58 protein-coding genes and 3 pseudogenes (2 of these 61 cut by a window edge) are annotated in these 56,191 nt (G+C 67.5%); 37 read left to right on the top strand and 24 right to left on the bottom strand.

The genetic code is table 11. From position 1 onward, the window contains the following. Positions 1-133: the 3' portion of an aldo/keto reductase gene (locus BM199_RS18120; protein ID WP_091674430.1), read on the top strand. It extends 848 nt beyond the left edge of the window; only the last 133 of its 981 coding nucleotides appear in the window; its start codon lies beyond the left edge, outside the window; the stop codon is at positions 131-133. Positions 134-208: 75 nt separating this feature from the next. On the opposite strand, the gene BM199_RS18115 is transcribed toward BM199_RS18120, so the two are convergent. After that, complete coding sequence (locus tag BM199_RS18115) at positions 209-664, bottom strand: MarR family winged helix-turn-helix transcriptional regulator (protein WP_091674429.1); 456 nt, start codon at positions 662-664, stop codon at positions 209-211. A 47-nt stretch (positions 665-711) separates the two neighbouring features. Between BM199_RS18115 and BM199_RS18110 the strand changes: the two genes are divergently transcribed. Then, a complete protein-coding gene (locus tag BM199_RS18110; protein ID WP_091674428.1) occupies positions 712-1,104 on the top strand; it encodes a DUF5313 family protein in 393 nt (130 codons plus the stop codon). Between the two features lie 22 nt (positions 1,105-1,126). Here the strand turns inward: BM199_RS18110 and BM199_RS18105 are convergent, their stop codons facing one another. Continuing rightward, complete coding sequence (locus tag BM199_RS18105; protein ID WP_091674427.1) at positions 1,127-2,239, bottom strand: TetR/AcrR family transcriptional regulator; 1,113 nt, start codon at positions 2,237-2,239, stop codon at positions 1,127-1,129. A 127-nt stretch (positions 2,240-2,366) separates the two neighbouring features. On the opposite strand from BM199_RS18105, the gene clpX reads away from it, so the two are divergent. Next, positions 2,367-3,662, top strand: coding sequence for an ATP-dependent Clp protease ATP-binding subunit ClpX (clpX, locus tag BM199_RS18100; RefSeq protein ID WP_091674426.1), 1,296 nt, complete (start codon positions 2,367-2,369; stop codon positions 3,660-3,662). On the opposite strand, the gene BM199_RS18095 is transcribed toward clpX, so the two are convergent. Together BM199_RS18095 and BM199_RS18090 are read right to left on the bottom strand one after the other, a co-directional pair. Then, complete coding sequence (locus tag BM199_RS18095; protein WP_091674425.1) at positions 3,595-5,277, bottom strand: FAD-dependent monooxygenase; 1,683 nt, start codon at positions 5,275-5,277, stop codon at positions 3,595-3,597. The genes clpX and BM199_RS18095 overlap by 68 nt on opposite strands. A 7-nt stretch (positions 5,278-5,284) precedes the next feature. Further along, entirely contained in the window at positions 5,285-6,250 is a 966-nt protein-coding gene (locus tag BM199_RS18090) for an MBL fold metallo-hydrolase (RefSeq protein ID WP_091674491.1), read from the bottom strand. A 145-nt stretch (positions 6,251-6,395) separates the two neighbouring features. Here BM199_RS18090 and BM199_RS18085 point away from each other — a divergent pair, with 145 nt between their 5' ends. The 4 genes from BM199_RS18085 (at position 6,396) to BM199_RS33330 (ending at position 9,512) form a co-directional block, all read left to right on the top strand. Further along, a complete protein-coding gene (locus tag BM199_RS18085; protein ID WP_091674424.1) occupies positions 6,396-6,935 on the top strand; it encodes a MarR family winged helix-turn-helix transcriptional regulator in 540 nt (179 codons plus the stop codon). Positions 6,936-7,052: 117 nt separating this feature from the next. After that, a complete protein-coding gene (locus BM199_RS18080) occupies positions 7,053-8,348 on the top strand; it encodes an MFS transporter (protein ID WP_091674423.1) in 1,296 nt (431 codons plus the stop codon). A gap of 46 nt (positions 8,349-8,394) precedes the next feature. Beyond that, a complete protein-coding gene (locus tag BM199_RS18075) occupies positions 8,395-9,243 on the top strand; it encodes an arylamine N-acetyltransferase family protein (protein ID WP_091674422.1) in 849 nt (282 codons plus the stop codon). Between the two features lie 20 nt (positions 9,244-9,263). Continuing rightward, complete coding sequence (locus BM199_RS33330; RefSeq protein ID WP_143101858.1) at positions 9,264-9,512, top strand: hypothetical protein; 249 nt, start codon at positions 9,264-9,266, stop codon at positions 9,510-9,512. Positions 9,513-9,613: 101 nt separating this feature from the next. Here BM199_RS33330 and BM199_RS18070 read toward each other — a convergent pair whose 3' ends face one another. Then, on the bottom strand, positions 9,614-10,093 hold the full coding sequence (locus BM199_RS18070; protein ID WP_218160362.1) for a P-loop nucleotide/nucleoside kinase family protein: 480 nt from the start codon (positions 10,091-10,093) through the stop codon (positions 9,614-9,616). Between the two features lie 250 nt (positions 10,094-10,343). On the opposite strand from BM199_RS18070, the gene BM199_RS18065 reads away from it, so the two are divergent. From BM199_RS18065 to trxA, 5 genes are all read left to right on the top strand, one after another. Then, positions 10,344-10,904: a TetR/AcrR family transcriptional regulator gene (locus BM199_RS18065; protein WP_177242673.1), complete on the top strand. Its 561-nt coding sequence runs from the start codon at positions 10,344-10,346 to the stop codon at positions 10,902-10,904. Positions 10,905-10,967: 63 nt separating this feature from the next. Beyond that, positions 10,968-12,158, top strand: a complete 1,191-nt coding sequence (locus tag BM199_RS18060) for an FAD-dependent monooxygenase (RefSeq protein WP_091674420.1) — start codon at positions 10,968-10,970, stop codon at positions 12,156-12,158. Positions 12,159-12,239: 81 nt separating this feature from the next. After that, the gene (locus BM199_RS18055; protein WP_091674419.1) at positions 12,240-12,590 is read left to right on the top strand and encodes an antibiotic biosynthesis monooxygenase family protein; all 351 of its coding nucleotides are present in this window, start codon (positions 12,240-12,242) and stop codon (positions 12,588-12,590) included. A 184-nt stretch (positions 12,591-12,774) separates the two neighbouring features. Continuing rightward, positions 12,775-13,215, top strand: a complete 441-nt coding sequence (locus BM199_RS18050) for a MerR family transcriptional regulator (RefSeq protein ID WP_091674418.1) — start codon at positions 12,775-12,777, stop codon at positions 13,213-13,215. Next, a complete protein-coding gene (gene trxA, locus BM199_RS18045; protein WP_091674417.1) occupies positions 13,190-13,537 on the top strand; it encodes a thioredoxin in 348 nt (115 codons plus the stop codon). Before BM199_RS18050 ends, trxA begins: the two co-directional genes overlap by 26 nt. 207 nt (positions 13,538-13,744) lie before the next feature. On the opposite strand, the gene BM199_RS18040 is transcribed toward trxA, so the two are convergent. Further along, positions 13,745-14,023 (bottom strand): alpha/beta hydrolase, encoded by a 279-nt coding sequence (locus BM199_RS18040; protein ID WP_245788435.1) that lies wholly within the window; start codon positions 14,021-14,023, stop codon positions 13,745-13,747. 98 nt (positions 14,024-14,121) lie between these two features. Between BM199_RS18040 and dinB the strand changes: the two genes are divergently transcribed. The 4 genes from dinB (at position 14,122) to BM199_RS18020 (ending at position 18,709) form a co-directional block, all read left to right on the top strand. Next, on the top strand, positions 14,122-15,309 hold the full coding sequence (dinB, locus tag BM199_RS18035) for a DNA polymerase IV (RefSeq protein WP_218160361.1): 1,188 nt from the start codon (positions 14,122-14,124) through the stop codon (positions 15,307-15,309). Between the two features lie 120 nt (positions 15,310-15,429). Next, positions 15,430-16,998, top strand: a complete 1,569-nt coding sequence (gene qcrB, locus BM199_RS18030) for a cytochrome bc1 complex cytochrome b subunit (protein WP_091674415.1) — start codon at positions 15,430-15,432, stop codon at positions 16,996-16,998. A 152-nt stretch (positions 16,999-17,150) separates the two neighbouring features. After that, on the top strand, positions 17,151-17,759 hold the full coding sequence (locus BM199_RS18025; RefSeq protein ID WP_091674489.1) for a GNAT family N-acetyltransferase: 609 nt from the start codon (positions 17,151-17,153) through the stop codon (positions 17,757-17,759). Positions 17,760-17,884: 125 nt separating this feature from the next. After that, positions 17,885-18,709, top strand: coding sequence for an SAM-dependent methyltransferase (locus tag BM199_RS18020; RefSeq protein ID WP_091674414.1), 825 nt, complete (start codon positions 17,885-17,887; stop codon positions 18,707-18,709). Positions 18,710-18,720: 11 nt separating this feature from the next. Here BM199_RS18020 and aztA read toward each other — a convergent pair whose 3' ends face one another. Further along, a complete protein-coding gene (gene aztA / locus BM199_RS18015) occupies positions 18,721-19,434 on the bottom strand; it encodes a zinc ABC transporter ATP-binding protein AztA (RefSeq protein ID WP_091674413.1) in 714 nt (237 codons plus the stop codon). Positions 19,435-19,482: 48 nt separating this feature from the next. Between aztA and aztB the strand changes: the two genes are divergently transcribed. The 5 genes from aztB to mgtE all read left to right on the top strand — a co-directional run bounded on the left by aztB (position 19,483) and on the right by mgtE (position 25,283). After that, a complete protein-coding gene (gene aztB / locus BM199_RS18010; RefSeq protein WP_091674412.1) occupies positions 19,483-20,388 on the top strand; it encodes a zinc ABC transporter permease AztB in 906 nt (301 codons plus the stop codon). Then, entirely contained in the window at positions 20,385-21,611 is a 1,227-nt protein-coding gene (locus tag BM199_RS18005; RefSeq protein WP_091674411.1) for a hypothetical protein, read from the top strand. The genes aztB and BM199_RS18005 overlap by 4 nt, the downstream gene beginning before the upstream one ends. Before the next feature lie 71 nt (positions 21,612-21,682). Further along, entirely contained in the window at positions 21,683-22,558 is an 876-nt protein-coding gene (gene aztC, locus BM199_RS18000; protein ID WP_091674488.1) for a zinc ABC transporter substrate-binding protein AztC, read from the top strand. A 28-nt stretch (positions 22,559-22,586) separates the two neighbouring features. Next, entirely contained in the window at positions 22,587-23,786 is a 1,200-nt protein-coding gene (gene aztD / locus BM199_RS17995) for a zinc metallochaperone AztD (RefSeq protein ID WP_091674487.1), read from the top strand. A gap of 159 nt (positions 23,787-23,945) precedes the next feature. After that, positions 23,946-25,283, top strand: a complete 1,338-nt coding sequence (mgtE, locus tag BM199_RS17990) for a magnesium transporter (RefSeq protein ID WP_091674410.1) — start codon at positions 23,946-23,948, stop codon at positions 25,281-25,283. Between the two features lie 95 nt (positions 25,284-25,378). Here mgtE and BM199_RS17985 read toward each other — a convergent pair whose 3' ends face one another. Next, positions 25,379-25,660, bottom strand: a complete 282-nt coding sequence (locus tag BM199_RS17985; RefSeq protein ID WP_177242672.1) for a formyltransferase family protein — start codon at positions 25,658-25,660, stop codon at positions 25,379-25,381. Positions 25,661-25,924: 264 nt separating this feature from the next. Between BM199_RS17985 and ligD the strand changes: the two genes are divergently transcribed. Next, positions 25,925-26,935, top strand: a complete 1,011-nt coding sequence (gene ligD, locus BM199_RS17980; protein WP_245788434.1) for a non-homologous end-joining DNA ligase — start codon at positions 25,925-25,927, stop codon at positions 26,933-26,935. Between the two features lie 47 nt (positions 26,936-26,982). Here the strand turns inward: ligD and BM199_RS17975 are convergent, their stop codons facing one another. After that, positions 26,983-27,564, bottom strand: coding sequence for a dihydrofolate reductase family protein (locus BM199_RS17975; protein WP_091674408.1), 582 nt, complete (start codon positions 27,562-27,564; stop codon positions 26,983-26,985). 66 nt (positions 27,565-27,630) lie between these two features. Next, positions 27,631-27,807 (bottom strand): annotated as a pseudogene (locus tag BM199_RS34580) (AraC family transcriptional regulator); the annotation flags it as partial. A gap of 272 nt (positions 27,808-28,079) precedes the next feature. On the opposite strand from BM199_RS34580, the gene BM199_RS17965 reads away from it, so the two are divergent. Beyond that, positions 28,080-29,279 (top strand): metallophosphoesterase, encoded by a 1,200-nt coding sequence (locus BM199_RS17965; RefSeq protein WP_091674485.1) that lies wholly within the window; start codon positions 28,080-28,082, stop codon positions 29,277-29,279. 248 nt (positions 29,280-29,527) lie between these two features. Here the strand turns inward: BM199_RS17965 and BM199_RS17955 are convergent, their stop codons facing one another. After that, positions 29,528-30,493 (bottom strand): Lrp/AsnC family transcriptional regulator, encoded by a 966-nt coding sequence (locus BM199_RS17955; RefSeq protein ID WP_245788433.1) that lies wholly within the window; start codon positions 30,491-30,493, stop codon positions 29,528-29,530. A gap of 244 nt (positions 30,494-30,737) precedes the next feature. Between BM199_RS17955 and BM199_RS17950 the strand changes: the two genes are divergently transcribed. From BM199_RS17950 to BM199_RS17940, 3 genes and pseudogenes are all read left to right on the top strand, one after another. Further along, on the top strand, positions 30,738-32,282 hold the full coding sequence (locus BM199_RS17950; RefSeq protein WP_245788432.1) for a peptide MFS transporter: 1,545 nt from the start codon (positions 30,738-30,740) through the stop codon (positions 32,280-32,282). A gap of 62 nt (positions 32,283-32,344) precedes the next feature. Beyond that, positions 32,345-33,598, top strand: a complete 1,254-nt coding sequence (locus tag BM199_RS17945) for a metal-dependent hydrolase family protein (protein ID WP_091674405.1) — start codon at positions 32,345-32,347, stop codon at positions 33,596-33,598. 77 nt (positions 33,599-33,675) lie between these two features. Further along, positions 33,676-34,231: pseudogene (locus tag BM199_RS17940) on the top strand (PaaX family transcriptional regulator); the annotation flags it as partial. On the opposite strand, the gene BM199_RS17935 reads toward BM199_RS17940, so the two are convergent. The 3 genes from BM199_RS17935 to BM199_RS33325 are packed head-to-tail and all read right to left on the bottom strand — an operon-like array spanning position 34,167 to position 37,357. Next, positions 34,167-35,675 (bottom strand): pyridoxal phosphate-dependent decarboxylase family protein, encoded by a 1,509-nt coding sequence (locus tag BM199_RS17935; protein ID WP_091674404.1) that lies wholly within the window; start codon positions 35,673-35,675, stop codon positions 34,167-34,169. The pseudogene BM199_RS17940 and the gene BM199_RS17935 sit on opposite strands and share 65 nt — an antisense overlap. Before the next feature lie 5 nt (positions 35,676-35,680). Then, positions 35,681-37,021 (bottom strand): ATP-grasp domain-containing protein, encoded by a 1,341-nt coding sequence (locus tag BM199_RS17930; RefSeq protein ID WP_177242671.1) that lies wholly within the window; start codon positions 37,019-37,021, stop codon positions 35,681-35,683. 39 nt (positions 37,022-37,060) lie between these two features. Next, entirely contained in the window at positions 37,061-37,357 is a 297-nt protein-coding gene (locus tag BM199_RS33325) for a hypothetical protein (protein ID WP_143101857.1), read from the bottom strand. Here BM199_RS33325 and BM199_RS17925 point away from each other — a divergent pair. From BM199_RS17925 to BM199_RS17900, 6 genes are all read left to right on the top strand, one after another. Next, positions 37,344-37,658 (top strand): hypothetical protein, encoded by a 315-nt coding sequence (locus BM199_RS17925; RefSeq protein ID WP_143101856.1) that lies wholly within the window; start codon positions 37,344-37,346, stop codon positions 37,656-37,658. The genes BM199_RS33325 and BM199_RS17925 overlap by 14 nt on opposite strands. 333 nt (positions 37,659-37,991) lie before the next feature. Then, positions 37,992-38,288 carry an aldo-keto reductase family protein gene (locus tag BM199_RS17920; protein WP_091674401.1) on the top strand — a complete coding sequence of 99 codons (297 nt, stop codon included), beginning with the start codon at positions 37,992-37,994 and terminating at the stop codon, positions 38,286-38,288. Then, positions 38,285-38,803, top strand: coding sequence for a hypothetical protein (locus tag BM199_RS17915; RefSeq protein ID WP_091674400.1), 519 nt, complete (start codon positions 38,285-38,287; stop codon positions 38,801-38,803). The genes BM199_RS17920 and BM199_RS17915 overlap by 4 nt, the downstream gene beginning before the upstream one ends. Before the next feature lie 131 nt (positions 38,804-38,934). Next, positions 38,935-40,374, top strand: coding sequence for a dihydrolipoyl dehydrogenase family protein (locus tag BM199_RS17910; RefSeq protein WP_218160360.1), 1,440 nt, complete (start codon positions 38,935-38,937; stop codon positions 40,372-40,374). A 65-nt stretch (positions 40,375-40,439) separates the two neighbouring features. Beyond that, entirely contained in the window at positions 40,440-41,003 is a 564-nt protein-coding gene (locus BM199_RS17905) for a YceI family protein (protein WP_091674399.1), read from the top strand. A 51-nt stretch (positions 41,004-41,054) separates the two neighbouring features. Beyond that, positions 41,055-41,336, top strand: coding sequence for a hypothetical protein (locus BM199_RS17900; RefSeq protein WP_091674398.1), 282 nt, complete (start codon positions 41,055-41,057; stop codon positions 41,334-41,336). Here BM199_RS17900 and BM199_RS17895 read toward each other — a convergent pair. From BM199_RS17895 to BM199_RS17885, 3 genes and pseudogenes are all read right to left on the bottom strand, one after another. Then, positions 41,314-42,108 carry a class I SAM-dependent methyltransferase gene (locus BM199_RS17895; protein WP_091674397.1) on the bottom strand — a complete coding sequence of 265 codons (795 nt, stop codon included), beginning with the start codon at positions 42,106-42,108 and terminating at the stop codon, positions 41,314-41,316. The two genes, BM199_RS17900 and BM199_RS17895, sit on opposite strands and share 23 nt — an antisense overlap. Continuing rightward, positions 42,105-43,709: a radical SAM protein gene (locus BM199_RS17890; RefSeq protein WP_091674396.1), complete on the bottom strand. Its 1,605-nt coding sequence runs from the start codon at positions 43,707-43,709 to the stop codon at positions 42,105-42,107. Before BM199_RS17890 ends, BM199_RS17895 begins: the two co-directional genes overlap by 4 nt. A gap of 98 nt (positions 43,710-43,807) precedes the next feature. After that, positions 43,808-45,114 (bottom strand): annotated as a pseudogene (locus BM199_RS17885) (M20/M25/M40 family metallo-hydrolase). A gap of 213 nt (positions 45,115-45,327) precedes the next feature. Here BM199_RS17885 and BM199_RS17880 point away from each other — a divergent pair. Beyond that, positions 45,328-45,717, top strand: a complete 390-nt coding sequence (locus tag BM199_RS17880) for a DUF1622 domain-containing protein (protein WP_218160359.1) — start codon at positions 45,328-45,330, stop codon at positions 45,715-45,717. Positions 45,718-45,737: 20 nt separating this feature from the next. On the opposite strand, the gene BM199_RS17875 is transcribed toward BM199_RS17880, so the two are convergent. Together BM199_RS17875 and BM199_RS17870 are read right to left on the bottom strand one after the other, a co-directional pair. Continuing rightward, a complete protein-coding gene (locus tag BM199_RS17875) occupies positions 45,738-47,192 on the bottom strand; it encodes an alanine/glycine:cation symporter family protein (protein ID WP_091674394.1) in 1,455 nt (484 codons plus the stop codon). Positions 47,193-47,371: 179 nt separating this feature from the next. Continuing rightward, entirely contained in the window at positions 47,372-48,247 is an 876-nt protein-coding gene (locus tag BM199_RS17870) for an alpha/beta fold hydrolase (protein WP_091674393.1), read from the bottom strand. A 71-nt stretch (positions 48,248-48,318) separates the two neighbouring features. Between BM199_RS17870 and BM199_RS17865 the strand changes: the two genes are divergently transcribed. The 3 genes from BM199_RS17865 to cofC all read left to right on the top strand — a co-directional run bounded on the left by BM199_RS17865 (position 48,319) and on the right by cofC (position 51,780). After that, complete coding sequence (locus BM199_RS17865) at positions 48,319-49,785, top strand: amidase (protein ID WP_091674392.1); 1,467 nt, start codon at positions 48,319-48,321, stop codon at positions 49,783-49,785. A gap of 293 nt (positions 49,786-50,078) precedes the next feature. Then, positions 50,079-51,008 carry an AraC family transcriptional regulator gene (locus BM199_RS17860; RefSeq protein ID WP_218160358.1) on the top strand — a complete coding sequence of 310 codons (930 nt, stop codon included), beginning with the start codon at positions 50,079-50,081 and terminating at the stop codon, positions 51,006-51,008. Between the two features lie 70 nt (positions 51,009-51,078). Beyond that, positions 51,079-51,780, top strand: a complete 702-nt coding sequence (cofC, locus tag BM199_RS17855) for a 2-phospho-L-lactate guanylyltransferase (RefSeq protein WP_091674391.1) — start codon at positions 51,079-51,081, stop codon at positions 51,778-51,780. A gap of 50 nt (positions 51,781-51,830) precedes the next feature. Here the strand turns inward: cofC and fgd are convergent, their stop codons facing one another. The 3 genes from fgd to BM199_RS17840 are packed head-to-tail and all read right to left on the bottom strand — an operon-like array spanning position 51,831 to position 54,181. Continuing rightward, positions 51,831-52,832: a glucose-6-phosphate dehydrogenase (coenzyme-F420) gene (gene fgd, locus BM199_RS17850; protein WP_218160357.1), complete on the bottom strand. Its 1,002-nt coding sequence runs from the start codon at positions 52,830-52,832 to the stop codon at positions 51,831-51,833. Positions 52,833-52,842: 10 nt separating this feature from the next. Next, positions 52,843-53,601 carry an SDR family NAD(P)-dependent oxidoreductase gene (locus BM199_RS17845; protein ID WP_091674481.1) on the bottom strand — a complete coding sequence of 253 codons (759 nt, stop codon included), beginning with the start codon at positions 53,599-53,601 and terminating at the stop codon, positions 52,843-52,845. A gap of 46 nt (positions 53,602-53,647) precedes the next feature. After that, positions 53,648-54,181 (bottom strand): cupin domain-containing protein, encoded by a 534-nt coding sequence (locus BM199_RS17840; protein WP_091674390.1) that lies wholly within the window; start codon positions 54,179-54,181, stop codon positions 53,648-53,650. Positions 54,182-54,348: 167 nt separating this feature from the next. On the opposite strand from BM199_RS17840, the gene BM199_RS17835 reads away from it, so the two are divergent. Continuing rightward, the gene (locus BM199_RS17835; protein WP_091674389.1) at positions 54,349-55,236 is read left to right on the top strand and encodes an NAD-dependent protein deacetylase; all 888 of its coding nucleotides are present in this window, start codon (positions 54,349-54,351) and stop codon (positions 55,234-55,236) included. Positions 55,237-55,265: 29 nt separating this feature from the next. On the opposite strand, the gene BM199_RS17830 is transcribed toward BM199_RS17835, so the two are convergent. Both BM199_RS17830 and BM199_RS17825 read right to left on the bottom strand, forming a co-directional pair. Next, positions 55,266-56,057 (bottom strand): VOC family protein, encoded by a 792-nt coding sequence (locus tag BM199_RS17830; protein WP_143101855.1) that lies wholly within the window; start codon positions 56,055-56,057, stop codon positions 55,266-55,268. Positions 56,058-56,126: 69 nt separating this feature from the next. Further along, a protein-coding gene (locus BM199_RS17825; RefSeq protein WP_091674387.1) for an acyl-CoA dehydrogenase family protein crosses the window boundary here: on the bottom strand, positions 56,127-56,191 show its 3' portion. The gene runs 1,162 nt beyond the window's last position; the window shows 65 of its 1,227 coding nt (coding positions 1,163-1,227); its start codon lies beyond the right edge, outside the window — the gene reads right to left on this strand; its stop codon occupies positions 56,127-56,129.

Below are 56,191 nucleotides of genomic sequence, written 5' to 3'. Positions count from 1 at the left end.
TGCGCGGAACCCTGAACAGGCGAGGGCCAACACCGTCGCCGCGGGCCTTCCGCCGGTGTCCGCCGAGGCAGAGGCCGGTGTCCGGGAGGTCTACGACGAACTGATCCGCCCGCTGGTCCACGACCGCTGGTGACCTTCCCGCGGCGCAACCGCCGATAACCCTTCGCTCGGCCTCGTTCTGACCTGACGCGGAGCACCGGCGGCGCACTCACAGCGGTTCCCGGCCGTCGGTCGCGGCGATCACCCTGCCCAGCACAGCGTGCACTTCTTCCAACTCCCGGACCTCCATCCCCAGGGTCTCCACCACGCGGTACGGGATCTTCTCCGCCTCGGCACGCAACGCGTGCCCGGCTTCGGTGAGGTCGACGACGAGTGTGCGCTCGTCGGCTCGGTCCCGGCGACGGCTGACGTACCCGAGGGCTTCGAGTCGCTTGAGCAGTGGCGACAGTGTCGCGGGCTCCGCCCGCAGCACGTCGCAGAGGTCTTTGACCGAACGCGGGGCGGAGTCCCAGAGCGCCAGCAGCACCAGGTACTGGGGATGGGTCAGACCGTACGGCTTCAACAGCGGCCGGTAGATCCCGATGACACTTCGCGAGGCGACGGACAGCGCGAAACAGACCTGCCGGTCCAGCGCCAGCGGGTCCTCACCCAGGTCGATCTCCATGTTCTCGATCCTAATTTAGTTAGGGCACTAACTGTTAGCCTGTTGGTATGACGAGTGAGCTGACGCGCCCCGGTCCACTCCGGTGGCTGTGGTACGCCGTGGGCGGCCGCCTCCCCGCGAAGTACCAGGACTGGGTCCTGCACGACGCGACCACCCGGACGTGGGTCTGGCGGCACGCCGCGCGCAGTTCGGTGCTGCTCGTCCCGCTGTGCTCGATCTGGCTGCTGCTCCCCGGCCCGCTCGGCCTGCGCCTGCCGCTGGTGCTCCTGGCTGCGCTGGTCGGCTACTTCTACTCCTTCGCCTACATCGAGGAGAGCATCGAACACCGGCTCGCGAAGAACGGCCATCCGCGCGGCACCGGGAAACGCCTGCGCGCCGCGGCGAAGGCAGAACTCGACAAGGACGCGATGGAGCGCTACATCGCCCGGTACCGAGGCTGACAGCCAGAGGGCTCGCCCTGAACTAGTGACTCGTCACCGAAGGCCGCGAGTCCACAGTGGAGGCCGCTACGGCATGACCGGCGCCGGGCCCCTCGGCGGCGGCGACGAGTCTGCCGCCCTCGATCCGCACCGCGACCTCGGTCTCGTCGCTGATCGCCCCGACGCCTGCCGCGGCCGCGAGGACTCCCTTCTCGTCACAGACGATCTGCAGGCGCGGCCACGCCGACCGGGGGAAGGCCTGGCGCAGGCAGCTCGCGAGATCGGCGATCACCAACCGGGCCAGGGGCGCGAGTTCATCCCGGTCGCTCGTCACCAGGCCCACGGTCACCGCCGATCCCCGGGGCGCGGCGCGAATCGCCTGCTCGGCCGCGGCCAGCCGGTTCAGCCCGAGAACAGTCACCACACCGCCCCCGGTCAGGTGCGCGGGCTCGCGCCGAACCACGTCGAGCGCGGGAGGCGGGGACCAGTGCCGATCCAGCACCACGGTTTGGGGAACCACCGGCGGGGGCGCCCACCAGTCGTTGAGCGCAAGCCCTGCCAGCTGTTCGCAGGCACCGACGACGTCGAACGGCTCGATGAAGCCAGGAGCGGCGGCGGCCAGCTGGCTCGCGCCGTGCAGGTTCGTCAGCACCGTCTCGGCCAGTCTGCCCAGGCGCGCGGGCGGCCCGTCTGGCGACGTCTCGGACGGCCGCAACTGCTCCAGCGCCAGCGCCAGCAGCAACGCGTCCAGCTTCATCAACTGTGTGAACGACCGCCGGAACCGCTCGTCGGCGAGAATCTCGGACATCAGTTCCGACCCGAGCCGTCCCGCACCGTGCCGTTCGTCCAGGTCGTCGAGCGAGAGCCGCGCCATCCACGTTCGCGAGAGCGCGCCCAGCGCCGCGCGGGCGGTCCGGCCGGGTTCCGCCCGCACCGGCGCCGTCCATTGCTCGGCGAGATCAGCCAGCACCGCGAAGTACAGCGCACGCTTACCCGGGAAGTTGGAGTAGACCGCGCCGCGGGTGAGCTCGGCTCGCTCGGCGATCACATCGATCTTTGCCTCGCGAAAGCCCCGCTCGGCGAACTCGTCCCTGGCCGCGGACAGCACCTTGGTGCGATTGCGCTCCTGCGTCTCCGCCCTGCTGAGCCGGACCACGCGTCCTCCCGCCACTGTCGTTGCAGCTCGTGCCGAATCAAGATACCTTGACCATGCAGATGTTCATATCATCTGGAAAGAACATCTGAATTGCCCGCGGTCCATTCGATTGAGGAGACGTGCCGACGTGCAGCACCACGCTGGTGACAACCAACTCCGGTGCTCGTTCTGCGCGAAGACGCGGAAGCAGGTGCGCAGGCTCATCGCGGGGCCATCCACGGTGCACATCTGCGATGAGTGCGTCGAGCAGTGCAACGAACTCATCCACGACGAGCCCGATCCGTCCTCTTCCGGCGAACCCCGGCAGCTGCCGAAGCCGAGGGACATTTTCGAGTCGCTCGAGCGCTACGTCGTCGGGCAGGAGGACACCAAGCGCACGCTGTGCGTCGCGGTCTACAACCACTACAAGCGAATCCTTCGGGCGAAGCAGACAGCGGGGCGACACAGGACCGACGACGAACCGGTCGAGCTCGGCAAGTCCAACATTCTGCTGATCGGCCCTACCGGCAGCGGCAAGACCTACCTCGCCCAGACCCTCGCCCGGATCCTCGACGTCCCGTTCGCCGTCGCCGACGCCACGGCACTCACCCAGGCGGGCTATGTCGGCGAGGATGTGGAGAGCATCCTGCTCGCGTTGCTGCGCGCCGCCGACCACGACGTCACGCGGGCGGAGTCCGGGATCGTCTACCTCGACGAGATCGACAAGATCGCCCGCACGAGCGAAAACCCGTCGACAGCCCGCGACGTTTCCGGTGAAGGGGTCCAGCAGGCACTGCTGAAGATTCTGGAGGGGGCGGTCGTGAACGTGCCGCCACAGGGTGGGCGCAAACATCCGCACCAGGAGTTCGTCCAGCTCGACACCGGCAACGTGCTGTTCATCGTCGGTGGCGCGTTCGCGGGACTGGAAAGAATCGTTCAGCAGCGATGCGGAGACAACGGATTCGGCTTCGGTTCCGGAGACGGCCGACCGCGGGAGTGCAAGACGGCGCCCTCCGTCGCCGATGTCCGCCCCGAGGACCTGCTGCACTTCGGACTGATCCCGGAACTCGCCGGCCGGCTGCCCGTGGTGTCCACCCTCGCTCCACTCGACCGGGCGGCGCTGGTGCGCATCCTGACCGAGCCGCGCAACGCGCTGATCAAGCAGTACCAGAAGCTGTTCCAGCTCGACGACGTCGAACTCGAGTTCACCTCGGGCGCGATCGCCGCGATCGCCGAGCAGTCACTACTGCGCGGAACCGGTGCGCGGGCACTGCGTGCGATTCTCGAAGAGGTCCTCCTGAACACGATGTACGAGGTACCGAGTCGCGACGACGTGGCTTCGGTGGTGATCGACCGGGACACCGTGCTCGACAACGTCAACCCCACTCTGGTGCCGCGACAGCGGCCTGGGCGCCACGGCGACGGCCAGGAGAGGTCCGCCTGATCACCTGCGGTCCGGATCCACCGTGTGCGCGCCGCAGGGCGTGCAGCACCTCCGCCGCGCCGGGCGCGGTGAGCACCGCCGCGACGTACGCGTCCGGCCGGAGCACCCACAGTTCGTCCTCGCGTGCTCCGAGCACCTCGGTCAGCGCTCCGCCGGCGTCGATCCCGGCCAGCTCCAGAACCCGGATCGGACCGGTGCCCGCTCGCCGTGCCGCCGCACGCACCGCGCACAGATCCACGCGAGGTGCCGCGAGCAGCAGGAAGCCGTCGCGGGCGATCTCGCGGAACCTGCGGCACGTGGGCCCCGCGATCGGGACCGGCACGTCGGGTGCCAGCACTCCGGGGGCCGGCGCCGGGACGGAACCGCGCGGTGGCCTGCCCGCGAACGGCCGGCTCGGATCGGGCGTTGTCAAGGGCGAGTCCACGTACCAGAACGGTTCGGCGAGCCTGCCGGAGTCCACTTGGGACCGCACGGAGGGATCAGTGCCCGCGCGAGTGAGAACGTCGACCCGCCGCCGCCGGTGCTTGTCGTCGTGCGGCACCAGGAACTCCATGGTCGCCGTGGTGACGTCCAGGTTTTCCTTCGCCGCGGCGTGCCGCTCGTCGTGGTAACTCTCCAGCAACTCCTCCCCCGCCCAGCCGTGCAGCACGAAGGCCAGCTTCCAGGCCGCGTTCTCCGCGTCCCCGACGCCGCTGTTGAGCCCGCGCGCGCCGAACGGGGACACCAGATGCGCGCAGTCCCCGGCGAGCAGCACCCGGCCGACGCGCATCCGGTCAACGAGACGGGAGTGAAAGCGGTAGACCGTCTTCCAGACGATCGCGTAGGGCAATTCACCGACGATCGCACGGATGCGCGCGTCCAGGGCGCCGCAGGCCTCCTCCTCGTCGAGGTCGAAGTCACCCGCGACCTGCCAGTCGATGCGGAACCTCGATTCGGGGCAGGGGTGGATCAGCACCTGCCTCCCCGGGTTCCATCGCGGATCGAAGTAGAACCGCCGCTCGTGCGCCCAGCCGGGCAGATCAGCCTCGATGTCGCAGATCAGGAACCGGTCGTCGAAGGACTGCCCGGCGAAACCGACTCCGAGCATGCGCCGGATGTCCTCGCCCCTGGCGCCGGCACACGCCACCGCGTAGGCGGCCTCGATGTCGACGGAGCCCGCTGTCGTCGCGCACGAGAAGACCACGCCGTCGGCCCGCTGGTCGAGTGCGGTCACCCGATGACCCCACCGCACGTCGATCAGGGGCTGATCCGCGATCCGCTCGTCGAGGATCTCCTCGGTCCGGGCCTGCGAGACGTTCACGAACGGCGGAAAGGCCGAGCGGCCCGGATCCGGTAGCGAGTAGGCGAACAGTTCCTCATCGCGGTAGAAGGTGCGTGCCGTTGTCCAGGTGACCCCCTCGTCCGCGATCCGGCGCCCCGCGCCGACCGACTCCCACACGTCGAGGACATCCCGCTGCTGGCAGATGGCCTTCGACCCGATCGTGTCCCGTGCCGCACGGGCGTCCAGCAGCACGACGGGCACGCCCCAGCGCGCGAGCAGTAGCGCCGTGGTCTGCCCGACCGGCCCGTTGCCGACCACCGCGACGCGGCGATCCGCGTTCAACCGCCTGTCCATCAGTGGCTCACCCGCCCTGCAGCTGGTCCCAGACCTCACGGTCCCGCGCGGCGGTCCAGATGACCGGGCGCTCGATGCCGGACAGCTCGTCCCAGAGCCGGGACACGTCAAACGGCAGGCAGTGCTCGAAGATCGGCCAGTGGCCGTATGTCCCGGACAGCGCGCTGTGTGTGGCTTCGAAGGCCTCCTTCAGCGTGCCGCCTGCCCGGTGGACGGCGCCGACCTCGCGGATCATCACGTGCAGAAAGTGCCGGGTCTGCTCGACCGCGGCGTCGACGGCACCCCGCCCGCGGCTGACGGCACCACGTCCCCCCACGAGCTGTTCGGCCTCGAACGCCCGCACCATGTCCAGGGTGGACGAAGCCCAGTCGTGATGGAACGCGTCCCCGGTGTAGAGAGCGGCCTCCGCCTCCACCAGGTCGCCGGCGAAGAGAATCCGCGTCCGCGGCAGCCAGGCGACGATGTCCCCCTCGGTGTGCCCCCTGCCGCAGTACCGCAGCACGAGGTCCCCACGGTCGCCGCCGAGATCGATCGTGAGCCGGTCCGAGAAGGTCATGGTCGGCCAGGTGAGCCCGGGGACGGATTCAGCCTGCTTCGCCAGCCGCGGCATCCGCCCGAACTCGCTCTCCCAGTCCTCCTTGCCGCGCTCGGCGATCAGCGCCCTGGTGTTCTCGTGCGCCAAGATCACCTCGGCGTCGAACGCCGACGCCCCCAGCACCCGGACCGCGTGGTAGTGCGACAGCACGAGATAACGGATCGGTTTGTCGGTGTGCTCGCGCAACCGCGCCAGCCATTCTCCGGCAGCCACCGGCGTCGCGAGGGCCTCGAAGCAGACCAGAAAGTCCTCCCCCTCGATGGCGCCGACATTCGGGTCACCTTCCGCGGTCAGTGCATAGACACCGTCGGCCAGCACCTCCAGGGACTGCGTCTTCTCCCCCAGGTCCGCCGACGACGCGAATGCCTTCTGAGTCAACGCCAACACCCCATTTGATCAATACTTTGATTATATCCTCTTCGCAGAGTAACCCCCATCACAGCACAACGGAAACCCCTCCGTCACCACGCGCGCAGACCAGGGGCACCGAGGAATCCGGTGCCGGTGCGCATACGCTGGGCCGATGACCACGCAGCCGGCAGGCCCCGACGGGCTCGACTACCTGTCGTTCGTGGATTACGCGGTCGCCAGGACAACACGGGAACTGCCGTCCGTCGATCCGACGGCGATGCGACTGGTGCTGACGCTGCACCGGGTCACCAGTTCGCTCGTCTACGACCTCGAGTCGGCGGTGCACCGGCCCCACGGCTGGAGCTGGCCGGGTTTCCGGGTGCTGTTCGTGCTCTGGCTGGCGGGCCCACTGGAGTCGAAGCGGGTGGCCGAACTCTCCGGCATGAGCCGGGCGGCGGTTTCGGCACTGGTCAATACGCTCGTACGTGACGAGCTTGTGTCCCGGCACCAGGCGGAGCATGACCGGCGAGCCGTGCAGCTCGATCTCACCGAGGCCGGACACAAGGCGATCACAGGCGCGTTCCAGGCACACAACGAGCGCGAACAGGCCTGGACAGGCGCCCTTTCCAAGCCGGAACAGACCATCCTCATCGGCCTGCTCGAGAAGCTCATGCACGGCTCGGACGACGCCGAGCCCAAGAAGCGCTTCTGACCTACAAGGCCGGGCGCACCCCTTGCCAGGTGTGCCCTACCTCACTTACGCTGCCCGCCATTCAATCAAAGTCTTCACTACATGGGCGATGGCGCCTCGGCAGTCTGCGAGTCAGCGATGACGAGAACCCCGGTCTCCTCCACGGGTCAGCGGAAGGTCCGTCCACTGCAGGTCGCACTGGCGAGTTTCGTCGGCACCGCCGTCGAGTGGTACGACTACTTCATCTACGGCATGGCCGCGGCCATCGTTTTCGGTCCGCTCTTCTTTCCGTCCTTCTCCCCCCTCGCAGGCACGATGGCCGCTTTCGCGACGTTCTCGGTCGGCTTCCTCGCCCGGCCGATTGGCGGGATCGTCATGGGGCATTTCGGAGATCGCGTCGGCCGCAGGTCGATGCTGGTCGTCTCCCTGCTGACGATGGGGGTCGCCACCACGGGGATCGGCCTGCTGCCCACCTACGAGACGATCGGCGCGCTCGCCCCCGTCCTGCTGGTGGCCCTGCGCTTCCTCCAGGGCATCGGGGTCGGCGGCGAATGGGGTGGCGCCGTACTGATGGCGGTCGAACACGCGCCACGGCACAAGAAGGGCTTCTACGGCAGCTTCCCCCAGATGGGCGTGCCCGGCGGACTCATCCTCGCCAATCTCGTCTTCCTCGCGGTGTCCACATCGCTCAGTGACGCGGCATTCCTCGCCTGGGGCTGGCGGGTGCCGTTCCTCGCGAGCGCTGTCATGGTGATCATCGGCCTGGTCATCCGGTTCAGGATCACCGAAAGTCCTGATTTCGAGCGACTGAGGCAGGACGAGTCGCAGGAGCGGTTGCCGATCGTCACCGTTCTCACGAAAAGCCCGAAGCAGGTGCTGCTCGCTGCTGGCGCGTTCGTCGGGAACAACACCCTCGGCTACATCTTCATGGCGTATCTACTGTCCTACGCCACTACGGCCCTGGGCCTCGCGCGCGGCCTGATCCTGACCTGCACGCTCATCGGTGCACTCACCTGGCTGCTGGTCATACCGTGGGCATCGGCACTTTCCGACCGCCATGGCAGGGAGCGGGTACTACTGATCGGCTACCTCGGCCAGATCGTCTGCGCGACCGTGCTTTTCCCGCTCGTCGACACCAGGAATCCGGCGCTGATCCTCGCCGCGCTGATTGCCCTCGCCGCCTGCATGGGCATCACCTACGGTCCGCTGGCCGCACTGTTCGCCGAACTGTTCCCGGCCAATGTCCGATACAGCGGCGCGTCCCTCGGCTACCAGCTCGGCTCGATTCTCGGCGGCGGTCTGGCACCGACGGTCGCCGCGGGGCTCTACGCGACGTGGCAGTCGAGCGTGCCGATCAGCATCTACCTCGGCGGCGTGAGCGCGCTCAGTCTCGTCTGTGTCGCCCTGTGCACGAAGGCGACACGGTACCGCTGACACGCACTCTTGACCTCTACCATGCTTGAGGTACCAGAGTGGTTGTATGAACGCGACGACGCAGCATTCCGAAACCGCATCCGACGAGTGGGGGGTGGACGAGCTCGACCTCGACGCCTACCTCGACCGCATCGGGCAGTCCCGCTCCGAACCGTCCGCGGCCGCGTTGACGGCCCTGCACGAGGCGCACGTGCGCACCATTCCGTTCGAGAACATCGATCCGCTGCTCGGCACGAGTCCCACACTCGAGCTCACGGCGATCAGCGCCAAACTCGTTCAGCGCGACCGGGGCGGCTACTGCTACGAGCACGGCCTGTTGTTCGCCGCAGCACTCGAACGCCTCGGCTACCGGGTGACCCGGCTGGCTGCCCGGGTGAATCCGGACAAGCCAGGCCCGAAGACGCACCTCAACCTGGTGGTTCGCGCCGACGGGGCCGACCACCTCGTAGACGTGGGGTTCGGGGCAGGAGTGCTGCGGCCCATGCAGTTGCGGGACGGCGTAGTGGTGGACCAGGGCGGCTGGAAACACCGGCTCACGAGGGACGGCAGGTACTGGCGCCTGGAGAAGCAGACCGCGGACGGCTGGAGTGCGCTGCACGCCTTCGACGACACCCCGCAACACCAGATCGACTACGAGGTGTTCAACCACTACGTGGCCACACATCCACGCTCACCGTTCACCGGTCAGCTCGTCGTCATGCGACTCGACGACGGGATCAGCCGCAAACTCCTCGGCAACCGGCTGATCACCGAATACGCGGACGGGCGAACCGAGGAGAGCAGGGTGCCACCTGAGCAGTTAGCTGCCACCCTGCGCGAGCTGGACATCGTGCTCGATCCAGCCGAACTGGACGCACTCCTTCAGCTGTACCCCGACCCCGCCGAAAGCCACTGAACCCGAGGCCGGATTCAGGGATGGAACGCCTGCAAGTACCACCAAGCAAGATCACCACCACCGCCAACTACCCCCAACCGCACTTTCCCGGGAAAGTGCGGGTCCACTCACGACACTTTCCCGGGAAAGTGCTTGACGTGCGGGAGAAACTGCTTGCCTTGTACCGCTCATCGAACCAGAGTGACCGTTTGCCGACAGCGGACTTGGTAGAGCGCTACAAGGGCCGCAACGTCGTCGAGCGTTGCATCAACAAGCTCAAGCAATGGTGAGGCATTACGATGCGCTCAGACAAAACCGCCCGCGCCCACCGTGCCGCGATCACCCTCGCCGCCACGCTGATCTGGATCGAGACCGACTTGATTCACGCGGCCTAGCGGACCACCTCGAGCGGCCCCTCCTCGGGCGTCGGCGGCTCGAACCGCTCGAAGTACTCCGTCGCCGTCTGCTCGGTGAGCGGCCAATCGTCCGCCCGCCTGCCGTGTCGGTCACCGACCCGGCTCAGGATGGTCTCAAGACTCGTCGCGATGTAAACAGTTTCCGGCAGGATGCCCTGCGGTGCGAGCAGTGCGCGGAACTCATCGCGTTGTCGCCGGAACCAGAATCCGAAGTCGAGCACGACATCGTTCCCCGCCGCGACATGGCGCAGCAAACGCGCCTTCAGGTCTGTCGCCACCTCGGCGACCACTTCGGCGGAGGGCATCGTCGTGATTCCGCGATCCCAGAACTCCACCTCGAACGACAAACGCGTCCAGCCCTCGCGCTCCAGGCCCTTGGCGTAGGTAGTCTTGCCGGCACCACCTGGCCCGCACATCATCACGACGCGGGGTCGTCGTGTCTTGTTCACTGCCACCGGGCCGAGGTTACGCTCCGCCACTGACGTTGAGACTCGCAACGCTCCGCTCATCATTCAATCTGGATCAGATCGGACTTGATCCACACGCCCTAGGGATCAGCAAGGCGTTTCGCTTCCTGGAGCAACGTCAGTCCCACCACAACACGATGGTCGTCCGCCCCGCCTTGCCTTCCGGACGTCACGCGCTACGGTTGGGGCAGTCGTACAGGGCGACCGTACAGGATGAGTGACCTGGCAAGGGTGGACGATGAACTCTCCGGCAGCCGCGCGCGGACGCGAGGTGCGGCAACGACTGCTCGCGGCCGCGGTGGAGCTCATACCGGAACGCGGATGGACAGCGGTCAGCACGCGGATTCTGGCGGAGCGTGCGGGAGTGACTCCCAGCGTCGTGCACTATCACTTCCCGTCCCTTTCTGCCCTGCTGAACGAAGCCGTGGTCGGACTGATGCGACAGATATTGTCCTATGTAGACGGTGTCCTGGAGTCCGCCGAAACCCCTGCCGAGGCCGTCGACGCGATGCTCTCCTCGGTGGACCGTTACACGGGAGCCGACCCGGTCTCCTTGCTTACGGTGGAGGCATACCTGGCAGCGACGCGGGACGACCAACTCCGCGAACAGGTCCGCGGACTGGTCGAGGCGTTCCGATCGCGTTTCGGCCGCTGGCTTGGCGACCGCGGAGTGTCCGCCCCGGACGAAACGGCGGCCGTGCTGGTTGCCGCGCTCGACGGGCTGCTCCTGCACCGAGGACTGGAGACGGGACCGGATCCGGCGCACGTTTCGGCGGTCCTGCGCAGGCTTGTCCAGTAGCACCGGAACACACAGCGCCCTGCCCCGCGAACGAGATTCGGAAAGCGCAACGGGAGGAACACCATGCGGATCGTGATCTGTGGAGCGGGAATCGCCGGCCTTACCCTCGCGATCCGGGTGGCGGAACTGGGTGGCGACGTCGTACTGCTGGAACGGGCAACCGGTCCCCGGCAACAAGGATACATGATCGACTTCTTCGGCCCCGGCTTCGACGCCGCAGAAGCCATGGGGTTGCTGCCCGCGCTCGACAACGTCGCGTTTCACCTGGACCAGGCGACGCTGATCGACGAGCGTGGCCGGCACCGGGCCGACATACGGCCACGACAGTTCGCCGATGGGCCGCTGCTGAACATCATGCGTCCCGACCTCGAGCAGGTACTGCGCGAACGGCTGCCCGCGGAGGTGGACCTGCGGTTCGGCACCGGTCCGAGCGCTGTCGAGGACCGCGGCGACGGGGTGCGGGTCACTCTCGAAGACGGCGCCGAACTGGAAGCCGACCTGCTCGTCGGCGCAGACGGCATCCACTCGACCGTCCGCGGGCTGGTGTTCGGACCCGAGTCATTGTTCCTGCGCTACCTCGGATTTCACACGGCGGCCTTCACCTTCGACTCCCCGGGAATCCACGGGGCCGTTCGTGGCCGCGCCTGCATGACCGACTCGATCGACAGGCAGATGGGCTTCTACGCCCTGCGTGACGGCGCCGTCGCCGCCTTTGCCGTGTACCGCAACCCGGACCCCGAACTGCCGGCGGACGCCAGTGCGGCTGTGCGTGATGCCTTCGGCGGGTTGGGCTGGGTGGTGCCCGAGGCGATCGAGAAACGTCCGGCGTCGGCCGAGATCTACTACGACCAGGTTGCCCAGATCCACCTGCCGAAGTGGAGCAAGGGAAGGGTCGCACTCGTCGGTGACGCGGCGTACGCCGTGTCGTTGCTCGCGGGCCAAGGCGCCTCGCTCGGCATCGCGGGCGCGTTCGTGCTGGCCGACCGGCTCGCCAAGGCACCGACGATTCCCGAGGCGCTGGCGGAGTACGAACAGGTGTGGCGTCCGGTGGCCGAGGAGAAGCAGCGGACCGGCCGAGGAGCGGCCCGCTGGTTCCTGCCCGCATCGACACCCCAGTTGTGGCTGAGACGTGCGGTACTGCGGATGGCACGGCTGCCGGTCATCAACCGGATCGTGGCCACCACCCTGGCGGGCAGGTCCATTTCGCTCATCAAGGACCTGACTTCCGCGGACCCGGCCGCCCTCGCACGTTGAGCACACCTCGATTCCGGCGCCTCCCGCGGCCCCGGTGGCAATCCCGTTGCTCGCTGATCTCGCCGCCTGTATACAGCCCGTATGCGAACCTACCCGGACCCGCCGTACTACGTGGTGGTCTTCACGTCCCGACGCACTCCCGGCGACAACGGCTACTCGGACAGCGCCGCACGACTGGACGAGATCGCCGCACAGCAGCCCGGTTACCTGGGCCACGACTCGGCCCGCAGCAGTCCCGAACTCGGCATAACCGTGTCGTACTGGAAGGACGAGGAGTCGATCTCGGCCTGGAAGCGGCACATAGAGCACACGCCGATCCGGAACCGCGGGCGGGCGGAGTGGTACGAAACGTACGAGGTCCACGTCGCGAAGGTGGAGCGCTCCTACTTCTTCGAACGCGACCAGTTGGACACCTTGCCCGTTGACGGATGACTGTGGTGATCTCCTCATCTCCGAGCGGTTTCCCGTTACGAGACCAATGGCGCGGACGCCTGCGCCGCACGATGACCAGAACCCTCCACAGTGGAGGCGTATAGGCCGTTATACAGCCATCTGGCCGCGCAACGCGGCATTCGTTGTTGCCTTGACGTAAAGGTCAACGTCTAGGCTCGAGCACATGCGAATCGGTGAGCTCGCCAGACGGGCCGGAACGACGACGCGCGCACTTCGTTTCTACGAGGCACAGGGGTTGCTCCGGGCCCGCCGCTCGACGAACGGCTACCGGGAGTACGAAGAGGACGACCTGCGGCTCGTCACCGAGATCCTGACCCTGCAAACCGTGGGACTCAGCCTGGACGACACCCGTCCGTTCGTGGAATGCCTGCGCGCCGGCCACGAGAGCGGCGACTCCTGCGCCGATTCGATCGAGGTCTACCAACGCAAACTCGCCGAGGTGAACGCCTGTATCGACCGGCTCAACTCGGTGCGGACGAACCTGCTCACCAAGCTGGCCGGTGCCCTGGAAAGGCCGCCGGGACCGTGCAGCGTCGCCGACCGGTCACCAGCGCGATCAACGAAACCAAGGAGCTTCGATGCACCAGACACAGCAGACCGGTGAGGTCACCACGGTCACGGACGGCACCTTCGACCGGGAGGTGCTCGGTCATGACGGAGCGGTCCTCGTGGACTTCTGGGCCCAGTGGTGCCCGCCCTGCCACATGATCGCTCCCGTGCTCGCGGAGATCGCTCACGAGCGGGCGGGCACACTCGCGATCCGCAAGATCAACACTGACGAGAACCCGGAGTCGATGCGCCGGTTCAAGGTCATGTCACTGCCCACGCTGATGCTGTTTCGCGATGGCCGGCCAATTCGGGCATTCGTCGGCGCGAAGCCGAAAGCCCGGTTGCTGGCGGAACTGGACGCCGCACTGCGGCAGTAACGAGGAGCGAACGGGCCGGGGTGCTCATCCGGCCGTCATGGACATGTTCCAGACCGCTGTCCCGTTGACCGGGTCCACCGCGGAGGTCACCTCGTCCAGCAGCACGATGGGCGCTGCCGCCCGCACCTCGGCCTCATCGGCATCGGGACGACCGCCCCGCGGACATGCAACAGCCGTGCCCTGCGCTGTTCCGGCGCGGAGGCAAGGTCAGTGGCGGTCATCGCTGCTCACCACACATGTCGTGACCTGGCCCGCCGTGCCAAGGCGATCCCGGAGGTAGCCGGTGATCTCCGCCCGAGCGGCCCTGGCCTGCGGCACCACCCCCGGCGTGCTGAGGAAACCGTGTGTGGCGCCGTGATGTTCGCGGAGCCGCGCAGGCGTCCCGGACTCGCGCAGCCGTTCGGCGTAGCGGCGTCCGTGGTCGGCCAGCGGGTCCACGGTGGGCACCACCACGAGCGCCGGACCAGTCCCGGATCTACGCCCCACGCCGCCGCGTGTGCCATGACGTGTCGCAGCGCGTCCCAAAGTCGCTTCCAGGTGTGACCTGGAGCACTCCTGTCGGTGGTCGGTGCCATTCTGTGTCCGTGCCGAACGAAGGACCGATCCTGCATGCCGATCTCGACGCGTTCTACGCGTCGGTCGAGCAGCGGGACGACCCTCGGCTTCGGGGCAGGCCGGTGATCGTCGGGGGTGGCGTCGTACTCGCGGCGAGCTACGAGGCGAAGGCCTGCGGCGTCCGGACGGCGATGGGCGGCGGGCTGGCGAGACGACTGTGTCCCGGCGCGGTGGTGGTGCCACCCCGGATGTCTGCCTACTCGGCGGCGAGCAAGGCGGTGTTCGCGGTGTTCGCGCAGACCACGCCGCTGGTCGAGGGCCTGTCCATCGACGAGGCATTCCTCGACGTCGGCGGCCTCGCCCGGCTCGCGGGCACCCCCTCCCGGATCGCCGCCCGGCTGCGAAGGGAGGTCGCCGAGCAGGTCGGGCTGCCCATCACCGTCGGGGTGGCCAGGACCAAGTTCCTCGCCAAGGTGGCCAGTGGCGTCGCCAAACCCGACGGGCTGCTCGTGGTGCCACACGACGGCGAACTCGCGTTTCTGCATCCACTGCCGGTGGAACGTCTGTGGGGGGTCGGCCAGGTCACCGCGGGCAAACTGCACACACGCGGGATCAGGACCGTCGGGCAGGTGGCCCGGCTCGGTGAGGCGGAACTCGTCTCGCTGCTCGGCAGGGGCACCGGCCGTCACCTGTACGCACTCGCCAACAACCACGATCCGCGACCGGTGCGAGTGGGACAACGGCGCCGGTCCATGGGGGCACAGCGCGCTCTGGGCAGGAAGCAGAGGTCGCCGCAGGAACTCGACGCGATCCTCACCGCACTCGTCGATCGCCTCACCCGCAGACTGCGCGGGGCCGGGCGCGAGTGCCGGACAGTGACGCTCCGGCTGCGCTTCGCCGACTTCACGCGCGCGACCAGGTCGCACACACTGCGCGAGCCCACCGCGCACACCGAGACCGTCCTCGAGACGGCGCGGCGTCTCCTGGCCGCGGCGAGGCCGCTGATCGAACGGCAGGGCCTCACCCTCATCGGCGTGGCACTGTCCCAACTGGACAACGACGCCGTTCAGCTCACCCTGCCGTTCGACGGCACGGATGCGGGCGACTTGGACAACGCCCTCGACGGCGTGCGCAGCCGGTTCGGCTCCTCGGCCATCACCCGCGCCACACTGCTGGGCCACGACGACGGCCCCTCGGTGCCGTTGCTGCCCGACTGAACTCCTGCCCGGCCCAGCGCGTCGAGTGCACTCGAAGTCTCCATGTCGCCGTCGGCTGTCACATTTCCGGCCGCTGTGACGTCTGGTGGTTGAGGCACACGAGCAGAGGGGTGAGCCCGCATGGGGACGAGACGAATCGGGACGACGACAGGCGGGACAGCCACCGGACTGGACCGCCGCTATCCGCTGGCCCGCGGGTTGCGGCATCAGCTGAACAAGGTGTTCCCGAACCACTGGTCGTTCCTGCTCGGTGAGATCGCGCTCTACAGCTTCATCATCGTGATCCTGTCGGGCGTGTACCTGACGTTGTTCTTCGACCCCTCGATGGAGGAGGTCGTCTACAACGGCCCGTACCCGAACCTGCAGGGCATCGAGATGTCGCGGGCGCTGGAAAGCACCCTGGAGATCTCCTTCGAGGTCCGCGGCGGACTGCTGATCCGGCAGCTGCACCACTGGGGCGCACTCGTCTTCGTGGCCGCGATGATGGTGCACATGTTCCGGATCTTCTTCACCGGAGCATTCCGCCGCCCGCGTGAGGCGACCTGGGTCGTTGGGGCACTGCTGCTGATCCTGGGTATGTTCGAGGGCTTCTTCGGCTACTCGCTGCCGGACGACCTGCTCTCCGGAACGGGGTTGCGGGCGACCGTGTCCGGCATCGTGCTCTCGGTTCCGGTTGCGGGCACCTGGCTGCACTGGCTCATCTTCGGCTCCGAGTTCCCCGGCACCGAAATCATCCCGCGGCTGTACGCGCTGCACATCCTCGTCGTGCCCGCCATCATGATCGCGTTGGTCGCCGTCCACCTCGGGTTGGTGTGGTACCAGAAGCACACCCAGTTCCCCGGCGTGCGCCGCAAGGAGACCAACGTCGTCGGCGTGCGCATCATGCCGTACTTCGCGCTCAAGGCCGGCGCGTTCTTCGTGCTGGTCACCGGCGTGCTCACCCTGCTGGCGGGGCTCTTCCAGATCAACGCCGTGTGGAACATCGGGCCGTACAACCCCTCGCAGGTGTCCGCCGGGTCCCAGCCGGACTGGTATCTGGCGTGGGCCGACGGGCTGCTGCGCATCTTCCCGCCATGGGAACTCTATCTGGGCGGCTACACCGTTCCCGCGGTTTTCTTCGCCGGAGCCTGCGGCATGTCAGCCCTCTTCGCGGTACTGCTGACCTATCCATGGATCGAGCGCAGGCTGGCCGGCGACACCGCACACCACAACCTGGTGCAGCGCCCCAGGGACGCCCCGGTCCGCACCAGCCTCGGGATGATGGCCCTCTCGTTCTTCGCCGTGGTCGAGGCCTCCGGCTTCAACGACATCATCGCGGCGGAGTTCGACATTTCCCTGAACGCCACCGTGTGGGCCGGTCGTATCGGTGTCCTGCTCGTGCCGCCGCTGGCCTACTTCGTCACGTACCGGATCTGCCTCGGCCTGCAGCGCGCCGACCGGGAGGTCCTGGAACACGGAATGGAAACCGGGATCATCAAACGCCTGCCGCAGGGCGGGTTCGTCGAGATTCATCAGCCGCTCGGCCCGATCGACGGGCACGGTCACCCACTGCCGCTGGAGTATCAGGGTGCACCGGTACCGAAGAAGCCGAACGCACTCGGCGCTGCCGGCCGCGCGGTGCCCGGCAGTCTCCTCTCCCCCGACCCCGCCGAGGAGACCGGCGCGTTGGAACGCGAGCGGAGCCGGTGACGGCAGGCTGATCCGCGCGGCCACCGCGGCGGCCCATACCCGTGCGGCGCCGCTGGAGGAGCGCGGTATGGTCGTCGCCGATGATGATGTTCCCGCCCCGCTCAGGCTCGGCGGGCCGCCGTATCCAGGTGTCGACGAACCCGCCGGGCTGGATGGGCCGGAAGGTGAGGCTGCGCGAGATCGCCCCGGGCGACCACCGGACATTGATCGGCTTCGACCGGGCCTCGGCCCGCAACCGCTCCCCCCAGGTAGGCGGATACCGGCACTGGGCCGCGCACCGCGCGGGTGCCGCCGACTCCGGCGACAACCTCCATTTCGCGATCGAGACGCTGCACGGGCGGATGCTGGTCGGCTCGATGTGCACGATTCAGGCCGACCCGCTCTCCGACCGGTTCAGTTACGGCGTCGGGATCGGGCCACAGCACAGGCGGTGTGGCTACGCGGGTGACGCGATCACCGTCCTGCTCGCGCACATGTTCGGCCAGCGCCGCTACCGCAAGTGTGAGGTCAGCATCTACGGCGGCAATCTCGCCTCGCTGTCGTTGCACGGTGCGCTCGGCTTCCGTGAAGAGGGTCGCCTTCGCGACACGGAACTGCAGCGCGGCGGCATCAGGTATGTGGTGCTGATGAGCATCACCGCGGACGAGTTCGCGGAGCTCCACCCGGACTTCACCGCAGCACATCCTCCGGTTCGCCCCAAGCGAGGGCGACACTGGCGTCCCGAACGCGGGCGGCACTGGCACGCCCAGCACCTGCGCTGACCACCGAGCCGATAGCCGCACCTGCGCACGCGCACGACGATCATTCGCGCAAGCCTTGGTGACGGCACGTACCGATGCCGCTACCATGACGGCGTCCCCGGCTATCGTGAGGAGATCAACAGCCAATGTCCGCTGAAGGCACGGAGCAAGCGAATCCCGAGGTCGTGGTGCTCGACAACGGCGTACCCACTGCCGCACGGGTCTACGACGTGATGCTCGATGGCAAGGACAACTACGCGATCGACCGGGAAGTCGCGAACGCGAGCCTCGCGGTGATGCCGGAACTCAAGGAGATCGCACAGCACAACCGTGCGATCTTGCATCGCGTCGTGCGCCATCTCGCCGGGGACGCGGGCGTGACCCAGTTTCTCGACCTCGGATCCGGCCTTCCCACCGCGGCGAACACCCACGAGGCGGCCCAAGGCGTCAACTCGGACGCGCGTGTCGTCTACGTTGACATCGATCCGATCGTGCTCGCGCACGGCAGGGCGCTGCTGGCGGACAACGCGAACACGCGGGTGATCACCGCCGATATCCGCAAACCACAGGAAGTGCTGGAGCACCCGGACGTTCAGGGCTTCATCGACTTCGACAAGCCGGTGTGTGTGATGCTCTGCGGCATCCTGCACCACCTCCTCGACGACGAGGACCCGCAGGGCATCGTCGACACCCTGCGGGAGGCCGTTCCCGCGGGATCGTTCTTCTTCATCACCAACTTCACTCGCCTCAGCGATGCTCCCGAAAGCGAGGAGCTGGAACGGGTCCTGCTGTCACAACTCGGCACCGGCCGGGTGCGCACCCCCGCCGAACTCACGCGCTTCTTCGACGGACTCGAACTACTCAGCCCGGGTCTCGTGCCACTTCCACTGTGGCGGCCCGACGAAATCGTCACCGACGCCACCACGGTCGCCGCGCGCTTCATGACCGGCGGAGTAGCCCGCAAGCCCTAGTGAGCGGCCGCTCAACCCAACTCCGGCACGCCCCACGCTTCTCGCACCGCCCGCTCCGTCAAGGTCTCGCCCGGCGCGCCCTGGCCGATCAGCCTGCCGGCACGCAGCAGCAGGCAGTGGTCGGCCTTCCGGGCGACCTCGAGGTCATGCGTTACGCGTAGTACCGTCACTCCCCCGCGGGCAGCAACGGTGAGCGCGTCATCGATGCGCGCTCGCGCGTCGAGATCCATTCCGGCCGCCGGCTCGTCGAGCATCAGCACGTCCGCCTCCTGCGCGAGCCCCTGCGCGACCAGCACGCGTTGCCGCTGGCCACCGGAAAGCGCACCCAGTTGCCGCCGGGCGAGTGCGCCGATCCCCAGCCGTTCCATGCAGTTGTCCACCACGTCCCAGTCGTGTCCGCGCAGCCTGCGCCACGGCCCGCGGTGCGCCCACCTGCCCATCGCCACCACCGACCGCACGGTGACCGGAAGTGCGTCGGAAACATGACTTCGTTGCACGACATAGGCCGGGCGGCATGACCCGGTCGTCGTCACCGTGCCCTTCGTCGGGCGCAGCACTCCGGCGACCACGTTGAGCAGCGAGGACTTTCCGGCACCGTTCGCGCCGACCACCACGCTGACCTGACCGAGAGGCACTCGGGCGCTGATCCCGCTCAGCACTTCCCGCTGCCCGTATCCCGCACTGATATCACTGAGCGTCACCGCTGTGGGGGTAATGTTGCGCATCGCACCTTCTTGATAATGATTGTCATTGCCACTGTAGAGTGAACCATCATGGACTGGCTGCTGCTCCCGTTCGAGGTGTCCTTCGTGCAGCGAGCCCTGGTTGCCGGAGTTCTCGTGTCCGTTGTCTGCGCGCTGGTCGGCACCTGGGTCGTGTTGCGCGGCATGGCTTTCCTCGGTGACGCGATGGCACACGGCATGCTTCCGGGGATCGCGCTGGCATCACTGCTCGGCGGCAATCTGCTGCTGGGGGCCGCGATCAGCGCCGGCGCCATGGCCTGCGGAGTCACGCTGCTGAGTCGTTCGCCACGGCTGTCCAGGGACACCGGCATCGGGCTGCTCTTCGTCGGCATGCTCGCGGTCGGCGTGATCATCGTCTCGCACTCCAGGTCCTTCGCGGTCGACCTGACGGGCTTCCTCTTCGGCGACGTCCTCGCGGTTCGCGACGCGGATCTGCTCGCGCTCGCCGTGGCCGTCGCCATCGCCGCGGTCGTCTCACTGCTGGGCTACCGGTCCTTCCTCGCGCTGACCTTCGACACCCGTAAGGCGCACACTCTCGGCCTGCGCCCGAAGCTCGCCAACGCGGTGCTGCTCGCGCTGGTGACACTGGCGATCGTCGCGTCATTTCACGTCGTCGGGACCCTGCTTGTGTTCGGTCTGCTCATCGCGCCGCCCGCGGCCGCGATGGTCTGGGCCGGTCGGATCCCCGTGATCATGTCCTGCGCCGCGCTGATCGGCGCCACCTCGACCGCGGTCGGGCTCGTCCTCTCCTGGCACTGGGGCACCGCGACCGGCGCCACCATCGCCGCGGTCGCCGTCCTCTCCTTCTTCCTCTCCGCGCTACTGGCCGCGATCCGCCGACGACTTCGGCGCCCGAACCGGGCGACGAGCACCGACAACGACGAAGGTCACCGAGATCCCGTGAAGACACCCGAGCAGATCGAGTACGCGACATGAGATTCCCGAAAGACAGCACTGTCCGACTCACGGCCGCCGCAGCGTCCTGCTGGCTACTGGTGAGCTGTGGTGGCAACCCCGAAACCGAGCCCGAATCCCCGGCGGAGACTCCGCACGGTTACGTCGAGGGTGCCGAGGAGACCGCGGAGGCACAGTCACGCATGATCGTCGCCGATGCCACGACCGGCGCGCTTCGGGTCGTCGACCTGATAACCGAGGAGGTGACCGAACTCGGCCAGGTCGACGGCGTGGACGGAATCGTGGGCGACGGCAGGTTCGGCTACCTCGACACCGTCGGAGATTTCGTGCACGTCACCGACAGCGGCTCGTGGACGGTGGATCACGGAGACCACGTGCACTACTACCGAGCCGAACCTCGCGAAGTCGGGACGGTGCAAGGAAAGCAGCTCACCGGCGCGTACAGCGATCCGGCGGTGGCCGCCCTCTCGTTCTCCGACGGCAGCGTGGCCCTGCTCGACCAGTCGCAGCTCGGCGACGGCGCGATCGCGGAAACGAACCGGATCACGGGCAATCCGCACGAGGCCGTGGCGGTTCCCTACAAGGAACACATCCTGACCTCGGTGGCCGAAGCCGGTCAGCACTTGGCACGCGGTGTCGAGGTCCGGACCCGGGACGGCCTGCCCTTCGCCAACATCGACGAGCCGTGCCCCTCGCTGCGGGGCGCGGCAGTGACCCGGCGCGGAGTGGTCTTCGGCTGCGCGGACGGTGCGTTGCTCGTCACGCGGGAGGACGGGGCCTTCCACGGCGAGAAGATCGGTTATCCCCGCCCGGTCGGCGACGAGGAACGCGCAACGGAGTTCACTCACCGGCCGTTGAGCACCACGCTCGCGGCGAAGGCGGGTGACGACGGCGTCTGGTTGCTGGATGTGTCGCGCAAGGCCTGGAACGAGGTGCGGACCGGGCCCACGATCGCGGTGAACGCGGTGGGTGAGGGCGCGCCGCTACTGACGCTGACCGACGACGGTGTCCTGTACGCCTACGATCCCGAATCCGGCGAACAGATCGCGAAGACGAACCTGCTGCCCGCGGAAGTCGCGAAGGGCACGCCCGCTCCTGTCATCCAGGTCGACACGACCCGTGCCTACGTCAACAATCCTTCGGCGGGCGAGCTCTACGAGATCGACTACAACGACGACCTGCGGCGCGCACGCACCCTGGCCGTCGACGGCAGGGCCAGCTACACCGTGGAGACCGGCAGGTGAGCCCCCGAAGGAAGCACACCCCGCGTGGAGTGCGCCGCGTTGTCTCCCTGCTCCTCGCACTCACCACCGCGATGTCGGTCATGGCATGCACCGGGACGACGCATTCACGCCAGGGCGTGGTGGTCACCACCAACATCCTCGGTGACATAACGCGCGCCATCGTCGGCGACGAGGCCGAGGTCACGGTGCTGATGAAGCCCAATGCCGATCCCCACTCGTTCGGCGTCTCCGCACAGCAGGCGGCCCACATCGAGCAGGCCGGACTGGTTGTCTACAACGGACTCGGGCTGGAGGAAGGTGTACTCCGCAACGTCGATGCCGCCGAGGAGGCCGGGGTCCCGACGCTGGCGGTCGGCGAGCAGGTGAACCCTATTCGCTACGCCACCGACGAGTCGGCTGGTCAGCCGGACCCGCACTTCTGGACCGATCCCCAACGGGTGCACGACGCCGTGGGCGTCATCGCCGAACAGCTGATCTCGAACGTCGATGGCCTGGACGAGGCCGTGATCCGGCGGAACGCCGCTCGGTACCGCGCAGCGATCGAGGAACTCGACACCGAGATGGGCCTGCGGTTCGACGAGATACCGCGGGAGCGCCGCAAGCTGGTCACCAATCATCACGTGTTCGGCTATCTGGCGAAACGGTTCGGCTTCGAGATCGTCGGCGCGGTGGTGCCCAGCGGCACCACACTCGCCTCGCCGAGCGCGGCGGATCTGAAATCGCTCGCGGACACCGTCCGGTCGACCGGTGTGCCGACCATCTTCGCCGATTCCTCCCAGCCCGACAGGCTCGCCCGCGTACTCGCCGATCAGGCCGGTCTCGACGTCGCTGTTGTCCCGCTGTTCTCCGAATCCCTGACCGAGCCGGGACAGGGCGCCGCCAGCTACCTGGAAATGATGCGCGCCAACACCGAGGCGATCACCACGGGACTTCGGCAGCAGAACTGACCAAAGAAGTAGACGAAAGGTGATGATCATGACAGCGTCGTTGCGTATCAGGCGACGAAACAGCACCCGGCTCGCGGTGCTGTCCATCGCCGCGGCGGCCGCACTTCCGCTCGCGGCCTGCGGTTCCGAATCCGACGCCGGCCCGTCCGGGCAGAATGGCGCCCAGGCACCGGAAGCCACACTGACCGAACCGGTCGCAACCACCTACGACGGTGGAATTCTCGTGCTGGACGGGAAGACCCTGGACGTCGTCGAGGACATTCCGTTGGCGGGATTCAACCGGCTCAACCCCGCGGGGGACGACCGGCACGTGCTGGTGTCCACCTCCACCGGATTCCGGGTTCTCGACGCGGGCGCCCCGGCCCTGACCGAACTGGAATTCGCGGCCGCCAAACCCGGACACGTGGTCCGGCATGCGGGCAAGACGGTGCTGTTCGCGGACGGCACCGGCGAGATCACCGTGTTCGACCCGGACTCGCTCGGTTCGGAGCTACCGCCCACTGAGGTGCACCGGACTCCGGAGGCACATCACGGGGTCGCGGTCGAACTCGACGGCGGTCAACTCGTGACGACACTGGGCAATGAGGACGAGCGTCCGGGGATCGTGGTGCTGGACGAGGACGGCAACGAGATCGCCCGCAACGAGGACTGCCCTGGTGTGCACGGGGAGGCCACGGCCGCGGGCGAAGCGGTGGTGATCGGGTGTGAAACCGGGGTTCTCATCTACAAGAACGGGAAGATCACGAAGGTGAGCAGCCCGGACGAGTACGGCCGGATCGGGAACCAGGCGGGCTCCGAATCCTCACCGATCACGCTCGGGGACTACAAGACCGACAAGGACGCCGAACTCGAGCGCCCCACCCGGATTTCGCTGATCAACACGGAAACCGGGACGCTCGACCTCGTCGATATCGGCACCAGCTACACCTTCCGTTCACTGGGACGTGGCCCCGGTGGTGAAGCCCTGGTCCTGGGCACCGACGGTCACATCCACGTCATCGATCCGGTCAGGGCGACCGTCACCAAGACGATTCCCGTGATCGGCGAATGGCAGGAACCACTGGAGTGGCAGGAGGCGCGCCCCGCGTTGTTCGTCCGTGGTGCCACCGCGTACGTCACCGACCCGGACAACAACGAGATCTCCGCGGTGGACCTCGACGAGGGCACGAAGACGACCACCGCGAAGCTGCCCGCCGCACCCAACGAGATCAGCGGCCCCCTCGCGTAGACGGGCAGGAGACCGGTGCGGTGGTAGGGCGCCCGCCGCACCGGTCTCGGCCCAGCAGTCCGTCCGCACGGGTGACGACCCGTCGCCGTGCGGTGATCGGCTCGTGCGTGAAGGATCGAAGGCGACCGGCCCGCGACGATCCGGGACAGGAGGGACGTGATGGTGGCGTCCGAGCCAATGGTGCGCAGGCTGCTGGACGACAACGACATCGACGAGCTGCAGGAATGGCTGGACCGGCACCCGCCGTACCGGGTCGCGGATGAGCTGGCTCGCCTCGACGAGTTCAACGCCGTGCTGCTGTTCCGCCTGCTGGGCAAGGACCGGGCGCTGGCGGTGTTCGAGGAACTCGATCCGGCCGACCAGCACAAGGTGCTGTCCGGGCTACGGCACCAGACGTTCGGCGACGTCGTCGAGGCGATGGACCCCGACGACCGGGCCAGGCTGCTCGGCGAGGCTCCCGCCAAGTTCGCCCGCCATGTCCTCGCCGGACTCAGCCCGCGTGAACGGAGCATGACCGCCGCACTGCTCGGGTACCCTGAGGGCTCGGTCGGGCGCGTGATGAGTCCCGAGACCGTGGCGATCCGCCGCCACCTCACCGCGGAACAGGCCCTGCAGGTGGTGCGGGACAGGGGCGGCGAGGCCGAGACTGTCTACACCTTGCCGGTCATCGACGACCAGCGCCGATTTCTGGGCACCCTCACGCTGCGCGAGCTGGTCCTGAGCCCTCCGGATCGGCCGGTCACCGAACTCGTCGACACCGACATTCCCCGGGTGCGCGCCACCGACGACGCCGAGGACGCATCCCGGCTCATGCAGGAGGCCAATCTGCTCGACCTGCCCGTCGTCGACAGCGAGGACCGGGTGCTGGGGCTGCTCACCATCGACGATGCGGTGGAACTGATCGAGGCCGCCGACACCGAGGACGTCGCCAGGCAGTCCGCGGCCGCTCCCTGGTCCGGCCACTACATGTCGGCGGGGGTGGCCCAGCTGGCCCGCTCCCGCGCGGTGTGGCTGCTGCTGCTCATCGTCGCGGCCACCCTCACCGTCAACGTGCTGCAGATATTCGAGGACACCCTCGAGCAGGTCACCGCGCTCGCCCTCTTCATCCCGCTGCTCGTGGGCACCGGTGGCAACGCGGGCGCCCAGGCCGCGACGGCAGCGGTACGCGCCCTCGCGGTCGGCGAGGTCCGCACGACCGATGTGCTCCGGGTGGCCTGGCGCGAATGCCGCGTCGGCTTGCTGCTCGGCGTCCTGCTCGCCGCTGTCGGCCTGGTGGTCGGCACGATCCTGGTCGACCTGCCCGTCGCCGCGACGGTTGCCCTTTCACTGATCCTGATCTGCTCCTGGGCCGCCATGATCGGCGCCACAATGCCGTTGCTGGCCAAACGTCTGGGGATCGACCCGGCGGTGATCTCCGCTCCCCTGGTCACCACCCTCGTGGATGCCACCGGACTCATCATCTACTTCCTCATCGCCCACGCCGTCCTCAACCTCTGAGCGGCGGCCACTGAACACCAGAGCTGGCCAGATCGGGAACACCACCTGGGCGATGATCGGCCCGGTATCGATGCCCTCGTCGACCTCGTGAATGGTCACCTCATGGCAGCTCTCACGTTGAACAGCGACCAGCTCGCCGGGCGGACGCCCCGATACTCCGGCAGCCTGCCAGGGTGGCAGTTGATGATCCTTCCGCTGTCCTCAATCAGCTTCCGCCCGATGATCTTGTTATAGAGCACATTGACAATCAGATCGTGGCCGTCGCCGACCAACTCCCGCCAATCGCCGGAGCGAACGAGCCGAGCGCGGGGCCAGCGTCTGGGCGACTCGACGGACAGGCGCATGTCCCAGTCGGGCTCGAGGTCGTTCGGCACCACCGCCGACAGTGTCCAGCCGTCGACTCCGGACACAACGTCGCACGCATGCAGCGCCAGACTCCCCTTGCTCAATAGGGCCGAGGTGATCAGAGGACTCGCGGACCTTCTCCGGCGCATGGAGTCGGCCAGGTGATCCGCCGATCACCTGGCCTGACACCGCTCGCCAACCTCACCCACAAGCTGCACAAACGGGCAACGGCAGGCCGTCCGGGTTAGCCTCCGATCATCCACTGTGCACATGGCGGTGGGAGAAGGGAGCTGACGATGGCGGGATCCACCGCGCGGGCAGGTCTACCCGATCCGGTCCTGCCGATGCTGGCCGTCGACGGCGAACTGCCCGCCGCCGGGTACGGATACGAGATCAAGTGGGACGGCTTCCGCGCCTGCCTGCAGATCGCCGCGCACGGGGACGTCAGGGTCACCAGTCGCCTCGGTAACGATGTCACCCGTACGTATCCCGACGTCGCCGAGGCGATCACCAGTGCCCTCGCCGGGCAGGCCGGTGTCCTGGACGGCGAACTGGTCGTACTGGACGAGTCCGGCAGACCGGATTTCGGGCGCATCCAGACCCGGCACCAGCGTGGGCCGAACAGCACGCTGCTACGGACGAATCCGGTCACGTTCTTCGCGTTCGACCTGCTCCACCTCGGCGGTGAAACCCTGCTGCAGGCACCCTACGAGCAACGGCGCGCCGCGCTGGCGGATCTCGACCTCGGGGACAACCCGCGTATCACGGTGCCGCCCTACTACACCGATCGCGACGTCACGCCGGCCGATCTGTTGGACGTGGTCGAACAGCAGCAACTCGAAGGTGTCGTCGCGAAGCGCCTCGACTCCCCATACCAACCCGGCAAGCGCTCCCGTTACTGGATCAAGCACGCACTCATCAAGACCCAGGAAGTAGTGATCGGCGGCTGGAAGCCCGGCGAAGGGCGCAGGAACGGCATGATCGGCTCGCTGCTCCTGGGGGCGCACGACCACGACGGGCAACTCGTCTACATAGGACATGTGGGCACCGGTTTCACCGAAAGGGCACTCGAAGACCTCCAGCGAAGACTCGAGCCCCTGCACCGTGCCACGAGCCCGTTCGACACCGTCGTTCCCCGTGACCGGGCACGCCACGCGCGCTGGGTCGAACCGCTCATCGTCGGCGAGGTCGTCTACCGCAAGCTCACCGACAATCGAAACAGCGAACGCCGCCTCCGCCACGCCGCCTGGCGCGGACTACGTCCCGACAAGGAACCCCGTGAGGCCAAAGTGCCGCCATTGCATTAAATGCAGAGGGCGGCCGCGGGACGTCTTCGCGTACCCGCTCAGATCGGTCAACGCCGCACCCGATAGCGCAGGTGAAGCACCCGGTCGCCCTGAATCACCACGTCAGGATCCGCCAATAGGTGCTGCGCGTGGACCGACCCGAAGTAGCGCTTGCCGGACCCGAACACGACGGGTACGACGTCCATGCGCACCTCGTCGATCAGGCCCGCGGCAAGCACCTGGCCACCGACGTCGCCGGCGGCGACCTCGACCATGCGGTCACCCGCAAGCTCCTGCGCCTTGGCCACGGCCGCCTCGATGCCGTCGACGAAGTGAAACGGCGTCTCGGGGTCCCAGCCCTCGGGCTCCGGCCGGTGTGTCACGACGACCACGTGGTCGATCCCGCCCGGAGGCTTCCCGTCCCAGCCGTCCGTCATGTCGAAGACGTGGCGGCCGACGACAGTCGCCCCGATCTGGTCCCAATACGGCCGGGTGTAGTCGTAGGACGTCCGCGATACCTTTACCTCGCCGCTCTCGTCCAACGGGACGTCACCGTTGGACAACCAGTCGAACAGCGGTCCGGGCTGGTCATTCTCGTCCGCGACGAAGCCGTCCACCGACACCGAGCTGTACATGACCACCTTGCCCACGGGGCTCTCCTCTGCTTCGGGGTGCCCCCAACTTAGCGTGTCGTGAGCTGGCGCTCTTGTAAGAAATCAATCGGCAGGCAGCGGCCAGCTGTCCAGCACGTGGCCGGGATGTTCGCGCAGGAACCGCCGCCGGACTTCGATGTACCGGGTCGGCGTGAGCCCGGTGAACGCCCGGAACTCGTGGCCGAAGTGGGCCTGGTCGAGGTAGCCTGCGCCACCGGCGAGGTCGCCCCAGTCGAGCGGCCGACAGTCGAATTCCTCACCCCCGGGGTGGGCACTTTCCCGGGAAAGTGCCGACCGGAAGCGCTCCTGCCCTGGTCGCAGGGCTGGCTTTTCGCACTCTTGTGGGAAAGTGCGAGGGACGGGGCTGCGGGTACAACTGGTTCCCCAGTTGCCCGACCCGAGACACCCCAGCCCTCGCCGCATCTTCACGTCGACGCAGAGCCCAGTTCACGAGCCCGCCATACCGGCCGCCGATCGTCGTGGTCCGGCAACTCGATCGGAAGGCGTGGCACATGAAGGACTCGCGGAACTCGGCAGTCGACCGGCGAAGCGTCATAAAGGCGGGCGGCGCGGGTGCACTGGCGATGACCGTCGGTTCGGTCGTACCGCCGGTCGCGCACGCCGACGAGGCGCTCGCCGCCACGCCCTTGCGCTTCAACCGCGACGGCACTTTCAAGATCGTGCAGTTCAATGACACGCAGGACGACCATCGCATCGACCGACGCACGATCGAGCTGATGAACCACGTCCTCGACGACGAGCGACCCGATCTCGTCGTCCTGGTGGGCGACAACATCACCGGCGGTCCGAAGACCGAACTCGAGGCCAGGCAGGCACTCAACAACGTAATCCAGCCCATGGAGCAACGCGGCATCCCTTGGGCGGCCACCTTCGGCAACCACGACGAGGACTCCACGGGGAGCACGGGCTTCGACGAGGCCGACATGCTCAGGTTCTTCCGCACCTATCCGAACAACCTGAACACGGCGGGCCCGAAGGACGTCACCGGCACCGGGAACATGAACCTGCTCATCAACGGCTCCCACGGCGGCAAACCCGTCTTCAACGTCTGGTTGCTGGACAGCGGACGTTACGCGCCGAAACAGATCGCCGGTCAGGACTTCGCGGGCTACCCCACCTGGGACTGGCTCAGGGCCGACCAGATCAGGTGGTACCTCGAGACCTCCGAGAAGCTGGAACGCCGGTCCGGGGCCCCGATTCCGAGCCTGATGTTCCTGCACATCTGTCTGTGGGAGCACCGGTTCATGTGGTTCGCGAGCGTCGACAGCCGGACCGACGGCGACCATGCCCGTGCCGTCGAGAAGCATTCCATCGTCGGGGAGCGCAACGAGGACGAGTGCCCAGGACCGTTCAACTCCGGCATGTTCTCCGCTATTCAGCACCGCGGCGACGTCCGCGGTGTCTTCTGCGGCCACGACCACGTCAACACCTACATGGGCAACTACTACGGAGTGCTCCTCGGTTACGGCCCCGGCACCGGGTTCGGCGCCTACGGCCTCGGTGGCGAGGAGAACCACCGCCTCCGCGGTGCCCGGGTGTTCACCCTGGACGAGAGCGTCGACGGAGTCCTCGCCGAAACGCACAACGTGTTCGCCAAGGACTACGGGATCGACATGTCGAACACGGACCAGAGCATGGACCCGCTGCCCCTGCCCCGGCGCAGGTCGAGCGCACGCTCCGCGTCAGAGTGACGCGCCACCGCAGATCACCAGCGTCTGTCCGGTGATCGACGCGCCACCGGGCCCGAGCAGGAACGACGAGATCGTCCGGCTCGCCACCACAGACCTGCGCCAGGCCCGGCTGAAGGAGTTGATGGCCCGGCGCGCCGAACACGTCTACGTACTCGCGCACGCCGCGAAACTGGACCGAAAGCCGTTCCATGCGTGGGCCGAACTGCCTCCCGGGTGGACTCTGGTGACCGCTGACACTGACTCGGCAGTCAGCGGCTCCGCTCCCCCGCGCCGGCGATCGGCCGGGCCAGATCGTGCTCCTCCTTGATCGCGCGCAGGTGTGCCCACGACTCGACGGTCCGGACGCCGGACAGGCCCCGGAGGTGCTCCAGTGTGGCGAACACGCCTTCCTGTGATCCGGCACGGATGGTGCCGATGCCGTTGCACCATCCGATGCCGGTGGCGAAGCAGTCGACCTCGTCCAGCTCGACGACCTTGCGCGCGACGGGCTCGGTCTCGCCGCTGAGGGTGAGTGCGAATCCGACCGTGTGCGTACGACTCAGTGGATTGAGCCGCACGAGCGCACCGACATGCACCACCCTGGTCTCCAGCAGACGCAGCACCCGGGCGCGCGTCGCTCCGGGAGAAAGGCCGCTCACGCTGGCGAGGTCGGCGAACGACGCGCGGCCGTCCACCCGCAGATGCTCGAGCAGCGCGTGGTCGGACGGGTCGAGGTCGGCCTCGGTGAGCGTGTCAGTGCTTTCCAGGGGGCCGGGAGGAAAGTACGGGTCCTTCCAGATCTGTAGATAAGTGATGGCCTGCACGGCGCGCACCCCGGCGCTGGCCTGCACTCGAGCGAGCCCGCGGGAGAACGCCTCCATGTCCCTGGTACGAAGCTCCGCGGTCACGGCGAAGCGGCCCGCGGTGGTGGTGACGAACGAGATCTCGTCGAGTTCCGCGACCCGCTCGGCGACCGGCCGTGCCGGACCTTCCGCCTCGATGATGACGTGCCCTAGTTGGTGGAGGCCGAGGGCCGCAGGATGGATGGCGCCGATCAGGCGGAGACCCCCGTCGTCGATCAGCCGTCGCACCCTGGCCTTCGTGGTCGACCGCGCGAGCCCGACCAGCTTGGCCAACGCCTCGTAGGAGGCGCGTCCGTCGCGTTGCAGCGCGCGCACGAGCTGCTCGTCGACGTCGTCCAGATCCACGCGCATCCCCTTCGCCCGAGCCTCCATCGGCGCCAACCTATCGCACACAGCCCGAACCGCGGACGCTCGACGGTCAGCCCTCCCGAACGAGACCCTACGAGTGATACGGCCGGTTCTGGGCGTTCTTGCCGCCGAATCGTCTCTTGTATGCCGCTTCACACAGTTGTATCGTCTGCGCTCATTGATCCGGACGCCCCGCACCACCGCGGGTCGCCGGCCCACCGGTCACCTCGGAGGTTTTGGCATGGGTCCGCGGAGAACGTCACCCGCAGTGGGAAGTGCATCGGACCGGGCGTTCTTCGGGCACCCACGCGGTCTGGTGGGGCTGTTCTTCACCGAGGCGTGGGAACGGTTCTCCTACTACGGCATGCGCGCGTTGTTGCTGTACTACATGTACGACCAGGTGAGCAACGGCGGCCTCGGCATTCCAGCCGACACGGCACGGTCCCTCGTCGCGGTCTACGGTTCGGCCACCTACATGGCGGCGATTCTCGGCGGTTGGGTCAGCGACCGCCTACTCGGCGACCGGCGGGCGACGCTGCTGGGTGGCGTGCTGCTCATGTTCGGCCACGGCTGTCTCGCCCTTCCGGCGGGGGCGGGGGCACTGTTCGCGTCGATGGTGCTCATCGCGGCCGGCACCGGCCTGCTGAAGCCGACGATCTCCTCGTCCGTCGGAGACCTGTACGCCAAGAACGATCCGCGGCGGGATTCCGGCTTCAGCATCTACTACATGGGGATCAGCGTCGGCGCCGTGGCCGCACCGCTCGTCGTCGGCACGCTCGGCCAGACCTACGACTACCACCTCGGTTTCGGCCTCGCCGCCATCGGCATGGGCCTCGGCCTCGTGGTCTATCTGTGGACGCAACGTCATCTCAGCACTGCCAGCAGCAGGCCGAAGAACCCGTTGCGGCTCCGCGAGGTCTCCCGATCGAAGGCGACCTGCCTCGCTGGTGCGATCACCTGCCTCATCGGGCTGGTCGCGGTTTCCGCCGCGACCGGGGTACTGACGGTCGGGGCCGTCGTGAACACCATCAGCGTGCTGGCGATCGCGCTCCCTGTCGCCTACTTCACCGTCATGCTGCGTAGCCCGCGCACGACCTCCATCGAGCGCGCACGGGTGCGGGGATACATTCCGCTGTTCATCGCCGCGGTCTTCTTCTGGGTCATCCAGGAGCAGGGCGCTACCGTCATCGCGCAGTACGCCGATCAGAGCACCGACCTCGACGCGTTCGGCTTCGCCCTGCCCGCTTCCTGGTTCCAGTCGGTTGGGTCGTTCGTGCTGATCATCCTGACCCCGATGTTCGCCCTGATGTGGCTCAGGATGGACCGCTCGGCCCGGCCGCCGTCGACGGCACACAAGTTCAGTTTCGCACTGGTCATCGCCGGCATGTCGTACCTCCTGCTCGTGCTTCCCGCACTGCAGGGCGGTCTGAGCAGTCCACTGTGGCTGATCGGCAGCCTGGCACTGGTCACCATCGGCGAGATGTGCCTCTCCCCGATCGGGCTGTCCGCGACCGCGAGGCTGGCCCCCGCCGCGTTCGCCACCCAGACGATGGGTCTCTGGCTCGCGTCCGGGGCCGCCGGTCAGGGAATCGCGGCACAGCTCGTCAAGTTCTACGACGCCGACTCGGCCGGAATCTACTTCGGCGCCATCGGAGCGGGAACGGTGGTCCTCGGCCTTCTCCTGCTCGCCTGCGGTCCGCTCATCCGGCGACAGACCGAGACCGCGGACCGGGCAGAGGCTCGGCTGACCGAGGAGGACGGCGCGGGCGGCCAGATCGCGACCGCTGCCGGTTCCGGCGCGCACCTCCGATGAGGACGCTACCCACCCCTGGCCCTACCCGAACACCCGACCGCCGGACGAACACGGAGACATCCTTGAAACGCACCGTATTTCGAAACGGGACACTCTACGACGCGGTGTCCCGCACCGCCGACTCCGCCGACATCGCGGTCGAGGACGGCTGGATCGTCGACGTGGCGGCCGGTCTGGACGGTGACGAGGAGGTCGACTGTACCGGTTGCGGGGTCCTGCCAGGACTGTTCGACTGCCATGTACACCTGACGATGAGCGGGACGGATCTCTTCGAAAGCGCGCAGCAGCCGTTCTCCCTGCAGTTCTACGAGGGCGCACTGAACATGGCCAGGACATTGGCCTGCGGCATCACGACCGTCCGCGATGCCGCGGGTGCCGATCTCGGGATGCGGGTCGCACAGGAGCGCGGCATGATTGCCGGGCCCCGCATGCAGGTGTCGCTCAACATGCTCAGCCAGACGGGCGGCCACGGCGACCCGTGGTGGCCGTCCACCTGCGTCATGGACCTCCTGCCCGCACACCCGGGTCGGCCTCCGGTCGTCGTCGACGGCCCGGACGAGATCCGGCGCAAGATCAGGGAGCTGGTCCGTGCGGGCGCCGACGTCATCAAAGTCGCGACAAGTGGTGGTCTCGTGTCCAGCGGAGCCGGGCCGAAGATCCCCCACTTCCGTGACGACGAGATCTCGATGATGGTCCGCGAGGCGGAGGCCGCCGGTCTGCACGTCATGGCGCACGCTCACGGCGAGGGCGCGAAGGCGGCCGTGCGCAACGGTGCGCGCTCCATCGAACACGGGAATCATCTCGATGACGAGACATTGGAGCTGATGGCTCAACGTGGCGCGTGGCTCGTCCCGACGCTCAGCGCGGGCGTGGGTCTGCGCGAGTCCATCGAATCGGGAGTTCCGTACCCGAGCCACATCCTGGCGAAGGTCGAGGAGTCCCAGGGCGATCAGACCGTCCGGCGAGCTGTTGAGGCAGGCGTACGGATCGCGATGGGCACCGATGCCCCCTTGTATCCCCACGGCAAGAATCTGCTGGAACTCGAACTGCTCGTGGAACGGGGCCTCAGCCCGGCCGATGCACTGCATTCCGCCACGCTGTCGGCGGCCGAACTGATGGGCCTGGACCGTACCCTCGGCTCGCTCCAACCCGGCAAACGCGCGGACATCGTCGTGGTCGAGGGCAACCCACTGGACGTCAATAATCTCGGCGAGCGGATCCGCGCCGTATATCAGGACGGACGCGTCGTGCCGAACGGCGGCGCTCCCGGCACGTCGGTCCTATCGGGATCGACCATGGCCGCCGCACGACACTAGTGCCTCGTGCAGGAAGACCGGCCGCCACCGGCGGACCTGACGAGTTGCAGCCGCGGCTCCGGTCGCTCCAGCCGAGCGCCGCGGGATACGCGCTGTCCCAGGATGCGGTGGCGATACTGGCCGAGGGTGATCGCCGGATCTTCCGGCGGGAACGGGCGACACTGGATGACGGGTGGCTCCTCGCGGTGTTCTCCGTTCCGGAGTCCGAACGCAACAAACGCCACCTGCTTCGCTCCCAACTGGTCAGACTCGGGTTCGGCACCGCGGCTCCCGGCGTCTGGATCGCCCCGGCGCATCTGCACCAGCCGACGGCCGAGATGTTGCGCAGACTCCGGGCGCCAGTGGTGGGACCTGGACGAACTGGAATCGCTGTACCTGGAGTTCCTCGCCGAACACAACCCCACCCGGTACCGCTGGCAACGTCGTCGAAAGGTCGGCGAACGGAACGCCTTCGTCGACTATGTCCGGTTGCTCACCGACTGGCGAAGGCTGCCCTATCTGGACCCCGGCCTGCCCACGGAGCTCCTGCCGCCGAACTGGGTCGGGCTCCGGGCCGCGGATCTCTTCTTCACGCTGCAGGCCCGCTTGGTCGACGCCGCGCGCGCACACGTGGAGCGCACCACCGCGAACTGAGGTTCACCGTCCGGCCTGCGTGGCGAATGGCGCTGACGAGTTGGTCGATGTCCAGCTTTGTGGTGCGGGGATTGATGGTGCACAGCCGGATCACCTGTTGTCCGTCCACTGTGGTGGTCGCGATCAGGAACCGGCCGCCTTCGTTCACCGTGTCGGCGATCTCACGATGGATGGCGTCGAGATCGTCCGAGCTGAAGGCATCGTGGTCCGGTAACCGGTAGCGCAGGCAGACGATGCCCAGGCTGGGCCCGGCGACCAGGTCCAGTTCGTCACTCACGTCGATCAGTGCCGCGGCCCGCTCCGACAGGTCCAGCCCGTGGTCGACGGCAGCCCGGAAGGCGTCGACACCAAAGCCTTTGAACGACAACCAGAGTTTGAGCGCGCGGGCGGCGCTGGTGAACTGCACCCCGTGGTCGGAGAGGTTGACCTCGTTTCCGGCGATCCTGGTGATATCGAGATAACCTGCCTGCGCACGGAACTGCTCCAGCGCGAACGCCCGGTGCAGGGCTTCCTGGTCCCGGACGAGCAGGCAGCCGATCTCATACGGTTGGAACAGCCACTTGTGCGGGTCGACGACGACCGAATCCGCGGCGGCCAGTCCGGCCAACGCGGTCCGTCCACGCGTGGTCATCGCGGCTGTCGCACCGTGTGCGCCGTCGACGTGCAGCCAGAGATCGTGTTCTCGGCACAGGTCCGCGAGTTCGGGTAGCGGGTCGATGCTGCCGGTGCCGGTTGTTCCCGCGTTGGCGAGCACGAGGAACGGATTGCGCCCGGAGCGCCGGTCGTCCTCGATCTCGCGCCGTAGGAGGTGGTGATCGAGCCGGTGTCCCCTGCTCGGCAGGAAACGTAGTTGCTCCGCCGCGAATCCCAGCACATGGCAGGCGCGCAGGACCGCCGGGTGGGTCTGGTCGGAGCAGTAAAGCACGGCCCGGCTGGTGTCCGCGCCGAGCCGGTCACTTCGAGCGGCCGCGATCGCGGTCAGGTTCGCCATCGTGCCGCCGGGGGTGAACAACCCGCCGGTACCCGCGGGCATCCCGAGCAGTTCGGCCAACCACCGAGCCGTGACCTGTTCGATGGCCGCGGGGCCTGCGCCGACCAGCCATGCCCCCGGTGAGATGTTGAAGCCGGATGCGAGGAAGTCACCGAGGACGCCGAGGAAGTTGTTCGCGCTGGGGATGAATGCGAAGCAGCCGGGATGACCGAGCCGCAGGGACCACGGCAGCACCTCACGGGCGAGGAACTCGACGAGTTCGCCCGGCTCGGTGGGGCGGTCCGGAACCGGCTCGGAATGGATATGGGACAACTGCTCGGGTGTAGCGCTGCGGTGCACCGGCTGCTCGCGCAGGCCGTGCATGTTCCCCACGATCAGATCGACGACCTGATATCCGAGGGCGCGCATCTGTTCCGCCGACAGGTTGAGCTCGTGCTCCCGCGATTGCGTCATCGAGATCAGACATCCTCGGAGATCAGGCGACGACGTATCGCGTCGATCCAGTTACGCGCCTCTGCGTTCAGCTCGGGACGTTCCGTTGATTCGGCCACGCGGCACGGCAACTGCACGAGTACGAGTTCGTTTCCGGGATGGACAAGGTCCCCTGGAGCGGCGTGACACCACAACAGCGCCTCGCCGGGACGAAGCTGTGTCAGTTCGCCGGGACCGAGCGGACGAAGTTCACCCGCTTCGAGCCGATATGCCCCGGACTCAACGGTCGCCTTGAGCCGTCCGCGGCGCGTGGCCGCCACGACGAGCTGACTCAGCGTCAGGCATGCCGTGCGCACCCGGCTGACCGATATCGCGGGCAGCAGCGTGGCGAGGGCATGTGTACCGAGCATGGGTAGCAGACCCGCGGCCGTCTCCTGCGCCTGCACCAGGGAGACCACCGTCTGGAAGCGGGGGTTGATCTCGATGGCCGCGACTGAACCGTCGGGGGTCGCGACGAGATCGAGCCCGAACGCGCCGCGGAAGCCGAGCTCGCCGAGCCGGTCACCGAGCCGCCTCCCTGCCTGACGGCAGCGGGCAGCAGCACCCGCGGGCAGCGTGTGGTCGGCCACCAACTGGTTCCCGCAGTGGGCTCCCCAGAACGGCGTGAGTTCGGGCAGGCCGACCAACTGATGGGAGATCGCCGAGATCACTGTCACGTCCCCTGCGACGCATCCACTGACCGTCAGCGGGATCCCAGGAAGGTACTCGGAAACTCGGAGCGTTTCGCCTCGCCAGTCCTGTAGTGCCAAGCCCAGTTCGTCCGGGGCGGTGGCCAGCCGAGTGCCCTTTCCCGTGAGGTTGTTGAACCGACGCTGGACAACGACGGGCCGCCCGCCCGCAGCTTTCCAGCACCGCGTGGCATCGGCGGGATCGGCGATCACCACCCAGGATTCGGGGGTACCGACGCCTGCTTCGCGAAACAGACGCAGCGAGTCGATCTTGTCCGAGGCGACCTCGGCGACGGCAGGCTCTGGAGCGAGCAACCGGAGGTCCCGAGTCGCCGCCCACTGGTACGCACCCACCCCGTCTTCGGGAGCGAAGCTGACACCGATCCGTCCAGTGGGCGCAGGAGTCGGTTCCGGGACGGCCGAATCGAACTGTCCGTCGTTGGCCGCCCCTTCCGCGCGATGGTCCCGATGCTCGTAGCGCAACCAGGGCAGTACGGACCGCGCGGATTCGCTCAGGAACGGGGATCGGTCGTACCAGAACAGTTCCGGGGCGTACTCGCGGAGACATGTGGAGGCGAGGTCCGCCGGGACACCCTCGATCTCCACTTCACCGGCAGTGGGCACAGCAGGCGCACTCACAGGAAACATCGATAACCCTCTGTTTCACCGAGCGACGAGTCAAATAATCGCAAATGTGCCCAGCGCGGACTGCTTTTGAATTCCCTCCACCGAAAAACAGTCCAGCAGATTCAGCGCCGGACCCACCTGCGTCGATTGCGCCCCGCTCCCCTTGAATTCGCCACCGGTAATGGTGCCTGTTTTGGTGACAACATCAAGACCGGGTAGCGAGGATACTGTCGCCAGGTACGTGAACGTACTCGACGTCCCGTTGTTCCACTTGATCACCCGGGTTTCCTCGAACGGAGCGATCGGCTCGAGACAGCTCGCTTCCCGCTCAACGGTGAAGCTGCTCAACCCGGACGACAAGGTGCTGTCCGTCAACGAGACGCACGAACTGTACTCATCACGTACCCGTGTCGTGATCGGTCGAGGACGCTGCACGACGCCAGGTGAGTACTGCCAAGTCGAACTTGTTGTGCACACGACGTCCCCGGCCCCACCAGGGTTTCCGGTGCTCGCACTGGCGACACCGCTCTGCGCCGCTACCGAGAGCATTCCGGCCAGAACTGCCGCGCCCAGGATGCTGACCGATCGACCGAAGGAAGAATTGCTGGATATTGAGCCCATGATCAGCCAACCGCTTTCGAGTGATTAAGTCTTTCCCCATTGATTACCGGCCATCACCCTATCGTCCGCGTTTACGGCTCCGATATGCCCTGGACCAAAATTCCACGGCTGTAACTGATCGGCGCAGTATCTGCCTCGCGATCGACCGTCGTGGCACTTCTGCGTACTACGCAAGACACTTTCGTGTAGCAGCGAAGCACCCTTTCGGGTTACTCGTCGATTTACGCATGATCGCACCGTAGCGACTTCGCACGTCGAACCGCGCGCGGCGACCGAGCACGCATCGGTTGCCACCTACCCTGAGGATGCCCACGAATACCCTTCCGTTCGCTGATGACGTCCCGACACAAGGAGGGCCCGCGTGCACCCGAAGGTGGACCCGATCGTGGTTCCGGCGGATTCCCAGTTGCCCAGCCCCCATGGGGACGCCGAAAGAGGGGCGGAGTATGACCGCTACTTCGCCATTGTCCGCGGCCGTCCCGACCTCGTCTCGTGGAGCCGGTCCTGCCTCGACACCCAGGAGCGAGTCCTCGCCGAACTCGAGGATTGCGGGCTTTCCGACGAACAGCGATGCGCACTGTTACACGGTCTGTTGACGGTGCTCCAGGAGACCCTGGAGAGCTGGCTGTCCGCCGCTGACGGAGAACGGCATCAGTGACCGACGCTGACGCCCCGGAGAGCGCCCGTATCGCCATGCGGCGCTGGCGGCTTGGCCACCACGCCTTCCACCTCCAGCTCGTGGTCATGAACACCCTGCTCACCAGGGCAGACCAGGCCTGCGCAGAAGGTCGCTGGGCCGATCTGACGTCCGATCTGGTTCGTCTCCGCACGCTGTACAACGGGGCGACGGCGACGATGGCTCTTGCCGCAGCCTTCGATTCCGACATGTACAACCAGGTCGTCCGGCCCTCGATGGAACCGCCGTTCCTGGCACCTGGGTTTTCCGCCGCGTTCGGCCGAGAGCACACGATCATGCTGCGGCGCATCGAACGACTGCACCACCGTATCCGGGCGGGAAGTTCCACGAAGGAGGGACGGCCCGACCAAGTTTTGAGGGCGCACAGGGAACTCCAGCGGGCGCAGGCACGCAACCGCAGGGAGCACGTCCTGATCTGCAGGCGGTTCGTCCAGGACGGCAAATCGCTGCTACGCGAGTCGGAAGCCACGCACTAGACGATGGTGCGTCTGCAAGTACCACCAAGCAAGATCACCAACGCCGCCGACTACCCCCAACCGCACTTTTACGGGAAAGTGCGAGGCTGGTGCCGGACGGATCCGGTAGTCGGTCGGTGAGGGAGGTCAGCGTGCCGGGACGTCATGATCTGGTGGTGGTGGGTGGTGGTACCGCGGGCATCATCGCGGCCACCACCGCCGCGCGCCTCGGGGCTCGGGTGGTTCTCGTCGAGCGTGACCGCCCCGGTGGTGACTGTCTGTGGACCGGGTGCGTGCCGAGCAAGTCCCTGATCGCCGCCGCCAACACCGCGCACCGGATGCGCACCAGCGCAGCCTTCGGGATCACTCCCGTCGAACCGCGGATCGACTTCGCGGCCGTCATGGCCCACGTCCACGGCGCGATTGCCCGTATCGAACCGGCCGACTCCCCGGACGCCCTGGCCGCCGCCGGTGTGCGGGTCGTGACCGGCACCGGAGTCTTCACCGGCCCGGACGAAATTCGGGTCGAAGGCGAGAGGCTGCGGTTCCGGCACGCCATCATCGCCACCGGCTCCTCCCCCGCCGTGCCCCCGATCCCCGGACTCGCCGACACCGACCCCCTGACCAGCGACACGGTGTGGGACCTCACCGAACTGCCCGCACGCCTGATCGTCCTCGGCGGCGGCCCGATCGGCTGCGAACTCGGGCAGGCCTTCGCCCGGCTCGGCAGCGACGTCACCATCATCGAAGCGGCCGATCGCCTCCTGCCGAAGGAGGAACCCCGAGCCGGCGACGCACTGTCGGCCGCGCTCACGGCCGATGGCGTCCGTGTGCTCACTTCCACCACGGTCACCACCGCGACCGGCAACGCCGACGGAACCACACTGTCGGTCTCCGGCCCCGGCTCCGCCTCGACCCTGTCGGCCGACCGGGTCCTGGCGGCCACAGGACGTCGCCCGAGCACCGGCAAGCTCGGTGTGGAAGCGGCCGGCGTCCGCCTGGACGAGCGGGGCCACGTCGCCGTGGACGCGAAACTGCGCACCACCAACCGAGCCGTCCACGCCGCCGGTGACGTCACCGGCACACTGCCCTTCACCCATGTCGCCGGCATCCACGGCAGCATCGCCGCCACCAACGCCCTGCTCGTACCCACCCGCAGCCTCGATCACGAGAAAATCCCCTGGATCACCTTCACCGACCCCGAGATCGCCCACGTGGGCCTGACCGAAGACCAGGCTCGGCAACGACACGGCGACTCCGTGCGAGTGCGACTGCTCGAGCACGACCGCCTGGACCGCGCCATCACCGAACACGCCACCCGTGGCTTCACCCATGTCGTGCTCGACAGCAATCACCGAGTCCTCGGCGCCACCATCGCCGCCCCGAGAGCAGGCGAGATGATCGCCGAGCTCACACTGGTCATCACCCGCCGCGGTCGCCTGCGCGACCTCGCCTCGATCGTCCACGCCTACCCCGCCTGGACCGACAGCGTCTGGAACACCGCCGTCGCCGAAGCCAACACAGCGTTACAGAACCCACCCCTGCGCCAGATCACCCGCGCACTATTACGCCTACGGCGTCTGCGCCCGTAGTGCGCTGACGCGGACCACGACGTAGTTTGAGAGTTCAATCGCACGTCTTCGTGAAAGGAGCTGCCATGACCTCACCGACGGCCGACGCCGATCTCACCGGTACTTATGACCTGGATCCCGCGCACTCCAGAATGGGTTTCGTCGCCCGGCACGCGATGGTGACCAAGGTTCGCGGTGCGTTCACCGAGTTCGACGGGCAGTTGCACATCGACGGGCAGGATCCGGCGAAATCCAGCGGGCAGTTGACGATCACGGCGACCAGCATCGACACCGGTGTGCAGCAACGTGACGAGCACCTGCGCAGCAACGACTTCTTCGACATGCCCAACTATCCGGAGATCACCTTCACCAGCACCGCGGTGGAACGGGTGGGCGGTGACAGCTACCGGGTCACCGGAGACCTCACTATCAAGGACACCACCAAGCCGGTCACGTTGGATGTCGAGTACACCGGATCCGCCCTCGACCCGATGGGCAACAACCGGATCGGCCTGGAGGCCACGACCACCGTCAGCCGCAAGGAGTGGGGCATCACCTGGAACGCCCCGCTGGAAACGGGCGGCGTGCTGGTCAGCGACAAGATCGTCCTGGACATCGACATCTCCGCGATCAAACACACCGACGGCTGACACCAGGGCGCGGCAAGTCGCGTCTGGGTAGGGCAGCCGAGTCCGCATACGATGCCGCCGAGAGGTGCGGATGACGGACCGGGCCGGATACCTTGGCTGTCGAACAGTCCCGTCGACCTGCTGCTCGGCGGGATCGTCGCCGCGCTGGCCGGGTGCGACCTCGCCGTCGCGCGGTACGTCGCTCACCACACCGCCTGCCGCCGGACCGGGTACCGGGGTTTGCTCGGTGCCCTGCCGTCATTCCTCCTCGGCTTCACGTGCCGCACCCCGACGGTGCTCCTCGCGCTGAGCACAGGGGCGGGCGCCGCGGCTAGCGCGGTCTCTCGGCGATGAGCAGTGCGTAGCCGATCTGTCCTTCCTGGACGGTCTTCCTGGCCAGTGTCGTGTAGTGCAGCACGGCGCTCACATCCACTCCTGCTTCAGCCAGACGTGCGGGCGCGGTCATCCGGAGTAGCCGTATTCGGGCGTCGATCTCGTCGATCATCCGGGTGAGCGCGTCATCGTATTGCTCGGTGTGCACGGTTCGCAGTCCGGCTTGGTGCAGGATCGCGGAGTACTCGCCGAGCGGGCGGGCGTCGGCGATGCAGGCGACCCAGGCCGTCAGGGTGGTCAGTTCCTCGGGCAGGCCTGCTCCGGCGACGACGACGTCAGTGATTCCGACCCGGCCGCCGGGGCGCAGGACCCTCGCGAACTCGCTCGCCGCTGCGTGCTTGTCGGGGAAGGTGCAGAACGCGCACTCGCAGACCACCGCGTCGAACTCACCGTCGGGCAGCGGGACACGTTCGGCGTCGCCGGGATGGAACCGGGCCCTGTCCGCGAGACCGGCTTCGTCGGTCAGCTTGCGGGCCCGGTCCACGCTGGCCTCGCCGAGATCCACGCCGTCGACGGTGACGTCAAAATCGGTGGCGAGCAGGCGGGCGCTGGCACCCGGTCCGGCGGCGACGTCCACCACCTGTTGCCCGCTGCGCAGCCGCAGTCGCTCGGCGAGCCGCCGGGTCAGTGCCGGGCCGCCGGGATGGTAGGACTCGCCGAGCAGGAGAGCCACGGCATCGCCGCCGTAGGCGTCCGCGCAGCATGCCTTGATCTCCGCGGGGGTGTTGTTCACTGCTCGACTGCCAGGTGGCCGACGTTGGTGGCGTCGGGCGCGATGACCGGCCACGTGCCGTTGCCGTTGCCGGCGATCTTTGATCCGTACGGCGAGTCGATCACCAGTGACTGGAGCTCGGTCGCGTTCGGTACGACACCGGCGACCTTCACCCCGGACATCTGCTCCCGTACCTGCTCCCGGTAGCCCACCGAGTTGTAGGCGCAGAACGGAATCATCCGTCCGTCCGGGGTGATCTCCTCTACACAGCACTTCATCAGCTGCTTGACGTTGAGTGTGTAGGGGTCCTGGAAGTCCTGCACGACGATCATGAACGCCCGGCCGGTCAAGTCGGCCAGCGCGCCCGGCAGGTTCACTCCGCAGGCGTCGGCGCAGTCCAGCGCCTCCGCCGTGATCCGCAGCTGCTCCTCGGAGGTCTCGGTGCCCATGAACGCCGACGCGCTCCACAGCTTCTCCAACGCCTGGCGCACCGCGTAGTCGGGCACGACCCGGTTGGACACGTAGTCCAGATAGTCCTCCACCCGGATCAGCCGGGGAATCGGGACGACACCGAAGTCCGGCTGTCCCGGCGTGCCTTCGGTGAGCAGGTAGGTGATCGAGCGGCACGTCGGGAAACAGCAGGGCACCGGGAAGAAGTCGTCCTTGCGGAACCAGTCCGGCCGCTGGTCCGTGATCAGCCCGATCACGTCCGGGTTGGTCAGCCGGGTCAGCGGGTCGAACTCCACGTGCCTGCCCGAATGCGTGACCGGCTGGAACGACACCGACCGCACCGCGGGGTGCGTCAGCCCGAACTCGACGATGTCGCCCAGTTCGTGCTCGTTCAATCCGCGTTCGACCGCAGCCACCAGCGTCACGGTGAGCCCGGCCTCGGCGCAGTTGTCCAGTGCCCGCCGCTTGTGGTCGCGTAGGTCCTTACCCCGGATCTCCCGGTGCGTGCGTTCGTCGAACCCGTCGAACTGCAGATAGATGTTGATCGACTTGTTGTCCCGGCCGTTGCGTTCGCCCAGCGCCGCTACGAACCGCTTGTCCGTCGCCAGCCGGATTCCGTTGGTGTTCAGGTTGACGTTGCGAATCGGCTTCGTCTGCGCCTGATCGATGAAGTCGAGAATGTGCGTGTGGATGGTCGGTTCCCCACCGGAGAACATCACCACCTCGGGTTCACCCTCGGACTCCACGAACACATCCAGCATCCGATCGCACTGCTCAAGCGTGATCGAGTACCCATCGGGCTGATGTCCGGAGTCGGCGAAGCAGATCGGGCAATCCAGATTGCAGTTCGTGTTGACCTCGATGATCCCCAGGCACGCGTGCTGCTTGTGCTCCGCACACAACCCACAGTCCGAAGGGCAACCGTCCCGCACCTCCGTCTGGAACGTCAGCGGAACCGTCCCCGGCTTGTTGAACCGTGCCGAATCCAGATACGCCCGCGCATCGCCGTACACCAGGGCCTCGAACCAGCCGTGCTCGCGGCAGCGCTTGCGCAGATACACCTTCTCGTCACGGATGTTCACCTGTGCGTCGACAACCACCTTGCACACCGGGCAGACACTCTTGGTGTACTCGAGGAAGACCTCGTCCCGATCCTGCTTCCGCACCGACATCGGCCACTCCCGCCTCACCTCGTGTCACGGTCTCGACCACCACTTCACCAGTGACAACGGCAACTCGCAGCCCGAGTGTCAGCAGGCCGACACAACGCTCAGCAGTGCCGCAGGAAGTGCTGAAGCACGCGGGCACCAAAACGCAGTCCCTGCACCGGCACACGTTCGTCGACGCCGTGCGCCATCTTCGCGTAGGGAAATCCCTTCGGCAACCACAACGGATCGAACCCGTAACACTCGATCCCCAGCGGGGTGAAGGCCTTGGCATCCGTACCTCCACCCATGCAGTAGGGCACCACCACCGCCTCCGGGTCCTCCGACAGCAACGCGTCGGACATGGCGGTGAACCATGGCGAGTCCAGCGACGCCTGCACCGGTGGCTGCTTCGTCACGAACTCACGTTCGATGTGCGGGCCAAGCAATTCGTCTATTTCGGACAGGAAGCTCGCCTCGGCGCCCGGCAGGACCCGAGTGTCCACCTGTCCCGTCGCCTCACCGGGAATGACGTTGACCTTGTAACCTGCCTCGAGCATCGTGGGCGTCGTGCTGTTACGGACCGTTGTCTCGGCCAATGCGGCGGCAGGGCCCAGCCGGGCCAGGGTCCCCTCGATATCGGACTGATCCACATCGACGCCGAGCGCGTCACCGGTTCGCCAGAGAAACGCCCGAACGGTGGGCGTCAGCGTGATGGGCCACTCGTGCATGGCCAGCCGGTTCAGTGCGGCGACCAGCCGGATGACGGCGTTCTCGTCGTTGCGCCGGGAACCGTGACCGGCGCGGCCGCGCGCGGTCAGCTTCAGGTGTGCGGTTCCTCGTTCCGCGGTGCCCACGGGGTAGAGCCGAACGTCGTGGCCGTCCACCGCGGGGGCGTGGAAGGTGTACCCGCCGGTCTCGCTGATCGCCGCCGCACACCCCTCGAACAGGGAGCGGTGCTGCCGAGTGAGCCACTGGGCCCCGAACTCGCCCCGGTCCTCCTCGTCCGCGACGAACGCCAGAACTACGTCGCGTCGTGGCCGGGTTCCCGAATCCACAAACGACTTCACCACCGTCAGTGCCATCGCGCAGAAGCACTTCATGTCCACGGCACCGCGCCCCCACAGCTGGCCGTCACGTATCTCACCCGCGAACGGCGGCACGGTCCACTCGCCCGGCTCAGCAGGCACGACGTCCAGGTGGCCCTGCAGCAGCAGCGCGGGGAGCGTGGGGTCGGCGCCGGGCAATCGCGCCACCAGGTTCGCTCGCCCGGTGCGGACTCGTAGATTCTGGACTCCACGCCCGATTCGGCCAGCGTCTCGCCGACGAACTCGGCCGCGAGACGCTCCCCTTCGGCGTCGCCGTTGCCCCGGTTGGTGGTGTCGATACGCAGCAGTTGCGCACACAACTCGACAACGTCACCAGCAGCCATGATCGCCCCCTTCGCGCGTCGGCACGTCCGGCGGGGAACGCTCCCTCATGTGGTGCGTACCCGATGACACCGCGCGCTACACACCGAGCTTCGACAGGCGGCCAGGCCGGACGCGCTCGCGCCCCTCCCCCACTCCGGAATGGTTCGAGCGGGCCTCCGGCGGGTAGGTCAGGGCAGACACCCGAAGATCACTCAGGGAGCCGGTGCGCCACTGTGGATTTCCAGCATGCGGTCGAGACGGTCGGAAAGAGCATCGAAACCGTCGGGATAGCGGTGATCGTGGTAGGCGCGGTAACCGCGACGGTCCTCGCCGCCATGAACTGGCGCCGGGGCGCTACCGATATCTACCGGCGGTACCGTCGCCAGCTCGGGCGCTCGATTCTGCTCGGGCTGGAGTTCCTGGTCGCCGGCGACATCATCCGCACGGTCGCCGTCGAGCCGACGTTCACCAGCGTCGGGGTACTTGCCGGAATCGTCCTGATCCGTACCTTTCTCAGCTTCTCCCTCGAACTGGAGATCACCGGACGCTGGCCGTGGCAGGAACGGCGACAGCAGCCCACTGCCCGACCACACGGCATCGCGGCCAGCCCACCCGACGGGTAGACGTCGTCCGCCGATCGGACTCAGGACACCGCGGAGGTGTCGCGCACCCGATCGCTTTCCCAGCACTGCACGCCCTCGATGTCGGGCAGCCGGTCGCGGGTGAACACCGGGTCGAGCCCCTGCTTGCGCTGCTCCTGGTAGTCCTTCAACAGCCGCAGCGCGAGCGCACCCAGCGGCGCGATCGCGACCAGGTTGATCACGGCCATCACCCCCATGGTCACATCGGCCACACTCCACACCACGTCGAGCGAGGCCACCGCGCCGAGGAACAGCATCCCGACAATCACCAGGCGCAGCACCGTCAGCGCCGTCCGGCTGTTGGTCAGGAAGACCAGGTTCGACTCGCTGTAGTAGAAGTTGCCGAGCACCGACGTGAACGCCAGCAGAAAGATGATCACCGTGAGCAGGTGCAGTGCCCACGAGCCGAGGTTGGCCTCCAGTGCGTTCTGGGTGAGCTGTGCACCGACCTCTTCGCCGTAGGTGGGGTTGGAGACCAGGATGATGAACGCGGTGATCGAGCAGACGAACAGCGTGTCGAAGTAGATACCGAAGGTCTGCGCCAGCCCCTGCTTCACCGGGTGGCTCACCGCCGCGGTCGCGCCGGCATTGGGCGCCGATCCCATCCCGGCCTCGTTGGAGAAAAGCCCGCGACGCACACCCATCATGATCGCGGTGCCCACCCCGGCCGCACCGATCTCCCGGATGCCGAACGCGGCGCCGACGATGTCGCCGAACACGGTAGGCACCTGTTCGATGTTCATCGCGACGACGACGATCCCGAGGACCAGGTAGATCAGCGCCATGAACGGCACGGTCATCTGCGCGACGTGCGCGATCCGCCGCACCCCGCCGAACACCACGATGGCCACCAGCACGACCAGCGTGCCGCCCACCAGCGGTGCCAGCCAGCCGGCCGCGTCCTGCCCGGTCGCCGTGCTCACCGAGTTGGAGATCGCAGCGGCGATGCTGTTGGACTGCACCATGACGAACGCGAAGCCGAAGGTGAAGATGATCACCACGGCGAACAGGACGCCCATCCAGCGGGCCCGCAGCCCGTGTTGCATGTAGTACGCGGGTCCGCCACGGTAGCCGGTGGAATGGCGGACCTTGAACAACTGGGCCAACGTGGACTCCACGAACGCGGCCGAGCCCATGATCAGCCCCATCAGCCACATCCAGAACACCGCCCCGGGACCACCGAGGGCGATGGCGATCGCCACGCCGGCGATGTTGCCCGTACCCACCCTTGCCGCCGCCGAGATGGAGAACGCCTGGAAGGCCGAGATCGCCTTCTTGCCGTCCGGCGCGACCTCCGGCGCGCTCCGGAGGTCGCGGACCATATCGGGCAGCAGCCGAATCTGCACCGCCTTGGACCGCACGGTGAAGTAGACACCGACCAGCACGAGTAGCGGAATGACCAGGTAGGTCCAGAAGACGTCGTTGACGGCGCCGATGGCCTCGTTCAGGGCGTCCATGCCTCACTCCTTCGTCACATCGGTCTGGTGGACCCGCGGCCATCCTGCCAGCCACGATCTGTGGGCGAAGGCCAGGGGCAGCGACGACCGGCCACGGGGACTCCCACTCCGCGGCGATCAGGAATCCACTGTGTACGTTCGACCGTGTCCCTCCACACCGGACTCTTCACCGCCGGGCGTCACGGGACGTCCAGCAGTTCTTTCAGCTTCTCGGCGAACTCGGCCGGTTGTCCGGGCATCCCGTACTCGTCGCCCAGGAATCCACCGTGATGGCTGGGGAACAACACCAGCTCGGAGCCGAGGCGATCGGCAATGACGCTCGGTGCCCGTGCGGTCATCTGGCCCTCGGATTCCGTGCCCGCGGCCAGGAAGATCGTCGAGGACGCTGCCGCCAAGGCGTCGAAGTCGAGCTCGTAGGTCGGCACGGTGAGCATGGCGCCACCCAGAAGCGGATCGTTCCGGCTGCCGTCATCCTCGGAGGGCAGCCCGAACAGCGCGGGATCCGGCGCGGGCCGATCGGACCAGTCCTTCGGCAGCTCACCGGTGTGGCTGGTCAGCGCGATGAACTTGGCCATCGCCGGCCCCATGCCGTCGCGCTGGTACGTCTGGTGGATGTCGCGGCACGCCGCCTCGAGTTGCTCTCGGTCGGGCAGCACCGACACGGTGGGAGGCTCGTGCGCGACAAGGATCCGGACCTGCTCGGGATGGTTGGCGACCAGGGCGAGCCCGGTGATCGCGCCCCCGCTGCTGCCGAAGAGGTTCACCGCGGGCAGGCCCAGATCGTTGATCACCCGGTGGACGTCGTCGGCGTGCACGTCCGGTGTGACCTCGGCGTCGTCCGTCCGCTCGCTGCGGCCGACGTGCCGCGGGTCGTAGGTCACCACGGGTCGGTCGGTGAGGTAACCGGCCAGCGATCCGAACCCGGCCGCGTCCATCGGCGTGCCGATCAGGAACACGGCGCGCTCGGCGGCGCCGGGCGCCGAAAGGTCACCGCGGATGTCGTACCGCAGGCGCGCACCCGGTACCTCGAGAACGCGGGTTTCGATGTCGGACATGGGTCTCCCTCCAGTATGAGCAGGCCCTCAAGGTTAGAGCAGTAGCCCCGACAAGCTGGCAGGATCACCGCATGGACGACTACCCGAGCTACGACGCCGTCGGCTTGGCCGGCCTGGTCCGCGACGGCAAGACCACCCCGGCGGAGCTGCTCGAGGCGGCGCGTGCCCGCCTCGAGCGGGTGAACCCCCGGATCAACGCCGTCGTGCGCTCGGTGGAACCACCCACCACCCCACCGGACGCGCCGTTCGCCGGGGTTCCGTTCCTGCTCAAGGACCTGCACCAGGACCTGGCTGGTCAGCCGACCAGCGGCGGGTCCCGCTCGATGGCGTCGGTGCCCGCCACCGAGACCGCCACCGTGGTCCAGCGCTGGCTCGACGCTGGGCTGGTCGTCTTCGGCAAGACCAACACACCCGAGTTCGGGGCCAAAGGCATCACCGAACCCGAGCTGTACGGTCCGGCGCGCAACCCGTGGAACACCCGGCACACGCCGGGCGGGTCCTCGGGCGGTGCGGCCGCGGCCGTCGCGGCGGGCATCGTGCCGTGCGCGGGAGCCAGCGACGGCGGCGGTTCTATCCGGATTCCCGCATCGGCCTGCGGGCTGTTCGGCCTCAAGCCGTCTCGTGGGCTCATTCCCGCGGGTCCCGCACATGCCGAGGGCCTCGGCGGCACCGCCACCGACGGCGTCATCTCTCGGTCGGTCCGGGACACCGCGGCGATGCTGGATGTGCTCTCCGGGCCCACGTCGTTGTCTCCGTTTCTCGCGGCCGGGCCGGCGACGCCGTTCGCGGACGAGGTCGGCCGGGAGCCGGGCCAGTTGCGCATCGGGTTGTGCACCGCCAGCGCCATCAACCCGAGTCCACACCCCGAGGCCGTCGCCGCCGCGCGAACGGCCGCTGCCCTGCTCACCGAACTGGGACACGAGGTGGTCGAACTCGAGACGCCCCCACTCGACGATGCCACCCTGGCCAAGGACTTCCTGACCAGCTGGTTCGTCAACTGCGCGCACTCGATGGCTCAGTGCAAAGCCGTCAGCGGCGCCGGTGACGCGGCCTTCGAACTCGACACCAGGACCATGGCGGCGCTGGGCCGCGCGACCAACCCGGTCGACCTGGTCCACGCCATCGAACGGCGCCACGAGCACACCCGTCGGCTCGCCCAGTTCCACGAGAAGTACGACCTGCTGCTCACCCCAACCACGGCGACCCCGCCGCCGAAGATCGGCGCGTTCGACACCCCGGCTCCGGTGCGTGCGATACAGCGGGGACTGCTGACCGCCGGAGCCGCCGGCCTGCTACGGCACACCCCGATCGTCGAACGGCTCATCCAGGACAACCTGAGCTGGGTTCCCTACACACAGCTGGCGAACCTCACCGGACGGCCCGCGATGAGTGTGCCACTGCACTGGACCGCCGACGGCCTGCCGATCGGCACCCAGTTCGTCGGGCGTCTCGGAGCCGACGGCGCGCTGCTGCGACTGGCCGCGCAACTCGAGCAGGCACGGCCCTGGGCCGCGCGCCACCCGCCACTGGATCTTTGACCAGCGGCCCAGGGCGGTGCGACCCCTCGTGCTGCCACCATCCGTGGACGCACCGGCCTTGCAGTGGTCGGCACGACGGGAAGTCGTCAAGCGCGGGCTGTCCGGTTGCACCGGGACGCAGTGATGTTGCGCACACGCGCAGCTCTTCAGCGTCGACCGGCCGACCACAGTTGACCTGGAGCAACAAGGCCTAATATGCGGTATCGCCTCCCGCCGAGCGAGAGGTGAGCACGGATGCACGTCGGAAAGAACCTGACCACGAGGGAGCTCGGTACGTGGGACATGGTGTCGTTGTGGTCGAATCGTCGACCACGCAGTCGGTGCCGCCGCCTGAGCGGGCCGACTTCTGGAGTGAGCTGGTCAACTCGTTCCACTGCCGGATGAGCTATGAGTTCGCCAGTCGGCAGAACTTCCACGGCCAGGTGGTCTGCAGGCGAACCAACGGCTACCAGCTGGTGGACTGGACATGCGATGCGCTGGTCTATCACCGCAGCGCCGGTCAGATACGCCGCGACACCGACGAGGACTACCGGCTACTGCTGCCGCTGAACGGCCAGATCGCCGTACGCCAGCACGGCAGGGAGGCGCGGCTGTCGCCCGGCGCATCCGGTCTGATGACGATGGACCAACCGTTCCTGTTCACCCAGAGCGCGGGCACACGAGGCGTCGTCATGACCATCCCTCGCAGAGAGGTGGACCAACGGTTGAACAGCTCCGCACCGGTGGCCACCGGTCTGGATCTGACGACCGGACTGGGGCGGGTGGTCGGCAATCTGGCCGTCGGCCTGTACCAGGAGCGGGCGAACCTCACTCCGACGCAGTTCGACGCGGTGGCCGATCGGCTCGTCGAACTGCTGTGCATGCTCATCCTCGGCGACGACCGCCCCACCGCTCCTCCGCATCTGGCCGAGGTGGCGAACGTGGTCCGCCGCTACGTACGCGAACACGCCGAGGACGCCGATCTCAACGGCCGTTCGATGGCCCACGCCCTGGGCTGGTCGCTACGTCAGGTCCAACTCGCCCTGCAGCACACGGGCACCACTCCGCGCGAGCTGATCAAGGAGGAACGCCTCCAACTGGCCAAGGAACGCCTGCAGAGTCCCGCATACCGTCAGTGGACCGTTACCGACATGGCGCACCGGTTGGGCTTCTCCTCACTCAGTGCCTTCAGCAACGCGTTCCGGCAGCGCTTCGGCGTATGCCCGAGACAACTGCGTGGATGACGACGGCAGGCGGTATGGACACCACGCCGTGGTCCGCCTTGACAGCAGAGCGGATCGTGGAGGTCAAACGGTGCACCAAGATTCCGCGGAATCCACAGTAGACCTTGTTGTTCCGGTGAAGTCACTGGACGAAGGCAAGTCTCGGCTCTACCGTTCGCTCGGGCACGACGATCTCGACAGACACCGCGCTCTCGTACTCGCGATCGTGACCGACACGATCGACGCCGCACTCCGCGCCGCACGGGTGCGACGCGCTGTCGTGGTGACCCCGGATCCCGAGGTGCTGGCCACGGTCGCCGCTCTCGGCGCGATCGGGCTGCGTGACACCCAGGAGGGAGATCTGAACGCCTCCCTCTCCTTCGGACACTTTTTCCTGCGCGGCGCGGATGCACACGCCAACGTAGGAGTGCTGCTGGCTGATCTTCCCGCGTTGCGTCCCGACGAGCTGGACGCCTGTGTCGACGCTGCCCGCGGCCGTCGCGCGATGTGTACCGATCGGCATGGCACCGGAACGGCGCTGCTGCTCACCGGCGCCGGACAACAGCTGCAGCCCCGATTCGGTGCCGGATCCGCGTCCGCCCATCGGGCCACCGGTGCTGTCCCGCTCGACGGCAGCTGGCCCAGGTTGCGGTGCGATGTGGACACCGCCGCCGATCTGCTCGAGGCGACCGCACTCGGGCTCGGCGCCCGGACCCACGCACTGGTCAGCGCCTGGGACGGGCGCCCCGCTCAGCCAATGGCCGTTACCGGCTCCTCGCCGGGGCTCCGGTAACGGATGTCCGGTCCAGCGGCATGGTCAGCAGGCAGCGCGCTCGTCCGCACTCAGCACAGTGCCCTCAACTTCGGCAGCACCTGATCGGCGAATGTCGTAAGAAAGCGGGTCTGGTCGTGACCGGGCCCGTGGAACACCAGGTGGGTGAACCCGGCATCCAGATACGGCGTGATCTGCTCGACCACCTCGTCCGGATGCGAGGCCACGATCCAGCGGCTGGCGACCTGCTCGATCGGCAAGTCGTCACCCGCTCGCTCCATCTCCACGGGATCGGCCAGGCCGTGCTTCTGCTCGGCCGACAACGCCAGCGGCGCCCAGAACCGGGTGTTCGCCAGGGCCAGCTCGGGATCCGGGTCGTAGGACAGCTTGATCTCGATCATCCGGTCCAGCTCGTGTGCGTCGCGTCCGCAGGAATCTGCGCCGGTGGTGAACGCGGGCAGCAGCTTCTCGGTATAGAGATCCATCCCCTTGCCGCTGGTGCAGATGAACCCGTCTCCCGACCGGCCCGCGTACTTCGCCACCACCGGGCCGCCGGCGGCGACGTAGATGGGCACACCGCCGTCGGGCCGGTCGTACACGGTGGCGTCGTGCGTCTGGTAGTACTCGCCGTCGAACGTCACCCGCTCGTCACGCCACAGTGCCCGCATCAGTTCCACCGACTCACGCAGCCGCGCGAACCGCTCCTGGAACGCGGGCCATTCCAGCCGGGACACCGCCACCTCGTTGAGCGCCTCTCCGGTGCCGACGCCGAGCGCGACGCGTCCCGGGTAGAGGCAACCCAGTGTGCCGAACGCCTGCGCCACCACGGACGGGTTGTACCGGAACGTCGCCGTCAACACACTCGTGCCCAGCAGCACCCGGGACGTCCGTTCGCCCACCGCCGCCAACCACGACAACGAGAACGGCGCGTGCCCGCCCTTGTGCCGCCAGGGCTGAAAGTGGTCGGACACCCAGACGCTGTCCAGCCCCACCTGTTCGGCCAGCACGGCATACTCCACCAGTTCCCGTGGCCCGAACTGCTCCGCCGACGCCTTGTACCCGAATTTCACCACCGGTCGCTCCTCAGCTGATAGTCAGGCCGCCGTCGACGACGAGCGTGGCTCCGGTGACGTACCCCGCTGCCGCGGAGGCGAGAAACACCACGGCGGCCGCCAGTTCCTCGCCGTCTCCGACGCGTGGGATCGGCCGTGCCGCAAGAAGTCCTTCGACGTACCCCTCCGGGTAGGCCTCGCCCATCTCCGTCGGGAAGTAGCCGGGGGCGATCGCGTTGACGCGGATCCGCTTGCGGCTGCTCCACTGCGCTGCCAGGTCGCGGGTCAGCCCCAGCAGGCCGGCCTTGGACGCCGTGTAAGCCGCCTGGGGCAGACCCGCGGTGACCAAACCCAGCACGCTGGAGATGTTGACGATCGAGCCGCCTTCCGTCATGACCGCGGCGGCTGCCTGGCTCATCCAGTACGCGCCCATCAGGTTGACCTCGACCACCGAACGGAACTGCTCGGTGGTCTCCCGGCTGGCGGGCACGGCAGCGGCGATACCGGCATTGTTGACCAGCACGCCCACCTGTCCGAGCGTCGCGGCGGTCTCGGCCAGCCGACGGCAGTCGGCCGGGTCGGTGACATCGGTGGCGACGCACACGGCCTTCCTTCCGGTGTCCTCGACGAGGGTGGCCGTGCGAGCGAGCCGGTCCACACGGCGAGCACCGAGCACCACGTCGGCGCCCGCCTCCGCCAGAGCACGGGCGATATGGACACCGAGCCCCGCCGAGGCACCGGTGACGATCGCGACCTCGCCGTCGAGCCGGAACCGGTCGAGCACACTCATCGCGGTCCCGTGTCCCGCTTCCGTGCCCCGGCGCCCGAGCGCGGCCTCACCGAGCACCACAGATGGTGTAGGCGACAACGAACGGCTGATCGCCGTCGTTGAACCAGGCGTGCGGAGTGCCGTTCTGGATCAGGCATTCACCCGCGCGCAGGCGCACCTCGACACCGTCATCGGTCTGCATCCGGCCCTCCCCCGACACCACGACGATGTAGTCGACGGTGTGCGTGGTGTGCACCCCCGGCCGGTCCTGGTCGAACGTCGCCGCCATTCCCGGCAGCTTCGCCTCCGCCTCGGCGGCAGCCGCCTCCAGGAGCTCCGCGGGCACATCCGCAGGAGGCTCGTAGGACAGCCCCGGCGGGATGGTCACGAAGCCGAACCGCACGCCATCGGGCCCAGGGAAGTAGGTGCCGGCCTGCGCACTCTGCGCCTTGGTCACCGGGAGGCTCGGGTGCTCGTCGAGCTCCCACACCCGATGCAACTCCACCCCCGGCAGCATGGCGACGGTGATCGGCTCCACGTTCTCGTCGGCGAGCACCTCGGCCTTGCCTGCCTCGTTGTGCCCCATGACTACCCTGCGCATCAGCACTCCTTCCGATCCATGACTCCGGCCGCGATCCACGCCGTCCGGTTGGCTTGACAGCGACGGTAGAAGCGGCACGTGCACTGCGGTTCCATCCGGGCGCAGGGATGTTGCAACAGCGCGCAGGTCCTGCTCGGCGGCGGAGACCGTAAACTGGACTGGTGTTGATGCGGCCCACCCTCAGCTGGACTCCGACCGGGCAACCCGCGCCCCGGACCACCGAACTGGGCGAGGTCGTGCGCAAGGTCGGCGCGGGCGACGTCGTGGTCCTCAGCGGCGCGGGCCTGTCCACCGAGTCCGGTATTCCCGACTACCGCGGCAACGAGGGCAGCCTGCGAAGGCACACCCCGATGACCTACCAGGAGTTCGTCGCCGACGAGGAGGGCAGGCGCCGGTACTGGGCCCGCAGTCACCTCGGCTGGCGAAGCATCGCGCGGGCACGGCCGAACACGGGGCATCGGGCGGTGGCGGCACTGCGAAAACACGGTTACCTTTCCGGAATCATCACCCAGAACGTCGACGGTCTCCACCAAGCCGCGGGTGCGACGGACGTGATCGAGCTACACGGAAATCTCGATCGCGTCGTCTGCCTCGCCTGTCGTCGCACCAGTTCACGCGAGATCCTCGATGCTCGCCTGCGCGCGGCGAACCCGTCGTTCGCCGCCGAAGCCACCCGGCTCAACCCCGACGGCGACGTCGACCTTCCGGACGACGTGGTCCACGGATTCCGGCTGGTGCCCTGCGCCGACTGCGAAGCCGGGGCACTGAAGCCGGACGTGGTGTTCTTCGGGGAGAACGTGCCCCGGCCCCGAGTGGACGAGTGCCGCCGCCTCGTCGACAACGCGAGCGCGCTACTGGTCCTCGGCTCATCGTTGACCGTGATGTCGGGCCTGCGGTTCGTCCGCCAGGCTGCCCGGGCAGGCACGCCGGTGTTGATCGTCAACCACGATCGGACGCGCGGGGACGCGCATGCCCTACTCAGGGTGGACCTGCCCCTGGGCCGGGCACTCACGGAAATCGCGAAACGGCTGGGCTGCCGGCTTTCCACTCCGTGATGAGCCGTTTGTTCTGATCCGCGTTCACGTCATGATCCTGGCGCGCCGTCACCGAGCCGGAAGGCCACACCGCCAATTTCGATCCTGCCATCCCGGTCGATCGCGAGATCACGACGAGCGGCACGCTGGCGAACCGTGTCCGGGTCCGGGCATCGTAGCTCGATGCCGCTGAGACCCTCCCTGCCGTGGTCGGCGTTTTCGACGAACCTGATACTGCCGCCAGTGACCAGGACCGTGTCGGCACCCTCCTCCGTGCGCACTGGCCGGCCCAGAAGTTCTCCCCACCGCGACGCTGTCTTGCCAGGCGCGACGGCCGTGATGTCGACGCCGGTGATCTCGGTGACTCCGTCCGTGTGAGCATGTTCTCGCCAGTTCGGACCTGCCCATGGCCAGTCCTCGACTTCGTCAGTCTCTTCGAGAGAGAGCAACGCACCACCGGTGTCACGGGGATCGAGGTGAATGGATCGGACGTTGTCGAGCGGTCCTTCCCACACCTCGCGGATACCGAGCTGCGCGGCCCGGATTCGAGCCTCCTCGATGGCCGTGCACTGAATGATCACCATATAGCCGGTGTCACCGCCACGACTGGTCAAGTAGCGTGCCGCAGGGGCGTCCGCTCGGGTGGGTGAGATGACCTCGAGGAAGGTGTCGCCCACCGGAAGGACCGAGGTGGAAAGACCGAACTCGTCGACCATTTCAGGGCCCCACAAGTCGATCATGTCGGTCTCACACAGGCTTACCTCGATACCGAAGACGTAGCGCAGGTCGTCGATCACGGGCTGTGGGTTGCGCGCGGCCAACGTCACTTGGCGAACTCGCATGATCATCTCCTTGTCAGCTCAGCGTGCCGGAGGGTCCGGGCAGTTGGACGAAATCGAGCATGGATGGCTTCATCCGAGGTCCGCTCGCCGTGGCTCCAGCCACGGAGCCAGTTCCCGGCGGGCGATCGACCTCT

This window comes from Amycolatopsis marina (assembly GCF_900111885.1).
In the GTDB taxonomy this organism is placed as follows: domain Bacteria; phylum Actinomycetota; class Actinomycetes; order Mycobacteriales; family Pseudonocardiaceae; genus Amycolatopsis; species Amycolatopsis marina.
This window is presented reverse-complemented; position numbering and strand designations above follow the sequence as displayed.

Coding starts and splice junctions, on each gene's coding strand:
- BM199_RS18115 (WP_091674429.1), bottom strand. CDS start 664: ATGGAGATCGACCTGGGTGAGGACCCGCTGGCGCTGGACCGGCAGGTC.
- BM199_RS18110 (WP_091674428.1), top strand. CDS start 712: ATGACGAGTGAGCTGACGCGCCCCGGTCCACTCCGGTGGCTGTGGTAC.
- BM199_RS18095 (WP_091674425.1), bottom strand. CDS start 5,277: ATGGACAGGCGGTTGAACGCGGATCGCCGCGTCGCGGTGGTCGGCAAC.
- BM199_RS18085 (WP_091674424.1), top strand. CDS start 6,396: ATGACCACGCAGCCGGCAGGCCCCGACGGGCTCGACTACCTGTCGTTC.
- BM199_RS18080 (WP_091674423.1), top strand. CDS start 7,053: ATGACGAGAACCCCGGTCTCCTCCACGGGTCAGCGGAAGGTCCGTCCA.
- BM199_RS18075 (WP_091674422.1), top strand. CDS start 8,395: ATGAACGCGACGACGCAGCATTCCGAAACCGCATCCGACGAGTGGGGG.
- BM199_RS33330 (WP_143101858.1), top strand. CDS start 9,264: ATGGAACGCCTGCAAGTACCACCAAGCAAGATCACCACCACCGCCAAC.
- BM199_RS18065 (WP_177242673.1), top strand. CDS start 10,344: ATGAACTCTCCGGCAGCCGCGCGCGGACGCGAGGTGCGGCAACGACTG.
- BM199_RS18060 (WP_091674420.1), top strand. CDS start 10,968: ATGCGGATCGTGATCTGTGGAGCGGGAATCGCCGGCCTTACCCTCGCG.
- BM199_RS18055 (WP_091674419.1), top strand. CDS start 12,240: ATGCGAACCTACCCGGACCCGCCGTACTACGTGGTGGTCTTCACGTCC.
- BM199_RS18050 (WP_091674418.1), top strand. CDS start 12,775: ATGCGAATCGGTGAGCTCGCCAGACGGGCCGGAACGACGACGCGCGCA.
- trxA (WP_091674417.1), top strand. CDS start 13,190: ATGCACCAGACACAGCAGACCGGTGAGGTCACCACGGTCACGGACGGC.
- qcrB (WP_091674415.1), top strand. CDS start 15,430: ATGGGGACGAGACGAATCGGGACGACGACAGGCGGGACAGCCACCGGA.
- BM199_RS18025 (WP_091674489.1), top strand. CDS start 17,151: ATGGGCCGGAAGGTGAGGCTGCGCGAGATCGCCCCGGGCGACCACCGG.
- BM199_RS18020 (WP_091674414.1), top strand. CDS start 17,885: ATGTCCGCTGAAGGCACGGAGCAAGCGAATCCCGAGGTCGTGGTGCTC.
- aztA (WP_091674413.1), bottom strand. CDS start 19,434: ATGCGCAACATTACCCCCACAGCGGTGACGCTCAGTGATATCAGTGCG.
- aztB (WP_091674412.1), top strand. CDS start 19,483: ATGGACTGGCTGCTGCTCCCGTTCGAGGTGTCCTTCGTGCAGCGAGCC.
- BM199_RS18005 (WP_091674411.1), top strand. CDS start 20,385: ATGAGATTCCCGAAAGACAGCACTGTCCGACTCACGGCCGCCGCAGCG.
- aztC (WP_091674488.1), top strand. CDS start 21,683: ATGTCGGTCATGGCATGCACCGGGACGACGCATTCACGCCAGGGCGTG.
- aztD (WP_091674487.1), top strand. CDS start 22,587: ATGACAGCGTCGTTGCGTATCAGGCGACGAAACAGCACCCGGCTCGCG.
- mgtE (WP_091674410.1), top strand. CDS start 23,946: ATGGTGGCGTCCGAGCCAATGGTGCGCAGGCTGCTGGACGACAACGAC.
- ligD (WP_245788434.1), top strand. CDS start 25,925: ATGGCGGGATCCACCGCGCGGGCAGGTCTACCCGATCCGGTCCTGCCG.
- BM199_RS17965 (WP_091674485.1), top strand. CDS start 28,080: ATGAAGGACTCGCGGAACTCGGCAGTCGACCGGCGAAGCGTCATAAAG.
- BM199_RS17955 (WP_245788433.1), bottom strand. CDS start 30,493: ATGGAGGCTCGGGCGAAGGGGATGCGCGTGGATCTGGACGACGTCGAC.
- BM199_RS17935 (WP_091674404.1), bottom strand. CDS start 35,675: ATGACGCAATCGCGGGAGCACGAGCTCAACCTGTCGGCGGAACAGATG.
- BM199_RS17905 (WP_091674399.1), top strand. CDS start 40,440: ATGACCTCACCGACGGCCGACGCCGATCTCACCGGTACTTATGACCTG.
- BM199_RS17900 (WP_091674398.1), top strand. CDS start 41,055: ATGCCGCCGAGAGGTGCGGATGACGGACCGGGCCGGATACCTTGGCTG.
- BM199_RS17890 (WP_091674396.1), bottom strand. CDS start 43,709: ATGTCGGTGCGGAAGCAGGATCGGGACGAGGTCTTCCTCGAGTACACC.
- BM199_RS17875 (WP_091674394.1), bottom strand. CDS start 47,192: ATGGACGCCCTGAACGAGGCCATCGGCGCCGTCAACGACGTCTTCTGG.
- BM199_RS17870 (WP_091674393.1), bottom strand. CDS start 48,247: ATGTCCGACATCGAAACCCGCGTTCTCGAGGTACCGGGTGCGCGCCTG.
- BM199_RS17865 (WP_091674392.1), top strand. CDS start 48,319: ATGGACGACTACCCGAGCTACGACGCCGTCGGCTTGGCCGGCCTGGTC.
- BM199_RS17845 (WP_091674481.1), bottom strand. CDS start 53,601: ATGAGTGTGCTCGACCGGTTCCGGCTCGACGGCGAGGTCGCGATCGTC.
- BM199_RS17840 (WP_091674390.1), bottom strand. CDS start 54,181: ATGCGCAGGGTAGTCATGGGGCACAACGAGGCAGGCAAGGCCGAGGTG.
- BM199_RS17835 (WP_091674389.1), top strand. CDS start 54,349: ATGCGGCCCACCCTCAGCTGGACTCCGACCGGGCAACCCGCGCCCCGG.
- BM199_RS17830 (WP_143101855.1), bottom strand. CDS start 56,057: ATGCGAGTTCGCCAAGTGACGTTGGCCGCGCGCAACCCACAGCCCGTG.